Here is a 56,059-nt window from a genome sequence, read left to right as displayed (position 1 = left end):
GAAGTACTGCGGGAAATGGAAGTGCTGGAAATCTGATCGTCCCCTTACGGACATGTAATTCATCATTCCCCAGACTCAGGATTTAAAGACATGAACTACAGCAACCCAACCAAACTTCAAGCCGCCATCCTCGACTGGGCTGGCACCGTGGTCGATTTCGGTTCCTTCGCGCCGACCCAGATCTTCGTCGAAGCCTTCGCCGAGTTCGACGTCCAGGTTTCCATTGAAGAGGCCCGTGGCCCGATGGGCATGGGCAAGTGGGACCACATCCGCACCCTGTGCGACCAGCCGCAAGTCGCCGAGCGTTATCGCAATGTGTTCGGCCGTGCACCGACCGACGATGACGTCACCGCTATCTACAAACGTTTCATGCCCTTGCAGATCGAGAAAATCGCCGAGCACTCGGCATTGATTCCCGGGGCCCTGGAGACCATCGCCAAGCTGCGCGAGCAAGGGATCAAGATCGGCTCCTGCTCCGGTTATCCGAAGCAAGTCATGGACAAGGTCGTCGAACTGGCCGCCACCAATGGCTACATCGCCGACCACGTAGTCGCCACCGATGAAGTCCCGAACGGTCGTCCATGGCCAGCACAAGCCCTGGCCAACGTGATCGCCCTGGGCATCGACGACGTCGGCGCCTGCGTCAAGATCGACGACACCGTCCCGGGGATTCTTGAAGGTCGCCGCGCCGGCATGTGGACCGTAGCGCTGATCTGCTCGGGCAACGCCCTGGGTCTGACCTACGAAGGTTATCGCGCCCTGGGCAGCGAGGAACTGGCCAGCGAACGCAAACGCATCCATGCCATGTTCGCAGGCTCGCGCCCGCATTACATGATCGACACCATCACCGATTTGCCAGAAGTCATCGCCGATATCAACAAGCGCCTGGCCAATGGTGAGATGCCGCAAAGCAACTGATGCCCAACACGCTATATAAAAAAGCGGCAGCCCTTGAACGGGGCTGCCGCTTTTTTTGTCCAGGAACACCGATCCAGAGCATTCCAGGCCCGACAAAATCTTGATCTGCCTCAGGCAAACCCGGACAAACGGGATTACAGTGAGAGGACTCCGTCGCACAACAATGGAGACTCCAGACCTGATCAATGAGGAAAAATCCATGCCCTGGAAAAACTTCGACTCGCGCTACAGCACGGTGTCGATTGCCTTGCATTGGCTGATGCTGGTGTTGTTGGCGGTGGTGTATGCCTGTATCGAATTACGCGGGATCTTTCCCAAGGGCAGTGGCGGCCGGACCCTGATCAAGGAAGCGCACTTCATGCTCGGCCTGACCGTCTTCGTACTGGTCTGGCTGCGGCTGTTCGCCCGGTCCCTGGGGGTTGCGCCGAAGATTCTGCCGTCCCCGCCCACCTGGCAAACCCTGCTGGCGACCTTGATGCACTGGGCGCTGTATATATTCATGATCAGCATGCCGATCCTCGGTTGGTTGATTACCAGCGCCGAGGGCCATCAGGTGATGTTCTATGGCGTCGACCTGCCGTTGCTGATTGACCAGGACAAAGACTTCGCCAAGCAGCTCGAAGGCTGGCACGTATTGGGTGGCACCATCGGTTACTGGTTGATCGGCCTGCATGCGCTGGCCGGTCTGTACCACCATTACTTCATGGGCGATAACACACTGGCGCGGATGCTGCCCAAACGCGGCTAACGCCTGTCGGCGAGCGCAAAACCCCGGCGGCCCTGCAAACCGCCGGTGTGCACGAAGATCAATCGAGTGCCCGGAGCGAAGCGTCCCGCTTCAATCTGCTGTTTCAATGCCATCAGTGCCTTGCTGGTGTACAGCGGTTCAAGCGGCACACCGCTGGCCCGCTCAGTTAGCTCGATGAACTCAAGTAACTGCGGATCGACCTTGGCGAAACCGCCGCGACTACCATCGAATAGCTCATAGGCGGGATTGCACAAGCCCGCCTCCTGGACAATCGCCTCGACCCGCCGCGCGACCCCATGATCATCCGGTACCGCCAAAGCACCAAAGACCGGATGCGCGCCCGCTTCCGCCAGCACCAGACCGGCCAGCGTGGTACCGGTCCCGGCGGCCAGCCACCAGGCGTCATAGTCGTTCCAGCCCAGTGCACTCAGCTGTTCACGCGCCATAGCCAGCAGTGCGGCGCACCCACGCGCGCCAGCCAAGCCGCCACCGCCTTCGGGCACTGGATGCAATTGCGGGTATTGCACCTGCCACGGCAGCCAGAAGCCGGGCTCATGCCGCGCTCGATAGCCGCCATAACCGAGCCAATGCAACTGCATGCCGAACGCCTGCAAATCCAGCACAGTCGGGGTTTGTTGTGGATGACCGCGCAACAGGCCGACGGTAGGAAACCCGAAGCGCTTCCCCGCCGCTGCCAGCGCGTGCAGATGATTGGAGTGCGCGCCACCCAGACTGATGATGCCTTGGGCCCCGGCAAGATCGGCGGCTGCCAGATGTTCGATCAGCTTGAACCACTTGTTGCCGGAGATCAGCGGGTCGATAAGGTCCAGGCGCAGCACGGCGACCTGGATATTGGCTTGGGTGAGCCAGTCCAGATGAAGGTGTTGAAGGGGGGCACGGGGCTGCCAGTCAAAGGGTTTCAAGCCCATGATCGACCTTTGCCAGGAGAGAAAAAAAGAGACATCAGTGCCGCACTTTTCGAGAAAAGAGCCGGCATTCTAGCAGCTGATCGGACGCTTTCGCGGGCAAGCCCCAATGCCTGTCAGTTAACGTAAATCTTAAGTCTGGCGAGCACTTGTGGCGAGGGGGCTTGCCCCCGCTGGGGCGCGCAGCGGCCCTAAAACCAGCAAACGCTTTGTATCAGACACACCGCGTTCACCGACTTTACGACTGCTGCGCAGCCGAGCGGGGGCAAGCCCCCTCGCCACAAGTTTTGCGTTCGGCGCTTCTTTTCTTAACTGACTGGCATTGGCACGTTGAACCTGCGAAAGCTTACAGCTCGGCAGCCAACCGCGAGCCCTGGTTGATCGCCCGCTTGGCATCCAGTTCAGCGGCCACGTCCGCACCGCCAATCAAATGCACATTCTGCCCGGCAGCCACCAAGCCTTCATGCAATTCACGCAGCGGGTCTTGCCCGGCGCAGATCACAATGTTGTCTACCGCCAATACCTGCGGCTCTCCGGTTTCACCCATGCGGATATGCAAACCGGCATCGTCGATCTTCAGGTATTCGACGCTGTTGAGCATCTGCACCTGCTTGTTTTTCAACCCGGTGCGATGGATCCAGCCGGTGGTTTTACCCAGCCCGTCGCCGACCTTGGATTTCTTGCGTTGCAGCAGGAAAACCTCACGCGCCGGCGCATGGGGTTCAGCCTTGATCCCGGCGACACCGCCACGTGCCTCAAGGTGAGTATCGATGCCCCACTCCTTCCAGAACGCCTCGCGGTCCTGACTGGTGGATACGCCTTGATGCACCAGGAACTCCGAGACGTCAAAACCGATACCGCCCGCGCCGATCACCGCCACGCTTTTGCCGACAGGCTTGCGCTCGAGGATCACGTCGAGGTAGCTCAGCACCTTGGCATGTTCCACCCCTGGGATAGCCGGCAGCCGCGGGGCGATGCCGGTCGCGAGGATGATCTCGTCATAGCCGCCCGCGAGCAATTGCGCGACATCGACCCGAGTGTTCAGGCACAGCTCGACATTGCTGGTCTGCAATTTGCGTTTGAAGTAACGCAGGGTTTCGAAAAACTCTTCCTTGCCCGGTACGCGTTTGGCGACGTTGAACTGGCCACCGATCTCGCTGGCGGAATCGAACAAGGTCACCTGATGCCCACGCTCGGCTGCGACAGTGGCCGCCGACAAACCCGCGGGCCCGGCACCGACCACGGCGATTTTCTTGATCTGCTGCACCGGCAGGTAGTTCAGTTCGGTTTCATGACAGGCCCGCGGGTTCACCAGGCAACTGGTCAACTTGCCGCCGAAGGTGTGGTCCAGGCAGGCCTGGTTACAACCGATGCAGGTGTTGATTTCGTCGCCCCGTCCGGCCGCAGCCTTGTTGACGAAGTCCGGGTCGGCGAGGAACGGTCGCGCCATTGAAACCATATCGGCGTCGCCTTCGGCAAGAATCTGCTCGGCGACTTCCGGGGTGTTGATGCGGTTGGTGGTGATCAACGGAATGCTCACGGAACCGCGCAACTTGGCGGTGACCTTGCTGAAGGCAGCGCGTGGCACTTTGGTGGCGATGGTCGGAATCCGCGCTTCATGCCAGCCGATCCCGGTATTGATAAGGGTCGCGCCGGCCTGTTCGATGGCCTTGGCCAACTGGACGATTTCTTCCCAGGTGCTGCCGCCTTCCACCAGGTCGAGCATCGACAGGCGATAAATGATGATGAAGTTCGGCCCTACCGCTTCACGCACGCGGCGGACGATTTCCACCGGCAGGCGCATACGGTTCTCGTAGCTGCCGCCCCAGCGGTCGGTGCGATGGTTGGTGTGCGCCGCGAGGAACTGGTTAATGAAGTAGCCTTCGGAGCCCATGATTTCGACGCCGTCGTACTCGGCGTGTTGCGCCAGGGTCGAACAGGTGACGAAGTCGCTGATCTGCTTCTCGATGCCGTCCTCATTCAGCTCTTTGGGCTTGAACGGGTTGATCGGCGCCTGGATCGCACTTGGCGCTACTTGTTTTGGGCTGTAGGCATAACGCCCGGCGTGGAGGATCTGCATACAGATCTTGCCGCCCGCTTCGTGTACCGCCCGGGTCACGATCCGGTGCTTAAGCGCCTCTTCCTCGGTGGTCAGCTTGGCCGCGCCCGAGTACACCCCGCCCTCGTCATTCGGACCAATACCGCCGGTGACCATCAGGCCGACGCCGCCACGGGCGCGCTCGGCGAAATAAGCTGCCATGCGCTCGAAACCACCGGGCTTTTCTTCCAGGCCAGTGTGCATCGAGCCCATCAGGGTGCGGTTGCGCAGGGTGGTAAAACCCAGATCCAGCGGGGCCAACAGGTGCGGGTAATGAGCGGCGGCCATCGGTAACTCCACAACAAGCAATCACGGAAAAGTGCGGGAGCTCTACGGCTCCCATCAATCATGTCGACAGACTAAGAGCACGCCCCCTGCCACTCAATGACCGTAACTGACAAATTATTGATCCAAATGCACAGCGCCCCTTGGCAATCCCGTGGATGGGCCCTACCCTAGTCGCGAACCCTGCACACGGCCGCTTATTGTTTCCCCATGCGCAAACTTCTCTACTTGACCTTTTCCATGGCCTTGATCGCCGTCATCGCCACCTACGGAATGTGGACCGCCAAACGCCCCGTCGGCCATTACCTGTCGGACCTGCGGATCAATCTCGCCGTGGATCAAGGCGTTCGTGCCGACCGCGGTAACCTGCTGGGCATCCAGCCCGAACTGTTCCCCAGCGATTATCAAAGCCCCCAGCGTTTGCATCGCAAGCTCGCAGCGTATTTGCAGCAAGCCCGGGATCAAGACTTGCTGAATGCCAAGACCATCGTCGTGCTGCCAGAACATATCGGCACCTGGCTGATGCTCAGCGGCGAGAAAAACGAGGTGTACCAGGCCACCAGCCATGACGAAGCCATGAACTGGCTGGCCGTCAGCAACCCGCTGGCGTTTGCCAGGGCACTGCTCAGCGCCAAAGGCGACAATCGCCTGGACGATGCGCACCTGCGCATGAAAGCCAAAACCATGGCCAGGGATTACCAGGCGCTATTCGGCGGGCTGGCCAGGGAATTCGGCGTGACGCTGGTGGCCGGCTCGATCGTGCTGCCAGAACCCAGTATCAGTGACGGCCAGCTGAACGTCGGGCCGGGTGTGCTGTACAACAGCAGCCTGGTGTTCGGCAGCGATGGCGCGCCGATCGGCCAGCCCCAGCGCCAGCTGTATCCGAACTTCGATGAGCAGGGTTCGATCCAGCCCAGTTCCGATCAGGCGATCAACGTTATCGAGACTCCGGCCGGACGCCTTGGGGTATTGATCGGCAGCGACAGCTGGTATCCCGCCAACTATCGCAAACTCAACGACCAGGGCGCGCAGCTGATCGCGGTTCCAGCCTCGGTCGTTGGTCGCGGTGCCTGGGACAAACCCTGGCGCGGCTACAAGAGCCTGTCGACACCCGGCGAAATCAGCCTCAAGCCCGGCGAGCTCAGCGAAGGTGCGGCCTGGCATCGCCTGACATTGATCAGTCAGCTTCCCAGCAGTCAGGCCCTGGCGGGTATGAGTGTGTTCATGCGCGGTCAATTCTGGGATCAAGGCAGTGACGGTCAGAGCTTTATCAGCAGCAACGGCCAAACCATCGCCGACGGTAATGCCCGTGGCGCCCGCCTGCTGAACATCTGGTTGTAACCAATGAAACCGCTACCGATGCGCCTCGGGGATCTGTCGGTAGGCTTTGTCCATAGCCTCGCCGACGCGGTGCGCAGCCATGGCCTGGACCCGCAGGAGCTGCTCGAACAGTATGGTCTCGACCCGGCGCGTCTGGCCGAGGCCGGCGCCAGATTGTCGATTCCGCGTTACATGCGTCTCGGTCATGCCGCCATTCAACTGAGCGGCGATCCCGCCTTGGGTTTGCGCATGGGCCAGCTCAGCCGCCTCAGCCAGGCCGGCCTGGCCGGGGTCACGGCCGCCCAGGCACCGACGGTGCGGGAAGCGGCGCGCTGTCTGATCCGCTTCGAAGCCTTATATGGCTCGAACTATCGCGGCCAATCGAGTTTCCATGAAGATGCCCGGGGCGCCTGGCTGCGCTTCTATTCCATCAGCCCCTACAACGCCTACAACCGTTTTGTGGTGGACTCGATCATTGCCGGCTGGCTTCAGCAGCTATCCAGCCTGAGCCCACAAGCGCTGCAACCCGAGCAGATCGACATCGAGTTTGCCGAACCGGATTACCGCGAACGTTATGGAGTACTGGGTGATTGCCCGATCCACTTCGGCGCCGAGCACAATCAGCTGCGTCTGAGCCAGGCCAGCCTGGCACTGCGCAACCCCGAACATTGCCCCAGCACCTGGCGCTTGCTGCTCAAGCTCTGTGAAAGGGAACTGGAGCAATTGACCCGAACCCGCAGCCTGCGCGAGCGCATCATCCAATTGCTCGGGCCATTGCTCAATGGCGGCCGGGAACCCGATCTGGAGGAAGTGGCGGCACGCCTGAAACTGCCGACCTGGACCTTGCGGCGCAAGCTCGCCGAGGAAGGCACGCAGTTTCGAGCGATTCTCAACGATACTCGCCGTGATCTGGCCATGACCTATATTCGCGACACCGAACTGGCCTTTGGGGAAATTGCCTACTTGCTCGGTTTCGCCTCAGCCGAAGCCTTTCAACGGGCCTTCAAACGCTGGAACGGCCAAACCCCTGGCGAATTTCGCCGCAGCCATCGCCAATCCGCCTGAAGCACGCGCCTGCCATCACAGCTCGGTAGCGTCTTCCGCAGGCTCCAGCGGATCCAGTTCAAACGCCTGATATTCCAGAAGCTCTTCTTGGTACTCGTCCATTACAAAATCCTTTTGGGTACGGTGAATATTATCTAAATGACCTTGCTCCTCAGCATAAAGTGCCTTTGTGACAGAAAAAATACTTCGTCATGACGTCAAGGCCCTTAAAAATAAAACGTAGCAGATCCCGGCGAATTTACCGCCGTGCCATGTAAGGTTTTTTTTTCAGGATTGTGCCGGCTGCGCTGAAGGCGTTAACCGATGACGGGCTGGACGCCCATCGGGCTGTGTCGCGAGCGATCATCCGCTACGGGATTGATTATCCCGTAGTGGTCTGAGCTGGATTTACTGAGCCGAAACCGGCATCGAGGAAATCGGCTCTGTGGGCGGCGGCAGCGAATCCGGATTGGCCGGTGGCGCAGTGGATTCATTCGACGAGGCCGGCTCCCCTGACTCTTCAGGGGCAATTGGCGCGGTGTCCGCGGGAGGCGCCACCGGCTCCGAGGCGGCTGGTGCACTTTCGGCTGGCACGATATTGGCCGGTTCTGCGGCAGGAGCAGCGGCGGGAGCGGCGGCGGGCTCTGCAGCGGCAGGTGCCGCCTGGGTTTCCGGCACACCCAGAACAGTCTTCGGTTTCTCGGTGATATGCGCGACTTTCTTGGCTTCTGGTGGCAGGAACAGCTCGACCAGTGCAAAGAAACGTTCATAAAACTTAGCCGAAGACACGGTTTCGCTGGCGACCTTGACCATCGAGTCGTCGGAGGAACCGATCGGCATCGACACCGAACCCAATACACCGACCCCGAGGCTGGCAGAATTGTTGGTCTTCTTCAGTGCATAACGGTCCTGCAGGGCATTGGCGAACATCGTCGCATTATGACCGGCGCTGCCGTCTTCGGCACAGACGACGTTGAAGCTGATCTCCATGTGCGAATCACCGGTCTGCTGAAAGCTCTTGTGACCGCTGATCAACTTCGGATCGCTGCTGGTGATGATGTAACCCTGACTCAGCAGGGCCCGACGCGCAGCCTCGCAGGTGGTCTTATCGCTGACCGGGTAGGTGCGCGAGAAGGTCCCGGAGTCAGCAAAATCTTCATGCTCATAAATGGCGGCTTTCTTTTCCGAGCAACCTGCGGCGCCGACCATCACAAGCGCCATTACCGCGACACGCATGTGGAGTGATTTAAACATTGAACATCCTGAGCAAAACGGTTCGGGATGTATTGTGCAACAGATCGACCCTCGTGGGCGTACCGTTTAGTGTCTTAACAGTCTTACAAGCCTGATGAGCCCGGTTTACGGGGGAAATCGCGCAGATAAATGATCAATCAACACTCGCCACCTGGCTGCCGGGTGCCGACTGGAGTATTTGATAGCCCCATAAACAAAGACCCCGGCCTTGCGGCCGGGGTCTTTGTTTACTACTTACTGACTCAGTCAGGCATCAGAACTTCTCGATGTCCGCCTGGCTTTCCAGTTGCTTGCGATAGGCTGCAAAGTCTTGCTGACCCACCCGCGAAGCCAGGAAGCGGCGGTACTGAACCTTCTCTTCCTCGGTAGGGGCTGCCGCTTCGTTGACGCCGTTCAGGCGCACGATCGCCAGGCTACCGTCGGCCAGGGTCACGCTGGTGAAGGTCGGCTTGTCCTTGGCTCCAGGCTTCGGCATGCGGAACAGCGCTTGCAGCACGGTCGGGTCGATCCCTTCCTGGCCACGAGTGACGGCTTCATGCACTTTCCAGTTCTGGCCATCCAGCGCTTTGTCCAACGGCGTCTTGCCGTCGCGCAGGCTGGCGATCAGTTCCTGGGCCTTGGTCTTGGCGGCAGCACTTGCATGCTCCTTGGCCAATTGCACGCGAATGCTTGCAGCGACGCTTTCCAGTGGCAGTTGCTCAGGCTTGCGATGCTCTTTGGCACGCAGGACCACAACGGTATCCGGATCCAGTTCGATGGCAGTGCTGTTGGCACCTTCATCCATGACTTCAGGGCTGAACGCCGCCGTCACTACCGCACGGTTGGCTGCTACACCTTCACCGCCTTCACGGCCAAACGGCGCGGAGGTGTGAACCGTCAGCTTCAGCTCTTGAGCCGGCTGGGCCAGATCGGACGCTTCGAACGCAGAGTCTTCAAGCTGCTTGGTCGCTTCGACAAAGCGCTGCTCGACCTGTTGCGCCTTGAGCTCGAGAGTCAGCTTGTCTTTCAGACTGGCGAAGCTCGGCACTTCAGGTGCCTCGACGCCCAGCAACTTGATCAGGTGCCAACCGAAGTCGGTACGAACCGCTGGCGAAACCTCATCCTTGTTCAAGGCGTACAAGGCCTTTTCGAAAGCTGGGTCGTAGACACCCGGACCGGCGTAACCCAGGTCACCGCCGTTCGCTGCCGAACCTGGATCCTGGGAGAACTCTTTGGCCAGGGCCTCGAAGCTTTCACCTTTGGCCAGGCGTGCCTGAACTTCGTCGATTTTGGCTTTGGCTTGCGCCTCGTTCACCTTGTCATTGACCTCGATCAGAATGTGCGCGCCCCGACGTTGCTCGGAGATATTGGCGGTTTCCTTCTGATACTGGGCCTGCAGGTCTTCGTCCTTGACGCTGATCTGGTCAAAGAAAGAAGCTTTCTTCAACTCGAGGTAATCGATCACCACCTGGTCGGGAGTCATGAACTCCTTGGCATGTTCGTCGTAGTAAGCCTTGATCTCATCATCAGTCACTTTGACTGCCGACGGATCGGCCTTGATGTTCAAGGAGGCGAAATCGCGGGTCTGTTTTTCCAGACGAGCGAATGCCAGAACCTGTGCATCGGTGACGAAACCGCTACCTGCCAGCCCGGCACGCAACTGACCGATCAGCATTTCCTGCGCCAGCATCTGGCGGAATTGCATACGGCCGTAGCCCAGTTGGCGGATCACCTGATCGAAACGCTCGGGGCTGAACTTGCCGTCGACCTGAAACTCAGGCGTTTGCAGGATCACTTGGTCCAGAGCCGCTTCGGAGAAAGCGAATTTCGATTTGTCCGCGCCTTGCAGCAACAACTTACGGTCGATCAGCCCTTTCAGAGCGGATTCACGCAACATCTTTTCATCGAGCAAGGAAGCATCGAAATCCTTGCCCAGCTGTTGCATCAGCTGACGGCGTTGCATGTCGACCGCCTGGCTCAGCTCGTTCTGACTGATCTCTTCACCGTTGACCTTGGCGGCGTCCTGGCTGTTGGTAGTGGCCTGGAAAATGGCCTCGATACCGGTGAAAGCCATCAGTACGACGATGATCCCGATAATGGTCTTGGCAATCCAGCCTTGTGAATTGTCCCTGATATTCTGCAGCATGCGTCCCCCAGAAACGGTTGTACTTCAAATTAGGCAACCGTGGAGCGTGGGTAGAATCCGGATAGAAGAAAGGCGCATCCGAGGATGCGCCTTCTCGTAACTGGCGGAGCGGACGGGACTCGAACCCGCGACCCCCGGCGTGACAGGCCGGTATTCTAACCGACTGAACTACCGCTCCGCTGCCAAGTCAGGAATGACCCCGACCCGGATGGGTAAAGACTTGAAAAGACGCTTAGTTAACAGCTTCTTTCAGAGCTTTACCGGCTTTGAAACCTGGTTTTTTGGCTGCTGCGATTTCCAGCGTCTTACCGGTCTGTGGGTTACGACCAATGCGAGCTGGACGATCGGTTACGGAGAAGGTGCCGAAACCAACCAGTACAACAGAGTCGCCAGCCTTGAGAGCGCCAGTGACGGATTCGATTACAGCGTCCAGCGCACGGCCAGCAGCAGCTTTCGGGATATCAGCGGATGCAGCGATAGCATCAATCAGTTCCGACTTGTTCACTCTAAGTCCCCTTTATATCTATTTGAGTATGATTCTAAGTTTTTTGGTGAAAGCAAAAGCGAGTGCTGAATGGCCTACAGACACTTAAGAGCCGCTTTATAACAAGGGCTCTAAAAAGCTGTCAAGGAAGCCTCCCAGGCAAATTCGTACTAATGCGTGCTAATTCTTTCCTTAGAATCAGACTCGCGCTTTTCATCCTTTGCAACTATCTCCGGAGCCACATCCGGCAAGGGCTCCGGCGCGTATTGCAGCGCAATTTGCAGGACCTCGTCAATCCATTTAACTGGTTTAATCTGAAGATCTTGCTTGATATTGTCGGGAATTTCCTTCAAGTCGCGAACATTCTCTTCAGGAATGATCACGGTTTTGATCCCGCCACGGTGTGCCGCCAGCAGTTTTTCCTTCAAACCGCCAATCGCCAGAACCTGGCCGCGCAAGGTGATCTCACCGGTCATGGCGACATCTGCACGTACCGGAATCCCGGTCAGTGCCGATACCAGGGCCGTACACATACCGACACCGGCGCTCGGACCATCTTTCGGCGTAGCCCCTTCCGGCATGTGGATATGGGTGTCGCGCTTCTCGTGGAAGTCCAGAGGAATCCCCAGGCTCTTCGCCCGACTGCGCACAACCGTCAGCGCCGCAGTGATCGATTCGACCATCACGTCACCCAGGGAACCGGTCTTGATCAGCTGGCCCTTGCCGGGTACCACGGCGGCTTCGATGGTCAGCAATTCACCACCGACCTGAGTCCAGGCCAGGCCTGTCACCTGTCCGATCTGATCCTGCTGTTCAGCCAGGCCGTAGCGGAATTTGCGCACACCAAGGAAGTGCTCCAACATCTCAGCTGTCACTTTTACCGAGAAGCGTTTTTCCAGGGAATGCTCTTTGACCGCCTTGCGGCAGACCTTGGCAATCTGCCGTTCAAGCCCACGCACACCGGCTTCGCGGGTGTAGTAGCGAATGATGTCGCGGATCGCTTCGGCGTCGAATTCCACTTCGCCTTTCTTCAAGCCATTGGCCTGAATCTGTTTGGGCGAGAGGTATTTGACGGCGATGTTGATCTTCTCGTCTTCGGTATAACCCGGCAGACGAATCACTTCCATCCGGTCGAGCAACGCCGCCGGGATGTTCATCGAGTTGGCGGTGCAGAGGAACATTACATCGGAAAGGTCGTAGTCGACTTCCAGGTAATGGTCGTTGAAGTTGTGGTTCTGCTCCGGATCGAGCACTTCCAGCAACGCCGACGCCGGATCGCCACGCATATCGCTACCCATCTTGTCGATTTCATCGAGCAGGAACAGCGGGTTGCGCACGCCAACTTTTGTCATCTTTTGAATCAATCTTCCTGGCATCGAACCGATATAAGTCCGCCGATGACCACGAATTTCCGCTTCATCACGCACGCCACCGAGGGCCATACGGACGAATTTGCGGTTGGTCGCATGGGCAATCGACTCCGCCAGGGAGGTTTTACCTACCCCAGGAGGACCGACCAGGCACAACACCGGGCCACGAATTTTCTTCACGCGCTTTTGCACAGCGAGGTATTCGAGGATCCGTTCCTTGACTTCATCCAGGCCGTAATGGTCGGCGTCGAGGATATCTTCAGCCCGTACCAGGTCCAGACGCACCTTGCTCTGAGCCTTCCACGGCACCTGAACCAGCCAATCGATATAAGTACGCACCACTGTCGCTTCCGCAGACATTGGCGACATTTGTTTGAGTTTGTTCAGCTCCGCTTGAGCCTTGGTCAAAGCGTCTTTCGGCAAGCCGGCAGCATCGATGCGCTTTTTCAGCTCTTCGATTTCGTTATGGCCTTCGTCGCTATCGCCCAGCTCTTTCTGAATGGCCTTCATCTGCTCATTCAGGTAGTACTCGCGCTGGCTGCGCTCCATTTGCTTTTTGACGCGACCACGAATGCGTTTTTCGACTTGCAGCAGGTCGATCTCGGCATCCAGCAACGCCAGCACATGCTCGACCCGGGCCGACAAATCGATGATTTCGAGGATTTCCTGCTTCTGCTCGATCTTCAGCGCCATGTGCGCCGCCATGGTGTCGACCAGGCGACTTGGCTCGTCGATGCTGTTAAGCGACGACAGCACTTCGGCAGGGACTTTTTTGCCCAGCTGCACATATTGCTCGAACTGAGCCAGCAGGCTGCGGACAAAGACTTCCGACTCCCGCTCAGGCGCGTCGACTTCGTCGATCAGCGAGACTTCGGCACGGCAGTGGCCGTCCACTTCGATAAAACGTTCGACGGCCCCGCGTTGCTCACCCTCGACCAGCACTTTGACCGTGCCGTCAGGCAGCTTGAGCAGCTGCAGAACCGTCGCGATGGTACCTACGCGATAAAGCGCTTCTTCACCGGGATCGTCATCGGCAGGATTCCTCTGAGCCAGCAGGAGAATCTGCTTGTCGCCCGTCATCGCAGCCTCGAGGGCTTCGATGGATTTCTCGCGCCCCACGAACAGCGGGATAACCATGTGCGGATAAACCACAACATCACGCAATGGCAGGAGAGGCAATTCGATGGTTGTCTTCATGATTTCGCCTCTACGGCGGCCATAAGGCCGGAAACAGATGGAATTAAGCTTGAAACCAAGATGGGGGCTGCCTTCGAAAAAAACAAGCTTAAAAGATCGTCCGAATGCGGCCCGAACCTTTGAAAGTTGCTGTAAAAGCAAAGGGGCCCGAAGGCCCCTTCTTGAATCCAGTGGTGCGACGCTTAAGCGTCTGGCACTGCCTTGGCCGTCGGCTCACTGTTTTCGTAGATATACAGTGGCTTGGACTTGCCTTCTATAACGCTTTCGTCGATCACTACTTTACTCACCTCGGACTGCGAGGGGATCTCGTACATAGTGTCGAGCAACACACCTTCGAGGATCGAACGCAATCCACGAGCACCGGTCTTGCGCTCAAGCGCACGCTTGGCCACCGACTTGAGAGCGTCGGCACGGAACTCCAGATCGACGCCTTCCATCTCGAACAGCTTGGCGTACTGCTTGGTCAGGGCATTTTTCGGCTCGGTGAGAATCTGCATCAAAGCAGCTTCGTCGAGCTCGTCCAGGGTGGCAAGAACCGGCAGACGACCAACGAATTCCGGGATCAGACCGAACTTGACCAGATCGTCAGGTTCGACTTCACGCAGGGATTCACCGACCTTCTTGCCCTCTTCCTTGCTGCGCACTTCGGCGTTGAAGCCTATGCCGCCACGGGTGGAACGGCTTTGAATGACCTTTTCCAGCCCGGAGAACGCACCACCACAGATGAACAGGATGTTACGCGTATCGACCTGAAGGAATTCCTGCTGTGGATGCTTGCGACCACCTTGAGGCGGTACGGAAGCCACAGTGCCTTCGATCAACTTGAGCAATGCCTGCTGCACGCCTTCGCCGGAGACATCCCGGGTAATCGAAGGGTTGTCGGATTTGCGCGAGATCTTGTCGATCTCATCGATGTAGACAATACCCATTTGGGCTTTCTCTACGTCGTAATCGCATTTCTGCAGCAGTTTCTGAATGATGTTCTCCACATCTTCACCGACATAACCTGCCTCGGTGAGGGTGGTGGCGTCGGCGATGGTGAAGGGTACGTTCAACAGGCGAGCCAGTGTTTCGGCAAGCAGGGTTTTACCCGAGCCTGTCGGGCCGATCAGCAAGATGTTGCTTTTGCCGAGTTCGACGTCGTCATTCTTTTTGTCACGCTGGTTGAGGCGTTTGTAGTGGTTGTACACCGCTACGGCCAAAACCTTTTTTGCACGCTCTTGACCAATTACATACTGATCAAGGATGCCGCTGATTTCTTTAGGCGAAGGCAATTTATGCGCGCTGCTTTCAGCCTGTGCTTCCTGCACCTCCTCACGGATGATGTCATTGCACAGGTCGACGCACTCGTCGCAGATAAAGACCGAGGGGCCGGCAATCAATTTGCGCACTTCATGCTGGCTTTTGCCACAGAAGGAGCAATAGAGCAATTTGCCGTTGTCCTCGCCGTTGCGGGTGTCAGTCATTCGATCGATCCAAATCCGATAGGCTTGCAACACAAGATGAAGGCAATTGCAGGCTTTTTCAAGCCCGCAGGTGGCCAGTTAAACCCAACCACCTACATTTGAGCTGCTTAGGCGGGCATTTGACGCTTGGTGATCACAGAATCGATCAGGCCATATTCGGCCGCACGCTCTGCACTCATGAAGTTATCACGCTCGGTATCGCGCTCGATGACTTCAAGGCTTTGCCCGGTGTGATGGGCCAGCAACGAGTTCAGGCGAAGACGAATGGCGAGGATTTCCCTGGCATGAATGTCGATATCCGACGCCTGGCCCTGGAAACCGCCCAACGGCTGGTGAATCATCATGCGCGAGTTAGGCAGGCAGTGACGTTTTCCCGCAGCGCCACCGGCGAGCAGGAAAGCACCCATGCTGCAGGCCTGGCCGATGCAGATGGTCGAAACGTCGGGCTTGATGAACTGCATGGTGTCGTAGATCGACATCCCCGCAGTCACCGAACCGCCTGGTGAGTTGATGTAAAGATGGATGTCCTTGTCCGGATTTTCCGCTTCAAGGAACAGCAGTTGCGCCGCGACCAGGTTGGCCATGTAGTCTTCTACCGGGCCAATCAGGAAGATCACTCGCTCCTTGAGAAGGCGCGAGTAGATGTCATAGGCACGTTCGCCACGGGCGGACTGCTCGATAACCATCGGGACCAGGCCGCCTGCGGCCTGGATGTCAGAACTCTGCTGATAATAAGAATTGCGGGACATGTCCTGCAGTCACTCCCAAATAGTTATGTCTTGAATACGCATAAGCCAGCGCAAAGGCTGGCTTATGTGTGTATTTCAAACAAAGAAAAATCAGTCGGCTTGTGGTGCTTCCACCGGCTTGACCGCTTCTTCGTAAGAGACCGATTTGTCGGTCACGCTAGCTTTCTGCAGAACAGTATCCACAACTTGCTCTTCCAGCACAACCGAACGGACTTCGTTCAGCTGCTGGTCGTTCTTGTAGTACCAGGACACAACCTGCTCAGGCTCTTGATACGCCGAAGCCATTTCCTGAATCATTTCGCGAACGCGAGCTTCATCAGGCTTGAGGTCGAATTGCTTGACCACTTCAGCCACGATCAGACCCAGCACTACACGGCGGCGGGCTTGCTCTTCGAACAGCTCGGCCGGCAGTTGATCAGGCTTGATGTTGCCACCGAACTGCTGAACAGCCTGCACGCGCAGACGGTTGACTTCGTTTTCCAGCAGGGATTTCGGGATTTCGATCGGGTTGGCGGCCAGCAGACCGTCCATTACCTGATTCTTGACCTTGGATTTGATCGCCTGACGCAGCTCGCGCTCCATGTTCTTGCGAACTTCGGTGCGGAATCCTTCAATACCTGTTTCCTTGATACCGAATTGAGCGAAGAATTCTTCGGTCAGTTCCGGCAATTTCGGCTCGGAGACAGTGTTCACGGTAACGGTGAACTCTGCTGCCTTGTTAGCCAGGTCCAGGTTTTGATAGTTCTCTGGGAAGGTCAGGTTCAGAACACGTTCTTCACCAGCCTTGGCGCCAACCAGACCGTCTTCGAAGCCCGGGATCATGCGGCCGGAACCGAGAACCAGCTGAGTACCCTTGGCAGAACCGCCCGCGAACACTTCACCGTCGACCTTGCCAACGAAATCGATGTTCAGCTGGTCTTCGTTCTGGGCAGCGCGATCAGCTTGCTCATAACGGATGTTCTGCTTGCGCAGGACTTCCAGCATCTTGTCGAGATCGGCGTCCGCCACGTCAGCGCTCAGGCGCTCGACATTGATGGAGTCGAAGCCGGCAACGGTGAACTCAGGGAACACTTCGAAAGTAGCGACGTATTCCAGGTCCTTGCCCTTTTCCAGGACTTTAGGCTCTACGGAAGGAGCGCCAGCAGGGTTCAGCTTCTGCTCGACAACAGCTTCGTAGAAGGAAGCCTGGATCACATCGCCCACTGCTTCTTGGCGTGCATCAGCTTCGTAACGCTGACGAATCACGCTCATTGGCACCTTGCCAGGACGGAAGCCTGCAATCTTGGCCTTTTGGGCAGTCTGCTGCAGACGCTTGTTGACTTGGGTCTCGATGCGCTCAGCAGGCACGGTGATGCTCATGCGGCGCTCAAGAGCAGAAGTATTTTCAACAGAAACTTGCATGGATATTCCTCGTTGCACAGACGTTAGCCGGCCGTTTCCGACCCCAGAATCAAGGGCATGCATTCTAGTGGGTCAAACTCAAGAAGTCACCCTACTGAAAACGGGTAAAAAAGCAGCAGGCAATTTATAGGCGGGGGACAAACGGTTGCGCCCCGCCCTGAGAGCAAATACGGCGAATCGAGCCAGGGCCTTGGGCCAACCCTTCTATATATAGAAGGACGGTGCAACCGCCGCCCTGACAACCAGAACCCCGAGGGATCCGGCAGGTGAACCAGGCATCATTCAGCAACATAATGACGACGAACCGTCATCCTGTCAGCCCGGTACCTGCGGCCGCGCCGACTTCTGAAACGAAAACGGCGCAGCCCTTTTCAGGTGCTGCGCCGTTATCTGCTATTAAATAGCTACTTAATTGGTGCGGACGAAGAGACTCGAACTCTTACACCTTGCGGCGCTGGAACCTAAATCCAGTGTGTCTACCAATTCCACCACGTCCGCGTATCAAGCTTTTAAAGCAAAGGCGCCAGACTATTAATCTGGCGCCTTTCTAAATATGGGGTGGACGAAGGGGATCGAACCCTCGACAACGGGAGTCACAATCCCGTGCTCTACCAACTGAGCTACGCCCACCATATTGCCTTGTTGCGTTACTTGTGCCAAAGCTGCCTAATGGCGCACCCGGCAGGACTCGAACCTGCGACCATCCGCTTAGAAGGCGGATGCTCTATCCAGCTGAGCTACGGGCGCCTTGTTAATCTGTATTCTTGGACGATTACAAACTAAGTGCTTTCAGTCTTACCGAGTTAAACATCAACCCTGCTCAACCTTCTTAACCAGTGCTAGGCTGTGCCCGACAAGTGCGACGAATGTTATAGGCGGTCCGTCAGGTCGTCAACTCTTTTCTGAAAAAAATTCATTTAATTAAAGGGGTTAGGGGAATTTGCAGACCAAGCGCCTTTGCCCTCACGTCACGACATGCGAGAATGCGTTCTCTTTTCTTCCCCCTCTCGATGGTTAATCACGCGTCATGACTGCACAACTAATCGACGGCAAAGCGATCGCCGCTCGCCTGCGCCAGCAGATCGCCAAACGTGTCGCCGAGCGTCGCCAGCAAGGCTTGCGCACTCCTGGCCTCGCGGTGATCCTGGTCGGCAGCGACCCCGCCTCTCAAGTTTATGTCTCGCACAAGCGTAAAGACTGCGAAGAAGTCGGCTTCCTTTCGCAGGCCTATGACTTGCCCTCCGACACCACCCAGCAAGCTTTGACCGATCTGATCGATCGCCTCAACGACGACCCGAACATCGACGGTGTCCTGCTTCAGTTGCCGCTGCCTGAACAGCTGGATGCTTCCAAATTGCTGGAACGCATTCGCCCGGACAAGGACGTGGATGGTTTCCATCCTTATAACGTCGGCCGCCTGGCGCAACGCATTCCATTGCTTCGTCCCTGCACGCCAAAAGGCATCATCACCCTGCTGGAAAGCACCGGTGCCGACCTTTATGGAATGGATGCCGTCGTGGTGGGCGCGTCCAACATCGTCGGGCGTCCGATGGCGATGGAATTGCTGCTGGCCGGCTGCACCGTCACCGTCACCCACCGTTTCACCAAGGATCTGGCCGGCCACGTAGGCCGCGCCGATCTGGTGGTGGTGGCCGCTGGCAAGCCGGGTCTGGTCAAGGGCGAATGGATCAAGGAAGGTGCAATCGTCATCGACGTTGGCATCAACCGCCAGGAAGACGGCAAGCTGGTCGGCGATGTGGTTTATGAAACCGCCCTGCCCCGCGCCGGCTGGATTACTCCGGTTCCAGGCGGGGTTGGCCCGATGACGCGTGCCTGCCTGCTGGAAAACACGCTGTACGCAGCGGAAACGTTGCACGGCTGATCACTTGGCCATTGTTTCACTCAAGAAAAAGCGCCGCTTATCTCTAAACGAGAAAGCGGCGCTTTGCTAATAAAGTGAAATCGACATCCACTACCTGAACAGCTCGGAATGACTCCCGAGATCGACGAAGGTAATCAGGTCGGCCCTTGAGTGTTCGTAGATCATCAGAAAGTCGCCGCCTATATGACATTCCCGAAAGCCCTCCCAATCCCCAGTCAAGGCATGATCGAGATACTCGGCCGGTAGCCGCTCTCCAAGAAACAGCATAACCATCACCTCACGAACCTCATTCATGTCACGGGGTCCAGCCCGTTTGTAACGCTCCCAGGATTTTTTGAATTCCGACGTTTGCGCGCACTGCTTTGGAAGCTCAGCGCGTTTCTGCTTTTTCTCCGGCTTCGCCAGCTGCATCCCTTAGCATGTCGTCTACCGAGTCGAACTGACGGCGGATTTCCCGCGCCTGCACCATGGCACGAGCGGTTTTCTCCGAAGGGACGCGCACTTCAAAAGGCAAGCCCTGCGTTGACACAACCTGGCGAAGAAAAAGCCGCATGGCGTCGCTGAGGCTTAGCCCGCAGGCACTCAAAACCTCAGTGGCTTGCTTCTTCAAATCCTCGTCGATGCGACAACGCACGTCGGTGGTTTTCAGCAATGCACCCATGGTAAATACCTCATCGTTATTTTGTAGCTACATTGGCGCCACGTGACTATTGTGGTGGAGTGCAACGCTTTCAGCAACATCGTATTGATGAGTGGCGGGCCGACTGCGGGTGCAAAGGTTCGAGGCATTGCGCCCATTTGGTGGGGCTCCTTGTTTTGGCGCAGCAAAATTCCACCCGAATCCTCAAGGCCGATCAAACTGATAAATAACTGATACAGCACAAAGTTTAATTCATCCAAAGCCCCTGTTTAGCGGGCGTGTAGCGCTTTCCTGGCACATACTCATAAAATGTAACGCTTCTTCGAGTAAAGCCCGTTGCACGACGGCATATCCACCTTTTAACGAGTCCGCCCGCGTGAAAATCCGTATTTCTATCCTGAGCCTATTTTTTGCATTTACAGGCACTTTTACCACGCCGAACCTTTATGCTCGTGAAACCATCGAAGCCCCCCGAGATACCTCCCAACTGCACATTGCCTCCGGGAGCGCGCTGCTGATCGACTTGCAGACCAACAAGATCATCTATGCGAGCAACCCGGACGTCGTCGTCCCTATCGCATCGGTTACCAAGCTGATGACCGGCTTGATCATCCTGGAAGCCAAGCAGTCGATGGACGAATACATTTCCGTGTCGATCAGCGACACCCCGGAAATGAAAGGTGTGTTCTCCCGCGTCAAACTCAACAGCGAACTGAGCCGCAAGGACATGCTGCTGATTACCCTGATGTCTTCGGAGAACCGTGCAGCTGCCAGCCTGGCCCATCACTACCCTGGTGGTTACGTCGCGTTTATCGCCGCGATGAACGCCAAGGCCAAGGCACTGGGCATGACCAGCACCCATTACGTGGAGCCTACCGGTCTGTCGACTCGCAACGTTTCCACTGCCCGCGATTTGAGCAAGCTGGTACAGGCCGCCCACAAGTACCCGATGCTGAGCGAGCTGAGTACCACCAAGGAAAAGACCGTGACCTTCCGCAAGCCCACGTACAGCCTGGGCTTTCGCAATACCGATCATTTGGTCAGAAAGGACAACTGGGACATCCAGCTGACCAAGACCGGCTTTACCAACCAGGCGGGTCACTGCCTGGTCCTGGTGACCCGCATGGCCAATCGTCAGGTCGCCCTGGTGATCCTTGACGCCTTTGGCAAGTACACCCATTTCGCCGATGCCAGCCGTATCCGCAAGTGGCTCGAAACCGGGAAAAGCGGTTCGGTACCTGGTGCTGCCTTGCAATACAAGGCCGCCAAGAACCTCAAGAGTCGCCAAGGCGAGGTGGTCCAGACGGCTGAATAGCGCTGGATAAACGCAATAAAAAAGCCCTGACTGTCATGTCAGGGCCTTCACCATCAACGGCGCTCGACAGCGCCGTTTTTCATGCCTTGAGTCAGTGCGCACTCAAGGCTTTGGTCGCTCTCGCCGCGGCCTGTTCCTGACCGGCCTGAGCCAACTCATCGGCCGCTTTCAGCCAGCGCTGCGAGTCGACTCCGGCCGGAATCTGCGTTGGCCCCTGGATCAGCACGGCCCAACTGCCAGCGTTTTCCCAGGCGGACTCAAACGACTTGAAGTCCATCAGCAGACGACGGTTCATCCCCGCCCGGAGCAGGACGGTCTGTTTATGCCGGTTGTAGCCCGCGAGCACCGCAAACCTCGGCCCGGACCAGAATTCACTGAAGCGCACCAGCACCGGATAACCGGCCGCAACCTGAGTCAATAAAGCTGCAAGATTGCTGTCGAGGGGATAGACCACCATGCCGTACTCACGGGCGAGGGTCTGCATGTTCTGCTGCAACCGGTCTTCAGCGCCCGGCAAATGCAGCGGCTTGTCCAACAGCCCCGGGGTAATCACGATGCCTTGCTGGGACAGCATGCTGGCCAGGGTCGCGGGCCCGCTCTGATAGAGCTCGCTGCGGAAGAACGGCACGCCGTTGAGCTCGACACGCTCCGGCAAGCGCTGGATCTCCGGCTGCACGCTACCGGCGCAACCGGTCAGGCTCAGGACACAGGCACAGGCCAACAACGCCAATCGAAATCGAGGAAATACCCGCAACATCATCACTCTCTTGTTCAGGCGCCAGGCAAACACACTCCCGGCTTGGCCCTCGATCATAGGGCGGTCTTGAACGTCGGTATAGCCTTAAACGGCAGATGGCAGCGGCCGATAGAGCGAACTGATTGATGGCTCTCGACTGTTCGTCGGTAGCTTGAAACACATCTGCGACTAGACTGTCCATTGCAGGAGTGTGTGTCCGCGGCTGGACACTGAGGAGGCACTTATGAGCCTGGAAACGACAATCTTGATGCTGATCTGCGGCTGGCTGGCCGTTGCTGGCGCGATGCTGTGGGGCGTACTGCGCATTACTCGCAGACATCATCACCCGCACCAACCAACAGCACCGAGCAAAAACGCAAAACCCGCCCGGCGCATTGCTGGCGCGCACTGACTGGCATTTTCATCCCCATAAAAAAACGGTCGTCTGCGCCCTTTCGGGCACAGACGAGCGTTCAGTGTGGCCGCTGATTAAGCTTCAGCAGCCACGCGCTTCTGCCGAGCGCGACGCGAGAGCATGTTCAAGCTTTCAATCGCCGCCGAGAAGGCCATGGCCGCGTAGACGTAGCCTTTCGGAACATGGGCGCCAAAGCCTTCGGCGATCAGGGTCATACCGATCATGATCAGGAAGCCCAGGGCCAGCATTACCACGGTCGGGTTGTCGTTGATGAACTTCGCCAGCGGTTCGGCCGCGAGCAACATCACCAGTACCGAGACCACCACCGCGATGATCATGATCGGTAAATGCTCGGTCATGCCGACGGCGGTAATGATGCTGTCGATCGAGAACACCATATCGAGCATCAGGATCTGACCGATCGCTGCCGCAAAACCAATGGATACGCCCGAGGTCGCGGAGCTCGTATCCTGCTGCTCCGGGTCCATGCTGTGGTGGATCTCGGTGGTAGCTTTCCACAGCAGGAACAGACCGCCGGCAATCAGGATCATGTCTTTCCAGGAGAATACCTGGCCGAACACATCGATGACCGGTTCGGTCAATTGCACGATAAACGCGATGGTGCTGAGCAGGCCCAGACGCAGAACCAGCGCCATGCTGATGCCGATGCGCCGCGCCTTGGCCCGGTGCTGTTCAGGCAGCTTGTTGGTCAGGATCGAGATAAAAATCAGGTTGTCGATGCCAAGCACGATTTCCATGACGATCAAGGTGGCCAAGGCAACCCAGGCAGTGGGGCTGGCGGCAAGTTGTACTAGGTATTCCATGGGTCAGTCCTGACTCGGTGTACGACGGGGGTTAGATTTCCTGCGACGAGTTTTCGCTCTGTTGGCGCTCGTCAGCGGGTTTTTCCTTGTTGCCAAGAATGTCTTGGGTCGCGTCGCGTAATGCTTGCTCCGCGGCTATCCGGGTATCGTCGATGGCCTGTTTCGCCGTCTCGGCCGCTTTGTCCATCACTTGCTGAGTGCTTTTCTCGACCTGGTCGCAGCCACTGAGTACCAACACGGAAAGCGCCAGCAGCGAAGCGGCGCCTATGGATGTGAGTTTCATCATGTCTTCCTCGATATAACGCACGGACCCAAAGTAATGGTCCGTCGATAGCGCTGCATTCTAAGGAGCGAAACACTTCAGGAAAATTCGTATTTTTAGCAGCTATACTTCGGTTTTTACGAACTGAATGCCATTTATGCTTAATTATCGGCAACTGCATTACTTCTGGGTGGTGGCCAAGACGGGCAGCATCGTTCGCGCCTGCGAGCAGCTGAACCTGACGCCCCAGACCATCAGCGGGCAAATCAGCCTGCTCGAACAGACCTACGGGATTGAGTTGTTTCGCCGGGTCGGGCGCCAGCTCGAGCTGACGGAAGCCGGACGCCAGACCCTGCCGTATGCCGAACAGATGTTCCAGCTGGGTGGCGAGCTGGAGGCCATGCTCAGGGCTCAACCCAACGAGCAGCAGATTCTGTTCCGAGTCGGGGTGGCCGATGTGGTGCCCAAGTCGATCGTCTATCGACTGATCGCGCCGACCATGGAATTGAGCGAACCCATGCGCATCACCTGCCGGGAAGACAAGCTCGAACGACTGTTGGCCGACCTGGCGATCCAGCGCCTGGACCTGGTGATCTCCGACAGCCCGATGCCGTCGCACCTGGACATCAAGGGCTACAGCCAGAAACTCGGTGAATGCGGCATCAGTTTTTTTGCCACCGCGGCGCTGGCGGCACGTTACGGGAAAGACTTCCCACAGGGTTTGCACGGCGCTCCACTGTTGATTCCCGGGCAGGAAACCGTGGTCCGCAGTCGCTTGCTGCGCTGGCTTGCCGAACAGCAGATCCAGCCGCGGATCGTCGGCGAGTTCGATGACAGCGCGCTGATGCAGGCTTTCGGCCAATCCGGCAGCGGGATATTCATCGCCCCGAGCGTGATTGCCGACGAAGTGAAACGTCAGTACGGCGTGGAGTTGATCGGCCAGACCGATGCGGTGAGCGAGTCCTTCTATGCCATTTCGGTAGAGCGCAAGGTCAAGCACCCCGGCATTGTCGCCATTACCGAAGGTGCCCGACGCGAGCTGTTTACCGCGATCACTACCTGAAGATTCAGGCGCAGACCGCCGGGGGTTTGGCGGTCATCAGCAACAGCGCCAACAGGATCGACAACAGGATAAAGCCCGCCGCGGCAAAGCCGAGACTGCCCAGTCCCAGGGTATCGATCACCCGCCCACCGACCATAGCGCCCAGGCCGATTCCCAGGTTGGCCCCGGCGATATTCAGCGAAGCGGCGAAGGCCGGCGCCTGGGGTGCGACTTTCATCAAGCGCACATGGCTGACCAGGAACAGTGCCGCCTGGGTGACACCCCAAATGCCCATGGCCGCCACCAGCCCTAGCGTCGAGTGAATGGCCGGCACCAGCGCCACCATGCCGCCGATCATGAAGGCACAGAACACCATCGAGGCGATCAGCGGATGGCGATCGACCATGCGTCCGCCCAGCGAGTTGCCGATCAGCCCCATCGCACCGAAGCCCATCAGACACCAGCCGACCAGGGTGCCGTTGAAACCGGCCAATCGTTCAAGGATGTCGGCCAGATAGGTGTAAGCGGTGAACATGCCGCTGAACACCAGAATCGACAACAAAACATGCCCCTGCATCAACGGACTGCGCAGAATCTTCAACTGCGAACGGAAACTCACCTGCTGTTTGTGCAAGTCGGTTTGCGGCAAATAGATGAACAACAGCAGCGCCTTGGCGAAAGCGATCACCGCCAGAAGGCCAAACACACTGCGCCAGCCGAAGGCATCGGAAATCAGCGTTCCCACGGGAATCCCGAATACGGTGGCACAAACTATCCCGAAACCGATTTTCGCAATCGCCCGTCCGGCGTAATCCGGCCCGACGATCCCCACCGCCGTCTCACTGGCCAAGGCCCAGAACACCGGCAAACCGAGGGCTGGAATCAACCGGGCAACCGCCATGACAGCGATGTTGGGCGCCAGCGCCGCCAAGGTGTTGGCCAGCCCGAACATCACCAATACCGTGATAAACAGCCGTTTGCGCTCGAAGCGAGCACACCAGGCTGTCAGAAACGGCCCGAAGGCGGCCACGGTAAAGGCGAACAAGGTCACCAGCAAACCGGCCTGGGACACACTGACATCCAGATCGCGCGCAATGGATGGCAATAGACCGACGATGATGAACTCTGTGGTCAGCACGGTAAAACCGGCGGCCGACAACAGCAAAATGGGCAACAACATGCATAACTCCGCAAACAACGACGCCAGCGATGGCCCAAAGGCCCGCTGACTGGAGATGAAAAAAGGGGATCGCGAATCTTACCAGAGTGTGCCCGTCAGCGGTTGAGCGACCTGCCTTCATGCTCAGGCGGCAGATCGTCACAGGCCCGCAGGAATCGGCCTGCGGTGTGATAAAGTCCGGCCCCTTCCAGAGCCCCCCCGTTCTTCGACCGTTCACGGCCACGGGTTTTACTGCTGCCCCCTCGCTGAACCACAACACTCTATAAAAAATCCGAGATACCGCTATGACTGCTGCCGCCCTTTCCCCATTGCAAAAACTCAAACGCACAAGCCTGGTGACCCAGATCGTTATCGGCCTGATCGCCGGTATTCTGCTGGCGTTGCTCTTGCCCGAAGTGGCGCGATCGACAACCTTTATCGGCAAAGTCTTTGTCTCGGCCCTCAAAGCCGTCGCGCCGATTCTGGTGTTTGTGCTGGTGATGGCCTCGATCGCCAACCACAAGCTGGGTCAGGAAACCCATATCCGGCCGATTCTGTTCTTGTACCTGCTGGGCACCTTTGCGGCGGCGGTCGTTGCCGTGGTCGCCAGTACGCTATTTCCTTCCAGCCTGGTGCTGGCCACCCAGGATGTGGCGGTGAGCGCGCCAGGCGGGATCAGTGAAGTGCTGCAAAGCCTGCTGCTCAGCGTGGTCGACAACCCGATCAGTGCCCTGATGAACGCCAATTTCATCGGCATCCTGGCCTGGGCGATCGGCATGGGCATTGCCATCCGCCACGCCGGGGAAACCACCCGTACCGTGCTGGGGGATCTGTCCAATGGCGTGACCCTGATTGTGCACATGGTGATCCGCTTCGCACCGCTGGGGATCTTCGGCCTGGTAGCTTCAACCCTCGCCACCTCCGGTTTCGGCGCCCTGCTCGGCTATATGCATCTGCTGGCGGTGCTGATCGGCTGCATGCTGTTTGTCGCCCTGGTGATCAACCCGGCCATCGTTTTCTGGAAGCTGCGCCGCAATCCCTACCCGCTGGTCTTCACCTGCCTGCGCGAAAGCGGTATTACCGCGTTTTTCACCCGCAGTTCGGCGGCGAACATTCCGGTCAACCTGGAGTTGAGCAAGCGACTTGGCCTGCATGAAGACACCTATTCGGTATCGATTCCGCTGGGTGCTACCATCAACATGGCGGGCGCGGCGATCACCATTACCGTGTTGACGCTGGCGGCCGTGCACACCCTCGGGATTGCCGTGGACATTCCAACGGCCGTATTGCTGAGTGTGGTCGCGGCGATTTGCGCCTGCGGGGCATCCGGCGTGGCCGGTGGTTCGTTGCTGCTGATTCCGCTGGCGTGCAGCCTGTTCGGCATTCCCAGCGAAATCGCCATGCAAGTGGTAGCCGTCGGTTTCATCATTGGCGTGCTGCAGGACTCGGCGGAAACCGCGCTGAACTCCTCCACCGACGTACTGTTCACCGCCGCGGCCTGCCTGGCCCAGGAAGAACAAGCCGAGCGTATCGCGCAAAAGGTTTGATTCAGGGGCAGGCAAAGAAAAAGCCCGGCAGGTTCAGTGCGAACCTTGCCGGGCTTTTTTGTGCCTGCGGGGTTTAGAACGCGCCCATGTAATCGCGCTTGCCGACTTCCACACCGTTGTGACGCAGGATCGCGTAAGCGGTGGTGACGTGGAAGAAGAACTGCGGCAAGCCGTAGGTCAGCAGGTAAGCCTGGCCAGTGAAGCGCTTCTCTTTCGGCGTGCCCTGACGGGTGATGATCTCGATCCCTTCCTTGCCGTCGATCTGCTCGGGCTTGATGCCGTCGATGAAGGCCAGGACCTTGCTGATCAGCGCTTGCAGTTCGGCGAAGGTGGTTTCAGTGTCGTCGTACTTCGGCAGCTCAACCTCGGCCAGACGCGCGGAAACGCCTTTGGCGAAATCCACGGCGATCTGCACCTGACGCACCAGCGGGAACATATCCGGGGACAGACGCGCTTGCAGGAAGACTTCCGGTGCAATGTTTTTTGCCGTGGCGTGAGCTTCGGCCTTGTTCAGGACGCCGCTCAGGGCGGTGAGCATTTGCTTGAAAACCGGGACGGAAGCGGCATACAGAGTAATAGTCATGACAGTCTCGCAAGTTGTGGCGGGAGTTTAACCTGGCGCGATTATAGCCATGCTTGAAGCGCCTGGCGGCTTGTCTTTTATTCTGCAAGGATTAGGCTAGTTGGCTTCGACAGCATAGGGAAAGCGCGATGAGCACCGAGCACGACACCGCCAGCGATGAACCGCGGCTCAGCAGTACGGAAATCCGCATTCTCGGCTCCTTGATCGAGAAACAGGCCACCAGCCCGGAAACCTATCCGCTGACCCTCAATGCACTGGTCATCGCCTGCAATCAGAAAACCAGCCGCGAACCGGTGATGAACCTCACCCAGGGCCAGGTCGGCCAAAGCCTCCGGGCCCTTGAAGGCCGGGGTTTTACGCGCCTGGTCATGGGCAGCCGCGCCGATCGCTGGGAGCATCGGGTGGACAAGGCGCTGGAGCTGGTGCCAGCCCAGGTGATCCTGTTGGGTCTGCTGTTCCTGCGCGGCCCGCAGACCGTTAATGAGCTGCTGACCCGCAGCGGTCGCATGCATGATTTCGAAGACACCGAACAGGTCGTGCACCAGCTGGAACGGCTGATTGCCCGCGGCTTGGCGCTGCTGTTGCTACGTCAGGCAGGGCAGCGGGAAGACCGCTACATGCATGCACTGGGCGACCCGGCCGATATCGAAGTGATTATGGCGGCACGGCAGAATCCAGCGGAGCGCGGCAGCGGCGGTGTGTCGGTGGAGCGCATCGAAGAACTGGAAGCGCGGATTGCGGCGCTGGAAGAGCGTTTGGCACGGCTGGAATAAGGGTTGCCCTCAAAAGATCGCAGCCTGCGGCAGCTCCTACACCGACCGCGTGCTCCTACAAAATGCAGGCGAACGCAAATCCTGTAGGAGCTGCCGCAGGCTGCGATCTTGGCGATCTTGCAGGCTCTGCTCAACCCCGCGCGAAAGCCACCGCTTTCTGAAACTGCTCCTGCGTCGGACGCACCCCGGTGTACAACACGAACTGCTCAAGCGCCTGGATGGCGATCACTTCCAGACCGGTGATCACCCGCTTACCTTGTGCACGGCCGCGCAAGATCAGCGGTGTTTCCGAGGGAATCGCCACCACATCGAAGATAGTTTGCGCAGAATCGACGGCATCCGCGTCAAAAGCCAGCTGATCGGTTTCCGCTCCGCCGGTCATGCCGATTGGCGTGACGTTGATCAGCATCCGGGGCCGTTGGTCACCCAGCTCTGGCAGCCATTGGTAGCCCAGGGAACTCGCCAGGGCGCGACCGGCCGCTTCATTACGAGCCACGATCAAACCGTTCAGGTAACCGCCGTCACGCAGCGCGCTGGCCACCGCCTTGGCCATTCCGCCACTGCCGCGCAGGGCAAAGGTCGAGTCCTGCGGCACTTCATGGGTCTTGAGCAGTTGCGCGATGGCGATGTAATCGGTGTTGTAGGCCTTGAGATGGCCATCGGTGTTGACGATGGTATTGATCGACTGGATGGCCTTGGCCGAATCATCCAGCTCATCGACCAAGGCAATGCAGGCTTCCTTGAAAGGCATGGAGACCCCGCAGCCGCGGATGCCCAAGGCGCGAATCCCACCCACCGCACCGGGTAGATCCTTGCTGCTGAACGCTTTGTAATAAAAATTCAGCCCCAGTTGTTCATACAGATGGTTATGAAAACGCAGGCCGAAATTCCCCGGGCGCCCAGACAGCGACATACACAGTTGGGTGTCTTTATTCGGGTTCATCTGCATGTTTTTTCTCCTTCAAAAGCACTTTCAGATGGACGGGATTAGCCAGCCCACCGGTTCTGTTCGATCATTATTCAGTGAGGCTCAGGTGCCTGGTTTCGCTACCTGGCAAGGTAAAGAAACCGCTACAGACCTTACACAATATTTACTCAATGGCTTGGTAAATTTTTCAAAAATTGCTGTCTGAGAAGTATCCCCGCGACAAACCTTGAGTCTATTGCAGACCACAAGCGCCGGGGCCGAAACGAGGAATTGCCATGATTCGCAAACTCCCTACAGTGGCCTTGCTCATCGGGGCACTCGCTGTCACAGGTCAGGCATCCGCCGGTGGTCACGGTCATGGTCATGGTGGTGATTGGAGGGGGCCAGCGGTATTCGGCGCGGTGGTCGGCGCCGCCATAGTCGGCTCGGCAATCATCAGCCGCGATCGGCCGGTCTATGTGCAGCAGCCAGTGTATGTGCAGCCGCAGCCGGTCTACGTGCAACAGCCGCCACCGGTCTATTACCAGCCGCAACCGGTTTATATCGAACAACCGGTCTACTACCGGCCGGCACCGGTCTACTACGGTCCACCACCTGGCTACTACTATGGTCCACCACGCGGTTATTACGGTCGGCCACGCTGGTAATCATCAAGCTGCAGCACTCTCAGGCCCCGACTTGACCGGGGCCTGATGCGTTGCAAAAGCAGAATAATGTCTGGATAGATCTCGCCAAGGTCGCTGCCGAGACAGTGGCTGCGGCTGAAGTTGGCATGATTGCTCAGACTGTCTCCCTTGGTACCTTGATGCTTTGGCTGTCATATTTATTTCATGACGGGTCAAAGATCGGACTCGCCCGAAACTCATAAAAATAAGGACGACCAGCATGCCCACTCAGCACCCCCACCGCACCGCCGGCCTCTGCACCTCAAGCAAAGTCTACAGCGCACTGACCGAACTCAAGCACCTGGAAGGTCACCGCAGCGCCAAGTTTCTCTCGTTGCTGGCCGAGAATCTGGTGCGCAAAGGCCTGATGAATGAGCAGGAAGTGGTGAACATGCTCGACCAGGTGGTCGACTGACAGCGCTTTTTTCGCCCTGGATTTCGCCCGCATCGATGTCCACTATCGAGCGCGATGATTTTTCGTTGAACCCTTTGGCCCATAAGGTAGTCCCATCTGATGGAGGTACTTATGTCCAAAGTTCAAATTATGTCCGTAGTTGGTAGCGCAGTTCCCACACCGCTTAGAGAGCTGGGATTGCTCGCTTGTTGGTATCTTATGCTGGACGGCGTGGCGATCAGCGGTCCGTTCACTTCACTTCTCGCCGCTCAGGCACTGTCGCAAAGCAGGGATGTTCATAACATGTGCGCCTAAGGCAACTGCACCCGAGGCTTGGTTTCAACGAACAGAGCCCAACTTGATATGAACAGCGCGGCGATCAATGGTCCGATGACAAATCCGTTAAGACCAAAGATCGCCAGGCCGCCCAGAGTTGAAATCAGAATCAGGTAGTCCGGCATTTTCGTGTCCTTTCCTACCAGGATCGGGCGCAGCACGTTGTCGACCAGGCCGATGACCAGTATTCCGTACAACGCCAGCACCACCCCCTGCCAGATCGCCCCGCTGAACAGAAAGAATGCAGCTACCGGCGCCCAGACGATCCCGGCTCCCACCGCGGGTAACAGTGACAGAAATGCCATCACTACCGCCCAGAGCAATGCGCTGGGAATGTCGAGAAACCAGAATATCACCCCGCCCAATGCCCCTTGAGTGACCGCCACCAACACATTGCCCTTCACCGTAGCGCGCACCACCCGGTTGAATTTCAGCTGTAAGCGGCGCTTCTGTTGGTCATCCAGCGGTATTGCCGTGCGGATCTTGCGCGCCAGCTCCGCGCCATCGCGCAAAAAGAAGAACAGCAAGTACAGCATGATGAAAAAACTGATCAGAAGTTCGAAGGTACCCTGACCGAAACTGAAAGCCTGGGTGGCGAAGAACTGACTGCCCTGCATGGCGCTTTTGACGATTTTCTCTCGCAGCTCGTCGAGATCGCCCATGCCAAAACGGTCAAGCAGATGCTGGAAGTACGGCGGCAGGCTGTGTTTGAACCGCAACAGGTAATCAGCAATATCCAGCTGTCCGCTTTCGATGTTCTTGTACAGAGCCGCACCCTCCTGAACCAGCAAGGCACTGACGAAGATCACCGGCAGAATCGCAATCACCAGGCAGATGCTCAGGGTAATCAGCGAAGTCAGGTTGTGTGGCCAACCGAACTTCAATTGCATCCGTCGCTGTAACGGCGCAAAGACGATGCCGAGAATCACCGCCCAGAACACCGCGCCGTAAAACGGCAACAGAATCCAGATGAAGGCGATGGTCACCAGGACCAGCAACACCAGCAGCGATTTGTTTTCCAGAGTGGTTTCGTTCATATCCGATCCATGTGAGTAAGCCGCAGGACTGATGGCGTCCTGATGCTTAGTCAGCCAAGGCGCGCCTGAGTGCCATCTTTATTCATGGAGCATAGATCCAGATCAATTACATCCGGATGCGGCCGGCTTACCCTTCTGGCCTTTTGTGATCGAAACCACCATGCCCCTCGCCACTCCCGAACTCCTCGCCCCTGCCGGCACCCTGAAAAACATGCGTTATGCCTTCGCCTACGGTGCCGATGCGGTGTACGCCGGGCAGCCGCGCTACAGCCTGCGGGTGCGCAATAACGAATTCGATCATGCCAACCTGGCCTTGGGCATTGCTGAAGCCCAGGCCCAGGGCAAGCGTTTCTACGTGGTGGTGAACATCGCTCCCCATAACGCCAAGTTGCGCACCTTTCTCAAGGACCTGGAGCCAGTGATCGCCATGGCGCCGGATGCGCTGATCATGTCCGACCCCGGCTTGATCATGCTGGTGCGCCGGCATTTTGCGCAGATGCCGATTCATTTGTCGGTGCAGGCCAATACGGTGAACTGGGCCAGCGTCGAGTTCTGGCAGCAACAAGGCCTGAGCCGGATCATCCTTTCCCGCGAACTGTCCCTTGAAGAAATCGCCGAGATTCGCCGGCAGGTTCCCGGGATGGAGCTGGAAGTGTTCGTCCATGGCGCGCTGTGCATGGCCTATTCCGGTCGTTGCCTGCTGTCGGGTTACATGAACAAGCGCGACGCCAACCAGGGCAGTTGCACCAACGCCTGCCGCTGGAAATACACCGCGCAACCGGCCAAGGAGAACCAGCTCGGCGATATCGTTCAGGAGTTCCAGCCCGAGTCGACCCTGGGCCAGGGCGCACCGACCGATCAGGTATTTTTGCTGCAAGAAGCCAACCGTCCCGATGAGCTGATGCCCGCGTTCGAGGACGAGCACGGCACCTACATCATGAACTCCAAGGACCTGCGCGCCGTGCAGCACGTCGAACGCCTGACCCAAATGGGTGTGCATTCATTGAAAATCGAAGGTCGGACCAAGTCCCACTTCTATTGTGCGAGGACCACTCAGGTCTATCGCAAGGCGATCGATGACGCCGTGGCCGGTCGCGAATTCGACCGCAACCTGATGACCGACCTCGAATCCCTGGCCCAGCGCGGTTACACCGAAGGCTTTCTGCGCCGGCATGTGCATGACGAGTATCAGAATTACCGGCAAGGCAGCTCAGTCTCGGAGCGCCAACAATTCGTTGGCGAACTGACCGGCGAACGGCGTGATGGACTGGCCGAAGTCCGGGTGAAGAACCGCTTCCAGCTCGGCGACCATCTGGAGTTGATGACTCCCAAAGGAAATTTCCACTTCGACCTGCATCAACTGCACAACGCCAAAGGTGAAGCCATCGAGGTGGCGCCGGGGGATGGGCATACCGTGTACTTGCCGATACCGGAGCAAGTGGAGTTGCGGTTTGGGTTGTTGATGCGGGATGTGCGGGATCTTGGCCGGGATTGATGTCGACTGTTATGGCCTCATCGCGAGCAGGCTCGCGATAGCGGTTTCTCAGACACCAAATCCCTCGGATCAGATGCGGAACTGCCCCACCAACTTGCCCAACCGCTGACCCAGCTCGGCCAGGCTGCGGGAGGTCTGGGCACCGAGTTGGGTTTCGTCGGCCACGCTGTCCACGGCCACCGCGATCTGATGCACGCTGCGGTTGATCTCTTCAGCCACCGCCGTTTGCTCTTCGGCGGCGCTGGCGATCTGTGCGTTCATCGAGTTGATGGTGCCGATCAACTGGGCCATGGTATCGAGCGAAGCACCGGCCTCGTTGGCCTGGGCCGAGGTACCGTCACCGGCATCGCTGGAACGGCGCATGGCTTCGACCGCCGATTGAGTGCCCTTTTGCAGGCGGTCAATCATCCCCTGGATTTCCTGGGTGCTTTGCTGGGTGCGGCTGGCCAGTGCTCGCACTTCATCGGCCACCACCGCAAAACCGCGACCGGCCTCACCGGCACGGGCCGCTTCGATGGCGGCGTTGAGGGCCAGCAGGTTGGTCTGGTCGGCAATCGAACGAATGACGCTCAGCACACTGACAATCGACAACACATCCTTTTGCAGGCTATCCAGGGACGTACCGCTATTGCGGATATCGCTGACCAGCGCATGGATCTGCTTGATGCTGCCATCCACCACGCGCTTGGCAGCCTGGCCTTCTTCGTCGGTCTGCTGCGCCGCGACTGCCGCACCCTGGGCGCTTCGCGCGACTTCCTGGGCCGCCGAGGACATCTCGTTGATTGCCGTCGCCACCTGATCGGTCTCATGGCGCTGACGCTCCATGGCCTGCTCCGAACGATGAGCCTGATCGGTGACTTGCGTCACCAGCCCGGTCAATTGCGAAGTCATTTCGGTGATTTGCCGTACCAGACCGTGGATCTTGTCGACAAAGCGATTGAACGAGCCGGCCAGTTCACCCAGTTCATCCTCGCTGGTAATTGCCAGACGCCGGGTCAGGTCGCCCTCGCCTGCGGCGATATCGTCGAGGTTGGCTTTCATCAGGTGAAGCGGACGCAGGATGGTGTTCGCCACCAGCATACCGATCAAGGCGATCACCAGCAGCACCACCACGGCGATGCCGACGATACTCAGTACTACCCCTTGCATGCGCTCATGAACCTTGGCCTCGACCAACGCGACCTGGGCTTCGATACCGTCCAGGTTGACCGCCGAGCCGATGACCATGTCCCACTTGGACAGGTATTCGGTATAGCCGAGTTTGGGCACCAGGACTTTGTTGTTACCCGGCAGCGACGAGCTGTATTGCAGATAGTGGCTACCGTCCTTGGCGACTTGCACCAGCTCACGGTTGACGTACACGCCATTCGGATCGCGGTTGTCCTTGAAGCTCTGGCCCACGCCTTCCGGGCTGTTGCCCTTGAACAGCCGTACGGTTTGCGAGTCGTAACCGAAGAAGTAGCCATCCTTGCCATAGCTGATACTCGACAGCAGCTTGACCACCTGCGCCCGCGCCGCGTCATCACCCGGTGCCGCCGCGTCGTACAGCGGCTTGATCGCACTCATCGCCACCGCTACATAACTTTGCAGGGTCGCCTTGGCATCGCTCAGCAGACGTTGACGGGTTTCTTCGACTTCGCTGCGGGCCTGATTCTGCAGAATGAACACCGTGGTCAGACTGATCACCAGCGCAAACAGTAAAACCGGGAGTACCGCGAGGGATAAAACTTTGGCCTTCAGGCTCAGGCGCATGGCGTTCACTCTTGATGGTATTGGCGTGGTTAAAGCTATAACGGCACGCCACCGCAAAACTGTAGGAGCATCGACCGGCTGCTCCTACAGGGAGAATTGCAGGCCCCACGATATTGCAGATGCATGCGGTCGGCGTAGGAGCTGGCGAAGCCTGCGATCTTTGAGGCGGACAATGCGTTGGCCGGACGGGCGCCAGGATCAAAAGATCGCAGCCTGCGGCAGCTCCTACAGGGATTCCGGGATACAGGGTTATGGGGTTACAAAATCATCGCCGCCACCCAGCCAAACACCAGCAGCGGCAGGTTGTAGTGCAGGAAGGTTGGAACCACGGTGTCCCAGATATGGTGATGCTGGCCATCGATATTCAGACCGGAGGTCGGTCCCAGGGTCGAGTCGGAAGCCGGCGAACCCGCATCGCCCAGGGCGCCGGCGGTGCCGACGATGCAGACGACCGCCAACGGGCTGAAACCCAGTTGCACACACAACGGCACGAAGATCGCCGCGAGAATCGGCACGGTGGAGAACGACGAACCGATACCCATGGTCACCAGCAAGCCCACCAGCAACATCAGCAAGGCGCCAATGCCTTTGCTGTGGCCGATCCAGGTCGCCGAGGCCTCGACCAGGGTGCGCACTTCGCCTGTAGCCTTCATCACTTCGGCAAAACCCGAGGCGGCAATCATGATGAAGCCGATCATGGCCATCATCTTCATGCCTTCGGTGAACAAGTCATCCGTCTCGCGCCAGCGCACCACACCCGACACCGAGAAGATCAGGAAACCGGCCAGCGCGCCGATGATCATCGAGTCCAGCAGCAACTGAATGATGAACGCGGCGGCGATGGCCAGACCGGCCACCAACAGGGTCAGCGGGTTGTACTGCACTGCCACCTGCTCGACCTTCTCGATCATCGAAAGATCGTACACGCGCTTCTTGCGATAGCTGACGAACGCCACCAGCAGACCAAAGACCATACCCAGCGCCGGAATGCCCATCGCGTGGGTGACATTGACCTGGCTGACATCCACACCACTGCTACGGACATTGGCCAGCAGGATTTCATTGAGGAATATATTGCCGAAGCCCACGGGCAAGAACATATAAGGCGTGATCAAGCCAAAGGTGATGACGCAGGCAATCAGCCGACGGTCCAGTTGCAACTTGGTCAACACATAGAGCAGTGGCGGTACCAGCAACGGAATGAAGGCAATATGAATCGGCAGGATGTTCTGCGAGGCGATGGCCACCACCCATAGCAAGCCAATCAGTATCCACTTCACCTGCCCGCCACCCGCTGAGTCCTGACGGTCGACCAGCAGCAAGGCTTTATCCGCCAGCGCATGGGCCAGGCCGGACTTGGCAATCGCCACCGCAAAAGCGCCAAGCAAGGCATAAGACAAGGCCACGGTTGCGCCGCCACCGAGGCCGCTGTTGAAGGCTTTCAAGGTGGCTTCCATGCCCAGGCCACCGGTCAAGCCGCCCACCAGCGCGCCCAGGATCAGCGCGATTACCACATGCACGCGGGACAGGCTGAGCACCAGCATGACGCCAACCGCGGCAATTACTGCATTAATCATCGTTACCTCAAAGCACAACCAAGGAAAAAAACACCGCAAACGGCATGAGTCCGGCCAAAGAGCTGTGAATAGCTGCCGGATTGAGTTCAAAGGGGGAGTTTTATTAGAGGGCGCGCACTGTGCCGCAGCAGGCCGCGCTTGTCAAAAGCAGCGCCAGACATTTGATTGATATGGATCAAGAAACAAAAAGCGCGGCCGTTATAGAGCGAAGTCTCTCTCGTTTTATCCGCCCAAGGACATCTCCATGTCGCTCAGACAGCTTTCCATTCAATGGAAAATCACCCTATTGGCCGGGCTCTGCCTGCTCGGCATTGTCACCTTGCTGGTGGGCCTTTCGCTCTATCGCATGGAGCACAACGCCGAACTGGTCAAAACCTCGAGCATGGAGATGCTCAACGAAGCGGCCCAGGCACGGATCGAGGCCCAGGGTGAAGTCCAGGCGCTGGACATTCGCCAGCAATTCATGGACGCCTATCAATACGGTCACGGCTTCTCGCGCCAGGTGCTGTTCCTGCGCGAACAGGCCGAGAAACGCTTCCTCGATGCCTTCGACCTGCGCGAAGACCTGACCCGTCAGGTCAAGTCAGCCCTGCAAGCCAACCCGGATCTGCTGGGCCTGTCGCTGGTGTTCGAAGCCAATGCGCTGGACGGCAAGGATGAGTTGTTTGTCGAGCAGAAAGAAATTGGCAGCAATGACAAGGGCCGTTTTGCCCTGTACTGGTCACAACCGACGCCGGGCAAACTGACCTCGATGGCCTTGCCGGAAAGCGACATGGCCGACACCAGCAGCGGTCCCAGCGGCGAACCGGCCAATGCCTGGTTCACCTGCCCGCGCGCCACGCTCAAACCTTGCGTGATCGAACCGTACTTCTATGTGATCGACGGCCAGAACGTGCTGATGACCAGCATTGTCTTCCCGCTGGTGGTCGATGGCAAAGTCATCGCTTCGCTGTCGGTCGACATCAATCTCAACAGCCTGCAAGCGGTCAGCCACCAAGCGAGCAAGAAGCTCTATGATGGCCAGACCAATGTCAGCATCATCAGCCCGGTGGGTCTGCTGGCCGGCTACAGCCCGGACGCCAGCAAATTGAGCCAGCGCCTGGACATGGTCGACAAGGCCAACGGTGCCGAGCTGATCCGCATGTTGTCCGGCAACAGCCAGACCCAGAGCCTGCACAGCAATCAACAACTCAAAGTGCTTGCGCCCTTCACGCCAATTCCCGGCGGCAAGCCGTGGGGGGTGTTGCTGGAGGTGCCGGAAAAAGTCCTGGTCGGACCGGCTGAAACACTGAAGAAAGAACTCGACGAACGCAGCACCACCGGCACCCTGATCGAGCTGAGTCTCGGTTTGTTGGCGGCGGTCATCGGCCTGCTGTTGGTCTGGCTGATGGCCCGCAGCGTGACCCGGCCGATCCTCGGCGTTGCGCGCATGCTCGAGGACATTGCCAGCGGTGAAGGCGATCTGACTCGGCGCCTGGCTTACGACAAGCAAGACGAACTCGGGCAACTGGCCGGCTGGTTCAACCGCTTCCTCGACAAGCTGCAACCGATCATCGCCGAGGTGAAACGCTCGGTGCAGGACGCCCGCAGAACCGCCGACCAATCGGCCGCCATCGCCACCCAGACCAGCGCCGGCATGGAGCAGCAGTACCGCCAGGTCGACCAGGTGGCTACCGCGTCCCATGAAATGAGCGCCACCGCCCAGGACGTCGCCCGCAGCGCAGCACAAGCGGCGCAGGCTGCTCGCGACGCCGATCAGGCGACCCGTCAGGGCTTGACCGTGATCGACCGCACCACCACCAGCATCGACAATCTTGCGGCGGACATGAGCACGGCGATGACCCAGGTCGAGGGCCTGGCCGCCAACAGCGAGAAAATCGGTTCGGTGCTGGAAGTGATTCGCGCCATTGCCGAACAAACCAACCTGCTGGCTCTCAACGCGGCCATCGAAGCGGCTCGCGCCGGAGAAGCCGGACGCGGTTTCGCGGTGGTCGCCGATGAAGTGCGCAACCTGGCGCGACGCACCCAGGAGTCGGTGGAGGAAACCCGTCAGGTGATCGAACAGCTGCAAAGCGGTACTCAGGACGTTGTCGGTTCCATGAGCAACAGCCATCGCCAGGCTCAAGGCAGTGTCGAGCAAGTCAGCCAGGCCGTGACCGCCCTGCGCCAGATCGGTGAGGCGGTGACCGTGATCACCGACATGAACCTGCAGATCGCCAGCGCCGCGGAAGAGCAAAGCGCCGTCGCCGAGGAGATCAACAGCAACGTGGCGACCATTCGTGACGTGACTGAATCACTGTCCGGGCAAGCCAACGAATCGGCGCGGGTCAGCCAGGCGCTGAACAGCCTGGCCAACCAGCAGCAGAGTTTGATGGATCAGTTCAGGGTTTGATCGGGATTGGCGGTGTGCCAGGCACACCGCCTTCGCGGGCAAGCCACGCTCCCACAAGGTGTGCGCAAACCTGTGGCGAGGGAGCTTGCTCCCGCTCGGCCGGTCCGCGCTCGGGCGCAGCAGTCGCAATTTGACAGACGCGTTTTATCTGACAAAACGCGATCGCAGGTTTTGGGACCGCTACGCGGTCCAGCGGGAGCAAGCTCCCTCGCCACAGTGTTCTGCTTTCGGGCTCAGTTTCCGGGCAACTCAATCACCACCTTCAGCCCGCCCAGCTCACTGCCTTCGAGGCGCAACACCCCACCCCACACCTCGACGATGTCGCGCACGATGCCCAGTCCCAGGCCATGGCCGTCGGTCTGTTCATCCAGCCGCGTGCCGCGGCTGAACACCCGGTCGCGGTTCTCCTCGGGAATCCCCGGCCCGTCGTCCTCCACCACCAGACGAAAACCCTCGGCCGTCTCGGCAATGCTCAGCTTCACTTCGGCATCCGCCCATTTGCAGGCGTTGTCCAGCAGGTTGCCGAGCAATTCGAGCAAGTCTTCCCGGTCCCACGGCAGCTGCAGGCCAGGGGGGACGGCGTGGCTGAGCTCAAGGTGTTCGCCGTGGATCATGTTCAGGGTAGAGAGCAAGCCGGGCAGCTCTGCATCGCAATCGAACTGCGCACCCGGCAAGGCGTCGCCGGCCAGACGGGCGCGGTTCAGCTCGCGATTAAGGCGTTGCTGCACCTGTTCGAGTTGCGCCTGCATGATCTTGCGCAGCTCAGGATGCGCATCCAGTTTCTCGCTCGAGGTCAGGCTCAGCAACACCGCCAGCGGGGTTTTCAGCGCATGCCCCAGATTGCCCAAGGCATTGCGTGAACGCTTGAGACTGTCTTCGGTATGGGCGAGTAAATGATTGATCTGCGCCACCAGCGGCTCCAGTTCGACCGGCACCTGGGCGTCCAGTTGTGATCGCTGGCCCTGCTGCAGCTGAGCGATCTGTTCCCGGGCCTTTTCCAGCGGCCGCAAGGCCCGGCGCACGGTGATTCGCTGCAACAGCAGAATCAGCAGCAAGCCTGCCAGACCAAGGCCCAGGCCGATCTGCTGCATGCGCCGAAAGCTTTCCCGGACTGGCGTGTAGTCCTGCGCCACGCTGATGGAAATCGATTGCCCCAGCCGCCGATAGTCGGAACGCAGGATCAGCAACTGCTGTCCTTCCGGCCCCAATTGCAGATGACTGTGCAAGCCGGCGTGCGCAAGCTTTGGCAGTTCCTGGTCCCACAAGGACCGCGAGCGCCAATGCGCGTCAGCAAAGTCGATGCGAAAGTAATGCCCGGAAAACGGCCGCTGATAGGCGGGCGACAAACGTCGCTCATCCAGTTGCACACCCTGCGGGCCCCGCACCAGGGCCACCAGCAGGTTTTCACTGTCGTTGCGCAGCCCGTCTTCCAGATAGCTTTGCATACCTCTTTCGAACAGCCAGAGGCTGGTCTGCGCCAACACCAGGCCGACGATGACCATCACACTGATCAGACCCAGGCTCAGCCGCCGCTGAATCGATCTCACTGGGCAGTCCCGCCGAACAGGTAACCTTGGCCGCGACGGGTTTCAATCACACTGCGACCGAGCTTGCGCCGCAGATGGTTGACGTGGACTTCCAGCACATTGGAATCGCGTTCGGTTTCACCGTCGTAGAGATGTTCCGCGAGATGGCTTTTGGAAAGGATTTGTTCGGGGTGCAGCATGAAGTAGCGCAACAGCCGAAACTCGGCCGCCGTCAGCTGGATATCGGCACCGTCGCGGGTCACGCACTGGCGGCCTTCATCCAGGTGCAGACCGGCGGCCTGGAGGGTTGGCTGATTAGCCTTGCCATGGGAACGCCGCAACAGCGCCTGGACCCGCAGGTGCAACTCCTCGGGATGGAACGGCTTGGTCAGGTAGTCGTCGGCGCCGGCCTTCAGCCCTTCGATACGCTCGGCCCAGGATCCACGGGCGGTGAGGATCAATACCGGTATGGCCAGCCCTGCGGCGCGCCATTGGCTCAATACCTCAAGCCCCGGCAAACCCGGCAAGCCAAGGTCGAGAATGATCAGGTCATAGGGTTCGCTGCTGCCCTGGTACACCGCATCGCGGCCGTCGGCCAGCCAGTCGACGGCATAACCCTGGCGATTAAGCCCGGCCAGCAACTCGTCGGCCAGCGGGACATGGTCTTCCACCAGAAGCAGACGCATCAATCATCTTCCTTGTCTGTGAGTAGCTCACCGGTTTTGGCGTTGAGCTCGATTTCACGCACCACGCCGTCGGCGGTCAACAGTTCTATTTCATAGAGATAGCGCACCGGCCGGTCCATATGTTCCTCGAGCTCGGCCTCCAGCAATTTGCCTCCAGGGTAGCGTTGCAAGGCCGCTCCCAACAGCTGCTCGAGCGGTGCAATCACCCCTTGCTGACGCAGCTGCAGGGCTTCGTCCTGATCCAGGTCACGGGCCACTACTACCGAGCAAAACGCCAGAAGCGCCAGAGCCGTTCGACTGCAGGTACACAGATTTACCTTCATTACGTGTCCTGATAATCCTTGAGAACCTGTCCGCTGACAGCGTCCAGTTCGATGTCCCACTCAACACCCTGGGCATCACGCAGTTCCACCTGGTAGATATACTTGCCGTACTCTTCTTCCAGATCGGTTTCCTGCACGGTGGCGCCCGGGTGTTTGGCCAATGCCGTGGCATTGAGCTTCTCGAAAGATTGAATGGTACCAGCGTCGCGCAGTCTCAGGGCTTCGTCCGGCCCCAGGTCGCGGGCGTAAGCCAGGCTGGCGGTCATGCTGATAACGGTCGTGGTGAACAGGGCAGTCAAGAGTTTCATCATGAGTCTCCGTTTTTTTTGTGTTGCTTACGGGGACCAAGATAACCCCATCAACTTAACTGAAACTGAATTGCCATCATGTCATTCCTACAAACCCCGCCCACACAATTGAGGACGGTATGACCGCCATCCACATCAAGTTCCCCGCCCTGATCCTCAAGGCCGGCAAACGCGCCTTCGTCCGGATCCGTGAAAACGGTCTGAACGCGGCCGATGTCGGTACGCTGCCGGGCGCGGCCGGCGGGCCGAAAGCCCTGGGTATTCAGGGGCTGGATCTGGCGTTGTTTGGCGAGTGGCTGCCGGCGGTGCCACGGGAGCGCTCGTTGATCGGCGCGTCGGTGGGCTCCTGGCGTTTCGCCAGTGCCTGCCTGCCGGATGCCGCCGAAGGGATCAGGCGGCTGGGTCAGCTCTATAACGAGCAAAGCTTTGCCAAGGGCGTGACCATGGCGCAGATCAGCCAGAGTTCACAACGCATGCTCCATGATCTGCTTGAAGGTCGCGACGCATCGATCCTCAATAATCCTGGCTACCGCCTGAACATTATGGTGGTGAAAAGTCATGGCCTGCTGGCCGACGACCATCGTGGCTGGCTGGGGTTGGGGTTGTCCTCGGTGATCGCCAATAACCTGCGCGGACGTTCCCGGCTGTCCCGGCATTTCGAACGGGTGATCCTGCATGACCCGCGCCTGGCACCGCCGCTCGACGCCCTCGTCGACTTTCCTTCGCGTTTTGTACCGCTGGACGCCGCCAACCTGCGCCAGGCCTTGCTCGCTTCCGGCTCGATCCCGATGATCATGCAAGGGGTGCGCGACCTGCCCGGCGCGGGCGCCGGCACTTATCGCGACGGCGGCCTGCTGGATTACCACCTCGACCTGCCTTACAGCGGCGAGGACATCGTGCTCTACCCGCACTTCACCGACCGGGTGATTCCCGGCTGGTTCGACAAGGGCCTGCCCTGGCGCCGCGCCAACCCGCAGGGGTTACAGGACGTCCTGCTGCTGTCACCTTCCAGGGATTACCTGGCCCGCCTGCCCTATGGCAAATTGCCGGACCGCAACGACTTCAAGCGCTTCATGGGCGATGACCAGAGCCGGCAAAAATACTGGCGCACAGCCATGGAGGAAAGCCGGCGGCTGGGTGATGAGTTCCTTGAGCTGGCAGCAAACGGTCGCCTGGGGGAGAACCTGCTGCCCCTTTAGTCAGTGTTTTCCCGCAGCGGTAAAGCCAAGCTGTTAAACTCGCTACCTGCCTTCATCGCCGCGGGCGATAGCCACCTGACAGAGCTCAAACCACTGTGGAAATCTTCAAAGAATTTACCTTCGAGTCCGCCCACCGCCTGCCCTATGTTCCAGAAGGCCACAAGTGCGGACGCCTGCATGGCCATTCGTTCAAAGTGGCGATTCACCTGAGCGGCGACCTCGACCCGCGCACCGGGTGGATTCGCGACTTCTCGGAAATCAAGGCGATCTTCAAGCCGCTCTACGAGCGTCTCGATCACAATTACTTGAACGACATCCCTGGCCTGGAAAATCCGACCAGCGAAGTCCTGGCCAAATGGATCTGGAACGAGCTCAAGCCCCTGCTGCCGGAGCTCAGCGCAATCCGCATCCATGAAACCTGCACCAGTGGCTGCATCTATCACGGCGAATAAGCCGGCGATTGAAGAAAACCACCGAACCCGGTGGTTTTTTTATGCCTGTCCCTTCGGCTTTCAGGTCGTTACAGTCGAGTCTCGTCCATCGGACCAAAGGTTTTTACCCCATGCAGTCCATCATTCGCCCGGCCACCCTCGCAGACATCGCGCTGATCGAGGCGATCGTCGAGGCCGCCTATTCCCCCTACATCGAGCGGATCGGCCGCAAACCCGGGCCGATGCTCGATGACTACGCCAGCCAGGTGCTGGCCCGCCGCGTTCATGTCATCGAGAGCGACGTGGGGATGGTCGGCTTCGTGGTGTTGATCAACACCGAGGAATACCTGCTACTGGACAACCTGGCCATCAGCCCTGAGGCACAGGGCAAGGGTTATGGCCGGCAACTGCTGGAATTTGCCGAGTTCCACGCGGTGGAAGCGGACTATGCCTCGATTCACCTGTACACCCATGAGGCGATGAGTGAAAACATTGCGATGTACGCCCGCAGAGGTTTTTTCGAAACCCACCGGGTTGAAGAGAATGGCTTGCGACGGGTGTATATGAGTAAGTCGTTGAGGTGAATGGATGCCGGTATCGCCGCCGCTATGCTGACCTATAGTGTGCTGACGGTCCTGGCACCCGCAAGCCGATGGTGGCCGACGCCCGAACCCAAGATCGAATAGAAGGATGGTCCCCATGCATATCATCAACGCCCGTCTGCGCAACCGTGAAGGTCTGCATGAGCTGCACCTGGAAAATGGTTTGATCGGCAGTATTGCCCGGCAAACCGAAGCCCCGACCCTCGGTCCCGAAGACCTGGATGCCGGTGGCAATCTGGTGGTGCCACCGTTCGTCGAACCGCACATCCACCTCGACGCCACTCTCACCGCCGGCGAGCCGCGCTGGAACATGAGCGGGACGCTCTTCGAAGGCATCGAATGCTGGGGTGAACGCAAGGCGACCATTACCCAGGAAGACACCAAGACCCGCGCCAGGAAGACCATCCGCGCCCTCGCCGCCCACGGCATCCAGCATGTGCGCACCCATGTCGACGTCACCGACCCGACCCTGACCGCGCTCAAGGCGATACTCGAAGTGCGCGAGGAAAGTCGCCATCTGATCGACCTGCAGATCGTCGCGTTCCCCCAGGAAGGCATCGAGTCCTACCGCAATGGCCGGGAGCTGATGGAGGAAGCGATTCTCATGGGCGCCGATGTGATTGGCGGCATCCCGCATTTTGAGTACACCCGCGACCAAGGCGTCAGTTCAGTCAAATTCCTGATGGACCTGGCCGAGCGCACCGGCTGCCTGGTGGATGTGCATTGCGACGAAACCGACGACCCGCATTCGCGCTTCCTCGAAGTGCTCGCCGAAGAAGCCCGCAGCCGCGACATGGGCGCCCGGGTCACGGCCAGCCACACCACCGCCATGGGCTCCTACGACAACGCCTACTGCGCCAAGCTGTTCCGCCTGCTCGGGCACTCGGGGATCAGCTTCGTCTCCTGCCCGACCGCAAACATTCACCTGCAGGGGCGCTTTGACAACTTCCCGAAACGTCGTGGCGTGACCCGGGTCAACGAGTTGCTTGAAGCCGGAATGAACGTCTGTTTCGGCCAGGACTCGATCGTCGACCCTTGGTATCCGCTGGGTAACGGCAACATTTTGCGGGTGCTGGAAGCCGGGCTGCACATCTGCCACATGCTCGGTTATCGCAATCTGCAAAGCGCCCTCGACCTGGTCACCGACAACAGTGCCAAGGCCCTGGCGTTGGGCGAGCGTTACGGCCTGGAACCCGGTCGCCCGGCCAATTTGCTGATTCTGTCGGCCGACAGCGACTACGAAATGATCCGCAGCCAGGGATTACCGCTGTATTCGATTCGTGGCGGGGAAGTATTGATGAAACGGCAGATGCCGCAGGTGGAGTTGATCGGGGATTCAGGCTTTAACTGATTGGCTTTAGAGACTCGCTGGCCGGGCGGGCGCTATCGCGAGCAAGCCCGCTCCCACATTTGATACGCGTCGGGCCACAATTGTGTGACCAACACAGAACCAATGTGGGAGCGGGCTTGCTCGCGAAAGCAATCTCGCAGCCGCCACAGAACCTAAGGCATCAACCGAGCAGTCCCAAACAACCTGACCCTGCTCAACTTGCCATCCTGTTCTTCCAGAAGGATCGGTGCCGTCCCCCCCGGCATATTCACCGCAACCTCCCCCGCCGCCACCCAGCCCACACTCCACGCAGCACAGGCCACCGCACTGGCGCTGGTGCCGGAGGACGCGGTCGGACCTTCGCCGCGCTCGAACACCCGGGCGACTATCCGCCCCTCGGACTCCAGCATCGCCCATTGCAGATTGACTCCGGCAGGACAAGGCTCGCCCGCGCCGTTCGGCATAGCGAAAGCGATGCGAGTCAGGCCCGAGGACAAATCGGGCTCGCGCATCTGTGCATTGCTCGGCAACGCTGCGGCGTTGGTCACCAGGGTCACGCAATGAGGATTGCCAATACGCACGAACTGGCTGCGATTCCATGCCGGGTTGAGCCTGGAAAGCTGCGTCAGCTGATTCAGCGAGTGGCCATTCAATTCAGCGGCCTCGACCCCCTGGGCAGCCACGGCCTGCGGGCCGAATGCCGGTTTGCCCAAGTCCAGCCAGAACCCGCGAACGCCTGCCACCTCAGCAGGCTCTACCGCGGTTTGCACTGGTGAAACAGCATCGCGCTTGTCGTGATAAACCCTGAGTACACAAGGCCCCTGCGCCGGCATCAACCCCTGATCAGTCAACGCCTGAGCAAAAATGCTCAAACCGTTACCACTGCGTTCGGCCAGGCTGCCGTCAGTGTTGACGATCAGCAGATCATAGGGCGGCGCGGACTGAAACGGACCGATGAGCAGGCCATCCGAGCGATGGGCCTTGGCGCCTGCCGGTCTGGTGTCGGGGGCCCAGCCACAAAAAGCTTCCACCGCCTGCAACGCCCAGTCATCAAGCGTTTGTGCGGCTTGAGCTGCCTGCTCTGAAAGCTCGATACCGCGTTGACGCAACCCATCGGGTGAGACAACGGCGTAGATATTGCCGCGGGCATCGTAGAACTGCGTCATACCGCGACAGCCGCCGTCGCCTCAATCTCGAACAGCATGCCGTCCAGCGCCAGCCTCGGTACCGGGATCAGCGTGCAGGCCGGCTTGGGGGCTGAACCCCAGGTCCGATGCAGCTCTTCGCCGAAAATTTCCAGACGTTCCAGGCTGTGGTCGACGATCAATACCGTCAGCTTGGCAACATCGCTCACCTCGGCACCGGCCGCTGACAGAGCGATCTGCAGATTATCCAGCGCCTGCCGGACCTGTTCAGTGAAATCAGTCGATAACTGACTGTCCGCGTCCTCGCCGCCCTGCCCGGCGATAAATACCAACCGCGCGCCAGCCGCCACCTGGGCCACATGGGAATAGCCATTGGCAGTCGGGTCGTAAAGGCCTGGCGGGTTCGACAGCTGTAGTGTTGGCGAGCGTTTTTTATCGGTTTGCATCGAAATCTCCTTATTAATGAGTGGAGCGGATCGGTTTTACATTTTTTACAGTCGGCAAATCCACATGCAACGCTTCAGTAAAGCACTGCATTGCGTCAGCGGGGGGAACCCTGGCCTCGCCCGACGCAGTCTGATGTGCAAGGATGTTGCGCTGCACATCGTTATAGACCGGATTGCCAAGGATTTTTCATGACCGCCATCAGTACCCCAGCGTCCGTAGTCCCCGGACGGCTGGAGCAAATGTCCACGCGCATCGCCTTCTTCATCGCCGGTTTCGGCATCGCCGCCTGGGCGCCACTGGTGCCTTACGCCAAGGCCCGGGCTGGGCTCGATGAAGGTACCCTCGGTTTATTGCTGTTGTGCCTGGGTGTCGGCTCGATCATTGCCATGCCGTTGGCCGGGATCCTTGCCTCGCGCTTCGGTTGCCGTCGAGTGATGGCCGCCGGGACTCTCCTGATCTGCCTGGCGCTGCCGCTGTTGGCGACAGTTTCTTCGATACCGTTGTTGATTGCCGCGCTGTTCATGTTCGGTGCCGGGCTCGGCTCGGTGGACTCGACGGTGAACCTGCAAGCGGTGATCGTCGAGCGAGCCAGCGGCAAGACCATGATGTCGGGCTTCCACGGGTTGTTCAGCCTCGGCGGGATCGTCGGCGCGGCCGGGGTCAGTGCCTTGCTCGGGCTGGGGATGTCACCGTTGGGCGCGATGCTGGTGGTGATGGTGTTGCTACTGCTCGCTTTGCTCAAGGCCGCGCCGCATATGTTGCCCTACGGCAGCGAAAGCACGGGGCCGGCCTTCGCCGTGCCCCATGGCGTGGTGCTGTTTATCGGCATCCTGTGTTTTATCGTATTTCTCGCCGAGGGCGCGGTGCTCGATTGGAGCGCGGTGTTTCTGACCTCCGAGCGCAATCTCGACGCCGCCTACGCAGGCCTGGGTTATGCCGCATTCGCCCTGACCATGACCGCCGGCCGCCTGACTGGAGACGCCATCGTGCAGCGGCTCGGTGCCAAGCGGGTGATCATTGTTGGCGGGCTCACCGCTGCCGCCGGCCTGCTGCTCGCGACCCTGGCCCCGGCCTGGGAAGCGGCGTTGGTGGGTTATGCGTTGGTCGGTGCCGGCTGCTCGAACATTGTCCCGGTGCTGTACACCGCCGTCGGCAAACAGAAAGTCATGCCCGAAAGCATCGCCGTGCCGGCCATTACCACACTGGGCTATGCCGGCATCCTCGCCGGGCCCGCGGTGATCGGTTTTATCGCCCATGGCAGCAGCCTGAGCATTGCCTTTGGCTTGATTGCGCTGCTGTTGCTGGCCGTTGCGGCCAGCGGGAAAGTGTTGAAGGTCTGATAGTGAGGGTGTGCCCCAAAAGATCCTGACAACCACCCTATATCAGAACCCGACGCTGGCCTGCACAAAGAACGTGCGCGGCTGCCCGACGTAGATCCCCGAGTTGTTGTCGCTCGAGCGGGTGTAGTACTGGTGATCGAAGAGGTTTTTCACCCCGGCGCCGAGTTTCAGGTTCGACAGCTGCGAGCCGAAATCGTAACCACCGCGAACGTTCCAGGTCACGTAACCCGGCATGTCACCGAACTGACCATCGGCAGTACCTTCGGTGATGTAGTCGCCGCTGAAGCTGCCGTCGGCGTTGATCCCGGTGCCCGGTGCATGCTGTTTGGACTGGGCGAACGCATCGAGGTTCCAGGTCCAGCGATTGATGTCGTAACGCAGCCCCAGGGTCGCCACTTGCCGGGAATAGAACGGCAGATCACGGCCCTTGAAGCCGGGGATGTCACCTTCGTTGGTGGCGCGGGTGTAGGTGAAACCGGCGTTGGCGGTCAGGCCAGACAACCGTGGGTCCAGTGCTGCCAGATCATAGTGCACCGACGCTTCCAGGCCCTGGTGCTTGGTGGCGCCGAGGTTGGTCCAGCCGACATCGTTGCTGACGTATTGCAGCTCTTCGTCGAAGTCGATGTAGAACAGTGTGACCTCACCACCCCACACCTCATCGTTGTAGCGGGTGCCGATCTCGTAGGTCTTGGCTTTTTCCGGGTTCAGGCCGTTGGCGGGCTGATCGCCCACCCCACCTTGACCCAGCTGGAAGTACTGCAGGCTGCCGAACGAGGTCTCGTAGTTGGCGAACAGCTTCCAGGCATCGGACAGGTGATACATCACGCTAAGGGCCGGCAGCGGTTCGTTGCTTTCGATCTCGCGGCGTTTCTCCTGCACCGGCCGGCCATTGAGGCCCAGCACCGGTCGATCATGCCATTCGGTTTTAATGTTTTCGAAACGGATGCCCGGGGTAATGGTCCAGTTGCCGACATCGATCTTGTCGTCAATGTAAAACGCATTGGCTTCAGTGCCGCCGGTTCGGTCCTGATAGACATGCCCGTCCGAAGTCGGGGTGGCTACCGGCTGATTATTCACCAATGCCAGGCGGCTGGCCTCTTCGTGCATGCCTTCTTTCAAGTAGCGATAACCGACGCTGGCTTCCTGAGTGGTCGGCCCGAGGTCGAACACATGGGACACCCGCGGCTCGATGCCATAGGTGTAATAGGTGCGCGGAAAGGAACCGAGGGTTTTCTGATCGCGGGCGGCGATGTTGCTGCCACGGAAGCTGTCGGAGTAATAAGTCAGCACTTCGAACTGGGTGCGGTCGTCGATCTGGCGCAGGTACTTGAAGGACACGTCCTTGCGTCGGCCGCTGAAGTTGTCCCAGTCGCGGTCGGACTGGAACGGGTCGGCATCGAATTGCTGTTGGGTCAGGCCGCCGGGCATGTCGGCGCTGGCGTCGTAGTAATGGAAATTCAGCGAGAAATCGTCCTGATCGGTCGGCGCCCAGTGGGTCTTGAGGATCACGTCGTCGATGTCGTTGTCGTTATTGCTTTTACGGTAGCCGTCGCCATTCACTCCGGAGTAGAGCAAAGCCACGCCCATGCCGTTATCCGCGGTGCCGCCGAGGAACGCCGTGTCAATGTGCTTCCAGCCGCCGCGCTGAGAGGTTTCCAGGGTGCTGCCAACTTCACCGGATAACTTCTCGGGGATCGCCCGGGTCACGAAGTTGATCACCCCACCGACGTTTTGCGGTCCGTAACGCACGGAACCGGCACCCCGAACCACATCGATGCTGTCGAGGTTGCCGGAAGAAATCGGCGCCATGGACAGCTGCGGTTGGCCGTAAGGAGCAAAGGCCGCCGGCACGCCGTCGATCAACACAGTCGAGCGCGGCGACAGGCGCGAAGTCAGCCCGCGCACGCCGACATTCAGCGAAATATCACTGCCGCCGGTGCCGTTGGCTTCCTGCACTTGCACCCCGGGAACCCGGCGTAGTACATCGCCGACGTTCATCGCGCCCTGCTCGACCATCGCTTCGCGGCGGATCACCGTCCGCGCGCCCGGATGGTTTTGCACCACGGCGGCATCAGCGTCGCCAAGCCAGTCACCGACCACTTTGATATCGGTGACGCCCAATTCCAGAGGGCCGTTTGGCGCCGTGGAAGCGGATGAGGGAGACGGACTCAGGGTCACCGAGCCGGCATCGATCTGATAGTCCAGGCCACTGCCCTCAAGCAATTGACGCAGCGCCTGTTCCGGCGACAGGTTGCCATCCACGGCCGGCGCCTGCTTGCCGGCCACCAGTTCCGGGTTGAAGAACACTTGCAGCGACGTTTGCTGACCCAGCTGGCTCAGGGCTTCACCCAGGGGCTGAGCCTGGATATGAATATTGCCGGGCGCCTGCTCGGCATAAGCCGATGGCATGCCGGCGCTGACCGCCAGGGCCAGCGCCAGTGGCAGCCAACGAAAAGAGCGCGTGGCGGTATTGTTGTTTTTAACGTCGAGGTTCTTCACGTCGAGCTTTGTCCTGTTGATCACAAATGTGTGCGCCTGTTAATGCAAACCAGTTGCAGTTGGACAAGAAGACGAAGAACTCGAAAAAAACCTGAATCTATCGCGCAATTATTTCCTGACTGCCATCGTCAAGGGTTCGCACCGCCACCGGCAGGATGCTCGGCAAGGCTTTAAGCAGCGCGTCGGTGTCGGCGGATTTGAACACGCTGGTCAGGCGTAAATGGCCCACCGCAGGACTGCTCACACGCAGGGGTTTATCCCGATAACGCGACACTTCATGGGCTACTTCAGTCAGGCTGGCGTTGTTGAATACCAGCTTGCCGCTGCGCCAGGCCGTGAGTTCCTGAGGGTTGACCGCATAAGCCGCGGCCACCTGGCCCTGTGCATCGACACGGGTGCCGAGGCCGGCGGTCAGGCTGACGAACTTTCCATCGTCGGCCTCGCTGCCTTGCACCTTGACCGTCCCCGACTCGACCACCACCCGGGTTTCAGCCTCATCGCGGCGCACGTCAAAGCGCGTCCCGGTCACCGTGACCTTGCCGGACCCGGCAGCGACGATAAAGGGCCGATGACTGTCGTGCTCGACGCTGAACATCGCTTCGCCCTGAGTGAGCTCGATGCTGCGTCGGTCCTTTGCATAACGCACTTGAATTCGGCTGCGGCTGTTCAAATCGATCACCGAACCGTCCGGCAACGCCACCTGGCGACGCTCGCCGAGGGCCGTGGAGAACTCGGCGGTGTAGGCCGCCGGCTGGTTCAAGACGTCGAACAAGCCCAGACCGAGGGCCACCGCGAGCACACTGGCCGCCACCGCATAACGTAGCAGTGGGCGGCGTTTGGCTCGAGTCGGTGGGGTCTCGCACAATGCCTGCAAACGCGCCCTGGGCAGCAGATCGGTAGCCGTCCAGAGCTTTTTCAGCAACAGAAATTCATCCCGATGCTGAGGGTGCTCCTCCAGCCAGGCCCCGAAGCGCAGATGATCTTCGGCGCTCACCGGCTGATCCTGTAGACGCACGAACCACAGCGCCGCTTCATCGCGAACTGTCATCGAACCGCACGCACAATCACCCGTCTCCATCATGGAATGTCCTGCTTGGCGGTGGGAGAAAAGTCACGGCAGATCATTGGCTCAGTCCATCGAGGCGGTCGCGTAGATGCCGCAGGGTGCGGATCATATACTTTTCCACCATGTTTTTAGACAGCCCCAGGCGTTCGGCGATTTCCGCCTGGGTCAGGCCTTCGATTTTCTGCCAGACAAACACCTTGCGGCAGTTGACCGGGAGCTCGGTGAGCGCCCGCTCGATGGAGTCAGCAAGCTGGATCGCGTGCATGAAATGCTCCGGATCGCCGCTGGGCGGCGAACTCTGATGAATCGCTTCCAGTTCCATGGCACTGCGGCGATCTTCACGCCGATAAGCGTCCACCGCGATATTGCGCGCGGTTTGATGCAAATACGCCCGTGGCTGCTCGACTGTCGCCGAATCGGACTCGAGCACCCGCACGAAAGTGTCATGGGCCAGATCCTCGGCCTGCTGACGATTTCTCAGCCGACGCGTCCAGGTGCCGATCAACTCTTCGTAGTGCTCGAAAAAGCCTGGTCTGCGGGGCGGCTTGGGGGTCATCGCGGTGCGCTATGGAGGCGGGGCGTGAATAGTAATGCTTCCTATTAAGCCCGGCAATTCATTCGCGCTGCAAGTCGCTCCGCTCGTCGCGTTTTCTTCTCCCACCCCCGCTCTGGAAGGATCCAGACCTCAAGCGCGCCTATGCTTAATGAGTACCAAAGACGTTCACAGGCCAGTCCCGCCTGTGGCGGGAAGACCGCTCAGAGCGTGGTTATCCCGGATTATCCCCTCTCGATGTGGACAGGCAACCCGGACATTTGCAGTCCACCTCGAAGTCACCCAAGAGGAGAAATGAAATGTCCAACTCAGTGAAAAAAATGCCAATCAGCTCCGAAGAAAAAAGCAGTCGGCAGCCAGGCACACTGGACCCAAGGCGAACCTTTGAGAAACTGCGGCAGCAAGTCGACCATCTGTTCGAAGATTTCGGTCGAGGCTCGGCGCTTTCTCCTTTCAGCCGCAGCGCTTTCGATCTCGAGCCATTCTGGCGCAGGGAATTGATCGGTCACGGCATACCCGCGGTGGATATCACCGAGAAAGAGAAAAGCTATGAAATCAGCGCCGAACTTCCCGGCATGGATGAAAGCAACATCGAAATCAAGCTAACTGATAGCTCTTTGATTATCAGAGGCGAAAAGAAAGACGACCGGGAAGAGAACCGCAAAGGCTATCACCTCTCCGAACGCCGTTATGGCTCATTCGAACGGGTCTTCAACTTGCCTAAGGGAGTCGATGCCGACAGGATCGAAGCTCATTTCAGCAAAGGCGTGCTGACGGTGTCGCTGCCGAAAAAAGCCGAGGCCATGAAGGCGGAAAAAATCGTGCAGATCAAGGCCGACTGAAACCATGAACGGCCGTGCCCCTTGTCGGGAGACCGGCAAGGGGCTTTTGCTTGACCGCAACAACCTCCTCATTTCGCCGCTGATCTACAGTGAATCTTGTAACCTTCTCTGGAGAAGACCCATGCGTGCCATGGTGTTACAGGCCCCTGGCGAGCTTCTGCAATTGCAGGATCGTCCGGTGCCGGTCCCCGCCGCTCACCAACTGCTGATCAAGGTGCTGGCCTGTGGGGTCTGCCGTACCGATCTGCACCTGGTCGATGGCGAACTGCCGCAAGCTATATTGCCGAGAGTTCCCGGCCATGAAATTGTCGGTCAGGTGATGGCCGTCGGCTCGCAGGTGGCGCCTTACTGGATCGGCAGGCGAGTCGGTGTTCCCTGGCTGGGCTGGGCCTGCGGGCACTGCGCTTTCTGCCTCGCAGGACGGGAGAACCTGTGTAATCAGGCACTATTCACCGGGTGCCAGCTTGATGGCGGTTATGCTGACTACGCCCTGGCCGATGCGCGTTTTTGCCTGTCGATTCCAGCCGCGCTGGCGCCCGTCGAGGCTGCCCCGCTACTCTGTGCCGGGCTGATCGGTTATCGCGCCTTGCGGCTGGCGGGAGCAGCGCAACGACTGGGCCTCTATGGTTTTGGCGCCGCCGCCCATTTGCTCATACAACTCGCGCTGGCGCGTGGCCAGCAGGTCTATGCCTTTACCCGTCCTGGCGACACAAAAGGCCAGGATTACGCGAGAAAACTCGGTGCGGTCTGGGCCGGGTCTTCCGAAGAGCTGCCCCCGCAACCGCTGGACGCCGCACTGATATTCGCCCCGGTCGGGGCCTTGATCCCCCTGGCGCTGGCAGCCACGATCAAGGGCGGCTGTGTGATTTGCGCCGGCATTCATATGAGTGAGATTCCAGCCTTCCCCTATCAACTGCTATGGGGCGAACGGATACTGCGTTCGGTGGCCAATCTGACCCGTGAGGATGGCAAGGCGTTCTTCGCCGAAATCAGTCATACCCCCGTTCGTTCCCACGTCACCCGCTTTGCCCTGATAGACGCCAACTCTGCCCTGGCCTGCCTGCGCCAAGGACAGGTCAAAGGGGCGATCGTACTGACGCCATGATCGCTCGGCGGCTCCTGCCGAAAAATGCCAGCACCAGCGCCAGGACTCCACAGGCCACCAAGGTCCAGCCCAGCGCCTGGCTCCAGCCGGCCAGCATCAGGCCGGCGCCGATCATCAAGTAGTACATCAAACCCAGCAATGCCCCGGCGGTGCCCAGCCGATCGCTGTAGTTCGCCAGCGCCGAGCCGAGGATGTTCGGGATCGCCATGCCGAACGCCAACACCACCAGCAGCATCGGCATGACGAACCAGGCGCTGCCTTGTAACGCCAGCACCGCAATGCCACCGACCAGCGCCACCGCCGCGGCGCGCGTCACCAACTGCTCGCTGCTGAATCCGCGCTTGAGCAAACTCTTGTTCAACCAGGCGCCAAGACCGGAGCCCAAGGCCAGAATCACTCCGCTGTAACCGAACAGGTCCGCACCAAGACCCAGGCGCTGAAAGACAAACGGCCCGAGGCTGTAGTAGCTGAACAGGGCAATGTTGAACAACGCAATCAATAGGGCCGAGCGCCAGAGCGCCGGGTCCTTGAGCATCAACCCCAGGGTGCCGAAAAGCGAGGGTCTGGTCAGTGTTGGCGGCAGGGTTTCCGGCAGCGCCACACCGCACCAGCCCAGCAGAATCAGCGCGAGCATTAGCAAGCAGGCCAGCACACCTCGATAACCCAGGACCTCGGCCAGACTCGCGCCTGCAAACAGTCCGATCGCCGGACTGGCGGCCAAGGCAATGCCCATCACCGAAAAGACCTGCACCAGTTCTGTTCCCTTGAAACGGTCACGCAGCAGGGTTTGTGTCACTACCGATGCGACCGCCGCGCCAAAGGCGGCCAACGCCTGGGCAGCCAACAGCCCGCTGAAGGTGCTGACACTCAGGCCAATAACCGACGCGACGGCATACAGGAGCAGCCCGGCCAGCATCGACGGACGCCGACCGATCCCGTCGCAGACCCGCCCCCACACCACGACGCCCAAAGCGAACGCCAGAAAATACACCGACAGGGTTTGCCCAGCCATTGGCGGGCTGACGGCAAACGCCCGAGCGATATCAGAAAGTGCGGGGCTATAAAGGGTTTGGGCCATTTGCGGAAACATCAGCAAAGCAACCGCCAACACCAGCAGTTTGTTGGAATTCATCAGGGCATTACTCAGCAGAAAGGGCTCCTGACGATTTTAAAGAAGGGTGACTGACGTATTATGCGAACCTGGCCAACTAATATCGGAAATCGGACAATTAATGGCATGGCTCAACGCCCAGGCGCAGTTTGACCCGGATAGTTACCCTGCGCCGGTGATCGGTATCGCCGCCATCCTTGGCGACCATGATTCCGGCCTGCATCAGCACGCTCGGGGGCAACTGCTGTTCACCCAACAAGGCTGTACCCGCATCACCTTGGCAAACCAACTCTGCCTGTTGCCACCTTCAAGGGTGGCGTGGATTCCACCGGGGGTAACTCATCGTGCGGTGATGCGTCAAAGCGTGGACTATCGATCGATTTACCTGAGCCCTGAACTGTCCGGCG

General features: G+C 59.0%; 54 protein-coding genes, 4 tRNA genes and 1 pseudogene (2 of these 59 cut by a window edge). 25 read left to right on the top strand and 34 right to left on the bottom strand.

Annotation, left to right across the window (positions count from 1 at the left end):
• From ACA064_RS08325 to ACA064_RS08315, 3 genes are all read left to right on the top strand, one after another.
• Positions 1 to 36: the end of a 2-aminoethylphosphonate--pyruvate transaminase gene (locus tag ACA064_RS08325; RefSeq protein ID WP_497672939.1), read on the top strand. It extends 1,074 nt beyond the left edge of the window; 36 of the gene's 1,110 nt are visible here — the last part of the coding sequence; the start codon falls outside the window, past its left edge; the stop codon is at positions 34 to 36.
• Positions 37 to 90: 54 nt separating this feature from the next.
• A complete protein-coding gene (gene phnX, locus ACA064_RS08320; RefSeq protein WP_497672938.1) occupies positions 91 to 918 on the top strand; it encodes a phosphonoacetaldehyde hydrolase in 828 nt (275 codons plus the stop codon).
• Between the two features lie 199 nt (positions 919 to 1,117).
• Entirely contained in the window at positions 1,118 to 1,666 is a 549-nt protein-coding gene (locus ACA064_RS08315; protein WP_497672937.1) for a cytochrome b, read from the top strand.
• Here the strand turns inward: ACA064_RS08315 and ACA064_RS08310 are convergent.
• Positions 1,663 to 2,595, bottom strand: a complete 933-nt coding sequence (locus tag ACA064_RS08310) for a 1-aminocyclopropane-1-carboxylate deaminase/D-cysteine desulfhydrase (RefSeq protein ID WP_497672936.1) — start codon at positions 2,593 to 2,595, stop codon at positions 1,663 to 1,665. The genes ACA064_RS08315 and ACA064_RS08310 overlap by 4 nt on opposite strands.
• Before the next feature lie 343 nt (positions 2,596 to 2,938).
• The gene (locus tag ACA064_RS08305) at positions 2,939 to 4,978 is read right to left on the bottom strand and encodes an oxidoreductase (RefSeq protein WP_497672935.1); all 2,040 of its coding nucleotides are present in this window, start codon (positions 4,976 to 4,978) and stop codon (positions 2,939 to 2,941) included.
• A gap of 207 nt (positions 4,979 to 5,185) precedes the next feature.
• Here ACA064_RS08305 and ACA064_RS08300 point away from each other — a divergent pair, with 207 nt between their 5' ends.
• A complete protein-coding gene (locus tag ACA064_RS08300) occupies positions 5,186 to 6,316 on the top strand; it encodes a nitrilase-related carbon-nitrogen hydrolase (protein WP_497672934.1) in 1,131 nt (376 codons plus the stop codon).
• 3 nt (positions 6,317 to 6,319) lie between these two features.
• The gene (locus ACA064_RS08295; RefSeq protein ID WP_497672933.1) at positions 6,320 to 7,360 is read left to right on the top strand and encodes an AraC family transcriptional regulator; all 1,041 of its coding nucleotides are present in this window, start codon (positions 6,320 to 6,322) and stop codon (positions 7,358 to 7,360) included.
• A gap of 387 nt (positions 7,361 to 7,747) precedes the next feature.
• Here the strand turns inward: ACA064_RS08295 and ACA064_RS08290 are convergent, their stop codons facing one another.
• The 11 genes from ACA064_RS08290 to ACA064_RS08240 all read right to left on the bottom strand — a co-directional run bounded on the left by ACA064_RS08290 (position 7,748) and on the right by ACA064_RS08240 (position 18,132).
• Positions 7,748 to 8,593 (bottom strand): DUF2242 domain-containing protein, encoded by an 846-nt coding sequence (locus tag ACA064_RS08290; RefSeq protein WP_497672932.1) that lies wholly within the window; start codon positions 8,591 to 8,593, stop codon positions 7,748 to 7,750.
• Between the two features lie 253 nt (positions 8,594 to 8,846).
• A complete protein-coding gene (locus ACA064_RS08285) occupies positions 8,847 to 10,718 on the bottom strand; it encodes a SurA N-terminal domain-containing protein (RefSeq protein WP_497672931.1) in 1,872 nt (623 codons plus the stop codon).
• Between the two features lie 101 nt (positions 10,719 to 10,819).
• Positions 10,820 to 10,896, bottom strand: a tRNA-Asp gene (locus tag ACA064_RS08280).
• 54 nt (positions 10,897 to 10,950) lie between these two features.
• Positions 10,951 to 11,223 (bottom strand): HU family DNA-binding protein, encoded by a 273-nt coding sequence (locus tag ACA064_RS08275; RefSeq protein WP_002552737.1) that lies wholly within the window; start codon positions 11,221 to 11,223, stop codon positions 10,951 to 10,953.
• A 149-nt stretch (positions 11,224 to 11,372) separates the two neighbouring features.
• Entirely contained in the window at positions 11,373 to 13,769 is a 2,397-nt protein-coding gene (lon, locus tag ACA064_RS08270) for an endopeptidase La (RefSeq protein WP_497672930.1), read from the bottom strand.
• A 182-nt stretch (positions 13,770 to 13,951) separates the two neighbouring features.
• Positions 13,952 to 15,235, bottom strand: a complete 1,284-nt coding sequence (clpX, locus tag ACA064_RS08265; RefSeq protein WP_150643573.1) for an ATP-dependent Clp protease ATP-binding subunit ClpX — start codon at positions 15,233 to 15,235, stop codon at positions 13,952 to 13,954.
• A 107-nt stretch (positions 15,236 to 15,342) separates the two neighbouring features.
• Complete coding sequence (clpP, locus tag ACA064_RS08260; protein WP_150643572.1) at positions 15,343 to 15,984, bottom strand: ATP-dependent Clp endopeptidase proteolytic subunit ClpP; 642 nt, start codon at positions 15,982 to 15,984, stop codon at positions 15,343 to 15,345.
• Positions 15,985 to 16,074: 90 nt separating this feature from the next.
• Positions 16,075 to 17,385: a trigger factor gene (gene tig / locus ACA064_RS08255; RefSeq protein ID WP_497672929.1), complete on the bottom strand. Its 1,311-nt coding sequence runs from the start codon at positions 17,383 to 17,385 to the stop codon at positions 16,075 to 16,077.
• Between the two features lie 413 nt (positions 17,386 to 17,798).
• Positions 17,799 to 17,883, bottom strand: a tRNA-Leu gene (locus ACA064_RS08250).
• Between the two features lie 56 nt (positions 17,884 to 17,939).
• Positions 17,940 to 18,015: transfer RNA gene (locus ACA064_RS08245), tRNA-His, on the bottom strand.
• A 40-nt stretch (positions 18,016 to 18,055) separates the two neighbouring features.
• Positions 18,056 to 18,132 (bottom strand) — tRNA-Arg (locus ACA064_RS08240).
• A 280-nt stretch (positions 18,133 to 18,412) separates the two neighbouring features.
• On the opposite strand from ACA064_RS08240, the gene folD reads away from it, so the two are divergent.
• On the top strand, positions 18,413 to 19,267 hold the full coding sequence (gene folD, locus ACA064_RS08235) for a bifunctional methylenetetrahydrofolate dehydrogenase/methenyltetrahydrofolate cyclohydrolase FolD (RefSeq protein ID WP_497672928.1): 855 nt from the start codon (positions 18,413 to 18,415) through the stop codon (positions 19,265 to 19,267).
• Between the two features lie 90 nt (positions 19,268 to 19,357).
• On the opposite strand, the gene ACA064_RS08230 is transcribed toward folD, so the two are convergent.
• Both ACA064_RS08230 and ACA064_RS08225 read right to left on the bottom strand, forming a co-directional pair.
• Positions 19,358 to 19,678 carry a type II toxin-antitoxin system YafQ family toxin gene (locus ACA064_RS08230; protein WP_497672927.1) on the bottom strand — a complete coding sequence of 107 codons (321 nt, stop codon included), beginning with the start codon at positions 19,676 to 19,678 and terminating at the stop codon, positions 19,358 to 19,360.
• Positions 19,638 to 19,928: a type II toxin-antitoxin system RelB/DinJ family antitoxin gene (locus ACA064_RS08225; RefSeq protein ID WP_497672926.1), complete on the bottom strand. Its 291-nt coding sequence runs from the start codon at positions 19,926 to 19,928 to the stop codon at positions 19,638 to 19,640. The genes ACA064_RS08230 and ACA064_RS08225 overlap by 41 nt, the downstream gene beginning before the upstream one ends.
• 355 nt (positions 19,929 to 20,283) lie before the next feature.
• On the opposite strand from ACA064_RS08225, the gene pbpG reads away from it, so the two are divergent.
• A complete protein-coding gene (gene pbpG / locus ACA064_RS08220; RefSeq protein ID WP_497672925.1) occupies positions 20,284 to 21,222 on the top strand; it encodes a D-alanyl-D-alanine endopeptidase in 939 nt (312 codons plus the stop codon).
• 91 nt (positions 21,223 to 21,313) lie between these two features.
• Here pbpG and ACA064_RS08215 read toward each other — a convergent pair whose 3' ends face one another.
• Entirely contained in the window at positions 21,314 to 22,036 is a 723-nt protein-coding gene (locus ACA064_RS08215) for a peptidase C39 family protein (RefSeq protein ID WP_497672924.1), read from the bottom strand.
• A gap of 166 nt (positions 22,037 to 22,202) precedes the next feature.
• On the opposite strand from ACA064_RS08215, the gene ACA064_RS08210 reads away from it, so the two are divergent.
• Positions 22,203 to 22,370, top strand: coding sequence for a hypothetical protein (locus ACA064_RS08210; RefSeq protein ID WP_497672923.1), 168 nt, complete (start codon positions 22,203 to 22,205; stop codon positions 22,368 to 22,370).
• 77 nt (positions 22,371 to 22,447) lie between these two features.
• Here the strand turns inward: ACA064_RS08210 and ACA064_RS08205 are convergent, their stop codons facing one another.
• Positions 22,448 to 23,197: a TerC family protein gene (locus tag ACA064_RS08205; protein WP_497672922.1), complete on the bottom strand. Its 750-nt coding sequence runs from the start codon at positions 23,195 to 23,197 to the stop codon at positions 22,448 to 22,450.
• 31 nt (positions 23,198 to 23,228) lie between these two features.
• A complete protein-coding gene (locus ACA064_RS08200; protein ID WP_497674199.1) occupies positions 23,229 to 23,480 on the bottom strand; it encodes a hypothetical protein in 252 nt (83 codons plus the stop codon).
• A gap of 136 nt (positions 23,481 to 23,616) precedes the next feature.
• On the opposite strand from ACA064_RS08200, the gene nhaR reads away from it, so the two are divergent.
• Positions 23,617 to 24,522, top strand: a complete 906-nt coding sequence (gene nhaR, locus ACA064_RS08195) for a transcriptional activator NhaR (protein WP_497674198.1) — start codon at positions 23,617 to 23,619, stop codon at positions 24,520 to 24,522.
• A gap of 4 nt (positions 24,523 to 24,526) precedes the next feature.
• Here the strand turns inward: nhaR and ACA064_RS08190 are convergent, their stop codons facing one another.
• Positions 24,527 to 25,681, bottom strand: coding sequence for an MFS transporter (locus ACA064_RS08190; RefSeq protein ID WP_497672921.1), 1,155 nt, complete (start codon positions 25,679 to 25,681; stop codon positions 24,527 to 24,529).
• 284 nt (positions 25,682 to 25,965) lie between these two features.
• Here ACA064_RS08190 and sstT point away from each other — a divergent pair, with 284 nt between their 5' ends.
• Positions 25,966 to 27,207 carry a serine/threonine transporter SstT gene (gene sstT / locus ACA064_RS08185; protein WP_497672920.1) on the top strand — a complete coding sequence of 414 codons (1,242 nt, stop codon included), beginning with the start codon at positions 25,966 to 25,968 and terminating at the stop codon, positions 27,205 to 27,207.
• 73 nt (positions 27,208 to 27,280) lie between these two features.
• Here sstT and ACA064_RS08180 read toward each other — a convergent pair whose 3' ends face one another.
• Positions 27,281 to 27,790: a DUF1993 domain-containing protein gene (locus tag ACA064_RS08180; protein WP_497672919.1), complete on the bottom strand. Its 510-nt coding sequence runs from the start codon at positions 27,788 to 27,790 to the stop codon at positions 27,281 to 27,283.
• Positions 27,791 to 27,918: 128 nt separating this feature from the next.
• Between ACA064_RS08180 and ACA064_RS08175 the strand changes: the two genes are divergently transcribed.
• A complete protein-coding gene (locus tag ACA064_RS08175) occupies positions 27,919 to 28,563 on the top strand; it encodes a YceH family protein (protein ID WP_497672918.1) in 645 nt (214 codons plus the stop codon).
• Between the two features lie 130 nt (positions 28,564 to 28,693).
• Here ACA064_RS08175 and ACA064_RS08170 read toward each other — a convergent pair whose 3' ends face one another.
• Entirely contained in the window at positions 28,694 to 29,512 is an 819-nt protein-coding gene (locus tag ACA064_RS08170; protein ID WP_497672917.1) for a shikimate 5-dehydrogenase, read from the bottom strand.
• Positions 29,513 to 29,766: 254 nt separating this feature from the next.
• Here ACA064_RS08170 and ACA064_RS08165 point away from each other — a divergent pair, with 254 nt between their 5' ends.
• The 3 genes from ACA064_RS08165 (at position 29,767) to ACA064_RS08155 (ending at position 30,865) form a co-directional block, all read left to right on the top strand.
• Positions 29,767 to 30,138 carry a hypothetical protein gene (locus ACA064_RS08165; protein ID WP_497672916.1) on the top strand — a complete coding sequence of 124 codons (372 nt, stop codon included), beginning with the start codon at positions 29,767 to 29,769 and terminating at the stop codon, positions 30,136 to 30,138.
• Between the two features lie 238 nt (positions 30,139 to 30,376).
• On the top strand, positions 30,377 to 30,571 hold the full coding sequence (locus ACA064_RS08160) for a hypothetical protein (protein ID WP_497672915.1): 195 nt from the start codon (positions 30,377 to 30,379) through the stop codon (positions 30,569 to 30,571).
• 111 nt (positions 30,572 to 30,682) lie between these two features.
• Positions 30,683 to 30,865 carry a hypothetical protein gene (locus tag ACA064_RS08155; RefSeq protein ID WP_497672914.1) on the top strand — a complete coding sequence of 61 codons (183 nt, stop codon included), beginning with the start codon at positions 30,683 to 30,685 and terminating at the stop codon, positions 30,863 to 30,865.
• Here ACA064_RS08155 and ACA064_RS08150 read toward each other — a convergent pair.
• The gene (locus tag ACA064_RS08150) at positions 30,862 to 31,923 is read right to left on the bottom strand and encodes an AI-2E family transporter (protein ID WP_497672913.1); all 1,062 of its coding nucleotides are present in this window, start codon (positions 31,921 to 31,923) and stop codon (positions 30,862 to 30,864) included. The two genes, ACA064_RS08155 and ACA064_RS08150, sit on opposite strands and share 4 nt — an antisense overlap.
• A 160-nt stretch (positions 31,924 to 32,083) precedes the next feature.
• Here ACA064_RS08150 and trhP point away from each other — a divergent pair, with 160 nt between their 5' ends.
• Positions 32,084 to 33,418: a prephenate-dependent tRNA uridine(34) hydroxylase TrhP gene (gene trhP / locus ACA064_RS08145; protein ID WP_497672912.1), complete on the top strand. Its 1,335-nt coding sequence runs from the start codon at positions 32,084 to 32,086 to the stop codon at positions 33,416 to 33,418.
• 69 nt (positions 33,419 to 33,487) lie between these two features.
• Here trhP and ctpM read toward each other — a convergent pair whose 3' ends face one another.
• Together ctpM and ACA064_RS08135 are read right to left on the bottom strand one after the other, a co-directional pair.
• Positions 33,488 to 35,170, bottom strand: coding sequence for a methyl-accepting chemotaxis protein CtpM (gene ctpM / locus ACA064_RS08140; RefSeq protein ID WP_497672911.1), 1,683 nt, complete (start codon positions 35,168 to 35,170; stop codon positions 33,488 to 33,490).
• 257 nt (positions 35,171 to 35,427) lie between these two features.
• Positions 35,428 to 36,744 (bottom strand): Na+/H+ antiporter family protein, encoded by a 1,317-nt coding sequence (locus tag ACA064_RS08135; protein WP_497674197.1) that lies wholly within the window; start codon positions 36,742 to 36,744, stop codon positions 35,428 to 35,430.
• Positions 36,745 to 36,991: 247 nt separating this feature from the next.
• Between ACA064_RS08135 and ACA064_RS08130 the strand changes: the two are divergent.
• Both ACA064_RS08130 and ACA064_RS08125 read left to right on the top strand, forming a co-directional pair.
• Positions 36,992 to 38,281: pseudogene (locus ACA064_RS08130) on the top strand (PDC sensor domain-containing protein); the annotation flags it as partial.
• Positions 38,282 to 38,383: 102 nt separating this feature from the next.
• A complete protein-coding gene (locus ACA064_RS08125) occupies positions 38,384 to 39,139 on the top strand; it encodes a methyl-accepting chemotaxis protein (protein ID WP_497674196.1) in 756 nt (251 codons plus the stop codon).
• Between the two features lie 233 nt (positions 39,140 to 39,372).
• Here the strand turns inward: ACA064_RS08125 and ACA064_RS08120 are convergent, their stop codons facing one another.
• The 4 genes from ACA064_RS08120 to ACA064_RS08105 are packed head-to-tail and all read right to left on the bottom strand — an operon-like array spanning position 39,373 to position 41,982.
• Complete coding sequence (locus ACA064_RS08120) at positions 39,373 to 40,686, bottom strand: sensor histidine kinase (protein WP_497672910.1); 1,314 nt, start codon at positions 40,684 to 40,686, stop codon at positions 39,373 to 39,375.
• Positions 40,683 to 41,351: a response regulator transcription factor gene (locus ACA064_RS08115; RefSeq protein ID WP_497672909.1), complete on the bottom strand. Its 669-nt coding sequence runs from the start codon at positions 41,349 to 41,351 to the stop codon at positions 40,683 to 40,685. Before ACA064_RS08115 ends, ACA064_RS08120 begins: the two co-directional genes overlap by 4 nt.
• Positions 41,351 to 41,674 carry a PepSY domain-containing protein gene (locus ACA064_RS08110; RefSeq protein WP_497672908.1) on the bottom strand — a complete coding sequence of 108 codons (324 nt, stop codon included), beginning with the start codon at positions 41,672 to 41,674 and terminating at the stop codon, positions 41,351 to 41,353. Before ACA064_RS08110 ends, ACA064_RS08115 begins: the two co-directional genes overlap by 1 nt.
• Positions 41,674 to 41,982, bottom strand: coding sequence for a PepSY domain-containing protein (locus ACA064_RS08105; protein WP_497674195.1), 309 nt, complete (start codon positions 41,980 to 41,982; stop codon positions 41,674 to 41,676). The genes ACA064_RS08110 and ACA064_RS08105 overlap by 1 nt, the downstream gene beginning before the upstream one ends.
• A 119-nt stretch (positions 41,983 to 42,101) precedes the next feature.
• Here ACA064_RS08105 and ACA064_RS08100 point away from each other — a divergent pair, with 119 nt between their 5' ends.
• The 4 genes from ACA064_RS08100 (at position 42,102) to codA (ending at position 45,565) form a co-directional block, all read left to right on the top strand.
• Positions 42,102 to 43,181, top strand: coding sequence for a patatin-like phospholipase family protein (locus tag ACA064_RS08100; RefSeq protein ID WP_497672907.1), 1,080 nt, complete (start codon positions 42,102 to 42,104; stop codon positions 43,179 to 43,181).
• Positions 43,182 to 43,276: 95 nt separating this feature from the next.
• Positions 43,277 to 43,633, top strand: a complete 357-nt coding sequence (gene queD, locus ACA064_RS08095) for a 6-carboxytetrahydropterin synthase QueD (protein WP_150645341.1) — start codon at positions 43,277 to 43,279, stop codon at positions 43,631 to 43,633.
• Positions 43,634 to 43,743: 110 nt separating this feature from the next.
• Positions 43,744 to 44,196: a GNAT family N-acetyltransferase gene (locus tag ACA064_RS08090; RefSeq protein ID WP_497672906.1), complete on the top strand. Its 453-nt coding sequence runs from the start codon at positions 43,744 to 43,746 to the stop codon at positions 44,194 to 44,196.
• A 115-nt stretch (positions 44,197 to 44,311) separates the two neighbouring features.
• Positions 44,312 to 45,565 carry a cytosine deaminase gene (codA, locus tag ACA064_RS08085; protein WP_497672905.1) on the top strand — a complete coding sequence of 418 codons (1,254 nt, stop codon included), beginning with the start codon at positions 44,312 to 44,314 and terminating at the stop codon, positions 45,563 to 45,565.
• 152 nt (positions 45,566 to 45,717) lie between these two features.
• Here codA and ACA064_RS08080 read toward each other — a convergent pair whose 3' ends face one another.
• Positions 45,718 to 46,710: a diaminopimelate epimerase gene (locus tag ACA064_RS08080; protein WP_497672904.1), complete on the bottom strand. Its 993-nt coding sequence runs from the start codon at positions 46,708 to 46,710 to the stop codon at positions 45,718 to 45,720.
• Positions 46,707 to 47,135 carry a RidA family protein gene (locus tag ACA064_RS08075; RefSeq protein WP_497672903.1) on the bottom strand — a complete coding sequence of 143 codons (429 nt, stop codon included), beginning with the start codon at positions 47,133 to 47,135 and terminating at the stop codon, positions 46,707 to 46,709. The genes ACA064_RS08080 and ACA064_RS08075 overlap by 4 nt, the downstream gene beginning before the upstream one ends.
• Before the next feature lie 189 nt (positions 47,136 to 47,324).
• On the opposite strand from ACA064_RS08075, the gene ACA064_RS08070 reads away from it, so the two are divergent.
• Complete coding sequence (locus ACA064_RS08070) at positions 47,325 to 48,476, top strand: MFS transporter (RefSeq protein ID WP_497672902.1); 1,152 nt, start codon at positions 47,325 to 47,327, stop codon at positions 48,474 to 48,476.
• Between the two features lie 42 nt (positions 48,477 to 48,518).
• On the opposite strand, the gene ACA064_RS08065 is transcribed toward ACA064_RS08070, so the two are convergent.
• From ACA064_RS08065 to ACA064_RS08055, 3 genes are all read right to left on the bottom strand, one after another.
• Positions 48,519 to 50,975 carry a TonB-dependent siderophore receptor gene (locus ACA064_RS08065; protein WP_497674194.1) on the bottom strand — a complete coding sequence of 819 codons (2,457 nt, stop codon included), beginning with the start codon at positions 50,973 to 50,975 and terminating at the stop codon, positions 48,519 to 48,521.
• Positions 50,976 to 51,072: 97 nt separating this feature from the next.
• Entirely contained in the window at positions 51,073 to 52,056 is a 984-nt protein-coding gene (locus ACA064_RS08060) for a FecR family protein (RefSeq protein ID WP_497672901.1), read from the bottom strand.
• A 40-nt stretch (positions 52,057 to 52,096) separates the two neighbouring features.
• Positions 52,097 to 52,597, bottom strand: coding sequence for a sigma-70 family RNA polymerase sigma factor (locus ACA064_RS08055; protein WP_497672900.1), 501 nt, complete (start codon positions 52,595 to 52,597; stop codon positions 52,097 to 52,099).
• 296 nt (positions 52,598 to 52,893) lie between these two features.
• Between ACA064_RS08055 and ACA064_RS08050 the strand changes: the two genes are divergently transcribed.
• Positions 52,894 to 53,436, top strand: a complete 543-nt coding sequence (locus ACA064_RS08050; RefSeq protein WP_497672899.1) for an Hsp20/alpha crystallin family protein — start codon at positions 52,894 to 52,896, stop codon at positions 53,434 to 53,436.
• Positions 53,437 to 53,557: 121 nt separating this feature from the next.
• On the top strand, positions 53,558 to 54,541 hold the full coding sequence (locus ACA064_RS08045) for a zinc-dependent alcohol dehydrogenase family protein (protein ID WP_497672898.1): 984 nt from the start codon (positions 53,558 to 53,560) through the stop codon (positions 54,539 to 54,541).
• Here ACA064_RS08045 and ACA064_RS08040 read toward each other — a convergent pair.
• Positions 54,513 to 55,673: an MFS transporter gene (locus ACA064_RS08040; RefSeq protein WP_497672897.1), complete on the bottom strand. Its 1,161-nt coding sequence runs from the start codon at positions 55,671 to 55,673 to the stop codon at positions 54,513 to 54,515. The genes ACA064_RS08045 and ACA064_RS08040 overlap by 29 nt on opposite strands.
• A 100-nt stretch (positions 55,674 to 55,773) precedes the next feature.
• On the opposite strand from ACA064_RS08040, the gene ACA064_RS08035 reads away from it, so the two are divergent.
• Positions 55,774 to 56,059, top strand: the 5' end (the start) of a protein-coding gene (locus ACA064_RS08035) for an AraC family transcriptional regulator (protein ID WP_497672896.1). 479 nt of this gene lie beyond the right edge of the window; the window shows 286 of its 765 coding nt (coding positions 1–286); it begins with the start codon at positions 55,774 to 55,776; its stop codon lies beyond the right edge, outside the window.

The sequence above is a fragment of the Pseudomonas sp. LBUM1658 genome, assembly GCF_059716055.1.
This window is presented reverse-complemented; position numbering and strand designations above follow the sequence as displayed.

Bases quoted from the DNA above. Each gene is read 5' to 3' on its own strand.
- phnX (WP_497672938.1), top strand. From the start codon at position 91: ATGAACTACAGCAACCCAACCAAACTTCAAGCCGCCATCCTCGACTGG.
- ACA064_RS08315 (WP_497672937.1), top strand. From the start codon at position 1,118: ATGCCCTGGAAAAACTTCGACTCGCGCTACAGCACGGTGTCGATTGCC.
- ACA064_RS08310 (WP_497672936.1), bottom strand. From the start codon at position 2,595: ATGGGCTTGAAACCCTTTGACTGGCAGCCCCGTGCCCCCCTTCAACAC.
- ACA064_RS08305 (WP_497672935.1), bottom strand. From the start codon at position 4,978: ATGGCCGCCGCTCATTACCCGCACCTGTTGGCCCCGCTGGATCTGGGT.
- ACA064_RS08300 (WP_497672934.1), top strand. From the start codon at position 5,186: ATGCGCAAACTTCTCTACTTGACCTTTTCCATGGCCTTGATCGCCGTC.
- ACA064_RS08295 (WP_497672933.1), top strand. From the start codon at position 6,320: ATGAAACCGCTACCGATGCGCCTCGGGGATCTGTCGGTAGGCTTTGTC.
- ACA064_RS08290 (WP_497672932.1), bottom strand. From the start codon at position 8,593: ATGTTTAAATCACTCCACATGCGTGTCGCGGTAATGGCGCTTGTGATG.
- ACA064_RS08285 (WP_497672931.1), bottom strand. From the start codon at position 10,718: ATGCTGCAGAATATCAGGGACAATTCACAAGGCTGGATTGCCAAGACC.
- lon (WP_497672930.1), bottom strand. From the start codon at position 13,769: ATGAAGACAACCATCGAATTGCCTCTCCTGCCATTGCGTGATGTTGTG.
- clpX (WP_150643573.1), bottom strand. From the start codon at position 15,235: ATGACTGACACCCGCAACGGCGAGGACAACGGCAAATTGCTCTATTGC.
- clpP (WP_150643572.1), bottom strand. From the start codon at position 15,984: ATGTCCCGCAATTCTTATTATCAGCAGAGTTCTGACATCCAGGCCGCA.
- tig (WP_497672929.1), bottom strand. From the start codon at position 17,385: ATGCAAGTTTCTGTTGAAAATACTTCTGCTCTTGAGCGCCGCATGAGC.
- folD (WP_497672928.1), top strand. From the start codon at position 18,413: ATGACTGCACAACTAATCGACGGCAAAGCGATCGCCGCTCGCCTGCGC.
- ACA064_RS08230 (WP_497672927.1), bottom strand. From the start codon at position 19,678: ATGCAGCTGGCGAAGCCGGAGAAAAAGCAGAAACGCGCTGAGCTTCCA.
- ACA064_RS08225 (WP_497672926.1), bottom strand. From the start codon at position 19,928: ATGGGTGCATTGCTGAAAACCACCGACGTGCGTTGTCGCATCGACGAG.
- ACA064_RS08215 (WP_497672924.1), bottom strand. From the start codon at position 22,036: ATGATCGAGGGCCAAGCCGGGAGTGTGTTTGCCTGGCGCCTGAACAAG.
- ACA064_RS08210 (WP_497672923.1), top strand. From the start codon at position 22,203: ATGAGCCTGGAAACGACAATCTTGATGCTGATCTGCGGCTGGCTGGCC.
- ACA064_RS08205 (WP_497672922.1), bottom strand. From the start codon at position 23,197: ATGGAATACCTAGTACAACTTGCCGCCAGCCCCACTGCCTGGGTTGCC.
- ACA064_RS08200 (WP_497674199.1), bottom strand. From the start codon at position 23,480: ATGAAACTCACATCCATAGGCGCCGCTTCGCTGCTGGCGCTTTCCGTG.
- nhaR (WP_497674198.1), top strand. From the start codon at position 23,617: ATGCTTAATTATCGGCAACTGCATTACTTCTGGGTGGTGGCCAAGACG.
- ACA064_RS08190 (WP_497672921.1), bottom strand. From the start codon at position 25,681: ATGTTGTTGCCCATTTTGCTGTTGTCGGCCGCCGGTTTTACCGTGCTG.
- sstT (WP_497672920.1), top strand. From the start codon at position 25,966: ATGACTGCTGCCGCCCTTTCCCCATTGCAAAAACTCAAACGCACAAGC.
- ACA064_RS08180 (WP_497672919.1), bottom strand. From the start codon at position 27,790: ATGACTATTACTCTGTATGCCGCTTCCGTCCCGGTTTTCAAGCAAATG.
- ACA064_RS08175 (WP_497672918.1), top strand. From the start codon at position 27,919: ATGAGCACCGAGCACGACACCGCCAGCGATGAACCGCGGCTCAGCAGT.
- ACA064_RS08170 (WP_497672917.1), bottom strand. From the start codon at position 29,512: ATGCAGATGAACCCGAATAAAGACACCCAACTGTGTATGTCGCTGTCT.
- ACA064_RS08165 (WP_497672916.1), top strand. From the start codon at position 29,767: ATGATTCGCAAACTCCCTACAGTGGCCTTGCTCATCGGGGCACTCGCT.
- ACA064_RS08160 (WP_497672915.1), top strand. From the start codon at position 30,377: ATGCCCACTCAGCACCCCCACCGCACCGCCGGCCTCTGCACCTCAAGC.
- ACA064_RS08155 (WP_497672914.1), top strand. From the start codon at position 30,683: ATGTCCAAAGTTCAAATTATGTCCGTAGTTGGTAGCGCAGTTCCCACA.
- ACA064_RS08150 (WP_497672913.1), bottom strand. From the start codon at position 31,923: ATGAACGAAACCACTCTGGAAAACAAATCGCTGCTGGTGTTGCTGGTC.
- trhP (WP_497672912.1), top strand. From the start codon at position 32,084: ATGCCCCTCGCCACTCCCGAACTCCTCGCCCCTGCCGGCACCCTGAAA.
- ctpM (WP_497672911.1), bottom strand. From the start codon at position 35,170: ATGCGCCTGAGCCTGAAGGCCAAAGTTTTATCCCTCGCGGTACTCCCG.
- ACA064_RS08125 (WP_497674196.1), top strand. From the start codon at position 38,384: ATGGAGCAGCAGTACCGCCAGGTCGACCAGGTGGCTACCGCGTCCCAT.
- ACA064_RS08115 (WP_497672909.1), bottom strand. From the start codon at position 41,351: ATGCGTCTGCTTCTGGTGGAAGACCATGTCCCGCTGGCCGACGAGTTG.
- ACA064_RS08110 (WP_497672908.1), bottom strand. From the start codon at position 41,674: ATGAAGGTAAATCTGTGTACCTGCAGTCGAACGGCTCTGGCGCTTCTG.
- ACA064_RS08105 (WP_497674195.1), bottom strand. From the start codon at position 41,982: ATGAAACTCTTGACTGCCCTGTTCACCACGACCGTTATCAGCATGACC.
- ACA064_RS08100 (WP_497672907.1), top strand. From the start codon at position 42,102: ATGACCGCCATCCACATCAAGTTCCCCGCCCTGATCCTCAAGGCCGGC.
- ACA064_RS08090 (WP_497672906.1), top strand. From the start codon at position 43,744: ATGCAGTCCATCATTCGCCCGGCCACCCTCGCAGACATCGCGCTGATC.
- codA (WP_497672905.1), top strand. From the start codon at position 44,312: ATGCATATCATCAACGCCCGTCTGCGCAACCGTGAAGGTCTGCATGAG.
- ACA064_RS08080 (WP_497672904.1), bottom strand. From the start codon at position 46,710: ATGACGCAGTTCTACGATGCCCGCGGCAATATCTACGCCGTTGTCTCA.
- ACA064_RS08075 (WP_497672903.1), bottom strand. From the start codon at position 47,135: ATGCAAACCGATAAAAAACGCTCGCCAACACTACAGCTGTCGAACCCG.
- ACA064_RS08070 (WP_497672902.1), top strand. From the start codon at position 47,325: ATGACCGCCATCAGTACCCCAGCGTCCGTAGTCCCCGGACGGCTGGAG.
- ACA064_RS08060 (WP_497672901.1), bottom strand. From the start codon at position 52,056: ATGATGGAGACGGGTGATTGTGCGTGCGGTTCGATGACAGTTCGCGAT.
- ACA064_RS08055 (WP_497672900.1), bottom strand. From the start codon at position 52,597: ATGACCCCCAAGCCGCCCCGCAGACCAGGCTTTTTCGAGCACTACGAA.
- ACA064_RS08050 (WP_497672899.1), top strand. From the start codon at position 52,894: ATGTCCAACTCAGTGAAAAAAATGCCAATCAGCTCCGAAGAAAAAAGC.
- ACA064_RS08045 (WP_497672898.1), top strand. From the start codon at position 53,558: ATGCGTGCCATGGTGTTACAGGCCCCTGGCGAGCTTCTGCAATTGCAG.
- ACA064_RS08040 (WP_497672897.1), bottom strand. From the start codon at position 55,673: ATGAATTCCAACAAACTGCTGGTGTTGGCGGTTGCTTTGCTGATGTTT.